Below are 57,671 nucleotides of genomic sequence, written 5' to 3'. Positions count from 1 at the left end.
CAGCGCAAACAGTGTGTTTTCTAGTCATACGGTAGATTGGTGTTTTGGTTATCTGGGTACTGTTTTTCTTTCGCACTTTCAGACCCACCAACACGCAGAATTTGACGCCGATCGGACTATACGAATTCAGAGAAATAGCGCATGCGATGTTTCAACCATACGCACTTCAAAAGCATCGGTTGATCTGGAAAAAATGTGCACTTATACGTTATCCATCAAATCGAAAAACGCAAAGTCATCTATCTGCGAGACTATTTTCAGCTAGGGCGATCGCGACTAAAGTGACCTGTTAGCAATAGGTTGGTTATAGGTCGTCAATAACTTTCGCGTCTGATTCATTGTCCAGAGAAATTTTATATGAAGGATTGACACAGTTGATTATGACTGTGCTGAGCGCAGCATTGCGTCGAAAATTTTGAACCGTGCTTAATTATCACTTGTCGAAGGTATGCACGGTTGAGCAAGTTTAAGGAGCGTGTGCACAAGATGTACATGAAACTTAAAAAGTGGTTTGAACCAGATGTTTTATCAGGTTCAAACATTTTACTAACGTCACATTTCAATATGAAAAAGTGTGATTTTTTAAGGAAATAAAATGCAAGTTTTAATCAATAGTAATGAATTGCAACAAGTCGCTGGCGGTCAATATTTTTCTGGCGCTGCACACGATCTCGCGTGGAGTAGAGCCAAAACAGCGGCCGCTGTTGGCGGTATTGTTTTGGGGTTCGTAGGTTTTGTTGCTAATACCGCCTACAACTACTACTACAACACCGGTGCTGCACGTCGCCGTTAATTGAGACGCCATTGATGGCTTTATTCTGTGTTGAGTAAAGACCGTGATGTGCAGAAAATTTAAGTTTAATTATGAATCTTCACAATAAAGAAAAATTGTGAATATTTAAAAGGAAAAAAATGCAAGTAATCTCTACGAAATCTGAATTGACTAAGGTGAGTGGTGGCTCAGACCGTTTCTGGAACGCAGCATCAAAGGGCGTGAATTTTGCGACTTCCTGGCCGGTCGTCGGTGCTACCGGGATATTCGCAGGTGCGGTATATCTGGGCAGCCGTATTAATTCTTGGTACCAGGGTCGTCGCTGATATAAGGCGAGTACGTTTCCCTTCTCCTGATAAAGCAGAGAAACGGTACTCCCTTAAAGCTTACTTTGCTCCTTGCTAGAAGGCATGTGATGTCAGCCTGAGTTGGCATCACATGAAGTAACCATGTCAACAAGCCATACGTATTTGGTACGTATGGCGGTTCTAATTTTACACGAATATTTCATTATGCAATTAGTTCTCAATGTCAGTGATCTTCAGCATGTAGGCGGCGGCTTCTCCTGGCCTGCAGTCAATGCTCAAACAAATTTTCGCTTCAATAACGCCCTGACCGGTGCAGGTAGTGGCGCCTATTTAGGTTCAACTCTTGGCGGTGCAACAGGTCATCCGTTTGTTGGTGCATTCGGTGGTGCGATTGTTGGCGGTACGCTTGGTTTTTACTTTGGTAATTACAACCCTGGCCCCATGAGTCGCCGCCGCTAGTCTAAGGGATCGTGTTCCGAATATATTGGTCGTGACGCCATGTCTGACGCTGAGGTATCAGACATGGTTTTGGCATCACAAGAAACGACCGATATCGTGTTGAATCATTAAAGTGAAATAGAAATTGAAGTGAATAGAATGAATTTTAACGTTATACAAACAAAATTTGCCGGCGTGATTGATCGTCGTTTTCGGATAATGCCTGTGCTTCGTCCTATATTCCCTGAAACGCCAGTAAGGAACGAACCGTTACCAACTAAACCTGTTACGCCTATCCGGTTTCATCACATGTGATCGCTTGTCGATCACGATTCGACTAACTCTCCTTTATGCAAATGCAGGCGACTGTTGCTGCATCGCTAAGAGTTGGCCGAAGTAAAGAATTGAATTCCTCAACATCACGAAATATGAGAGCAAGCAATGCAGTCTCGTACAGAAATAATCGCCAGACAAGCACATCGTTACGGTCATGAAACGATACAACTCGGCATGAGTCCCTGGCGCTTAACGTCCATATTATTGGCAATCATGGCGTTGACAGTGTTGCTCTTTATCTGGCTATGCGATTACACAAAAAAAGCCAGAGTGTTGGGACAAGTTGTTCCTAGTCAGGGGTTGACCAAAGTCATCGCATTACAGGCTGGGGTGGTCAATGATTTGCGGGTTACCGAAGGTCAGCATGTCAAAGCCGGCGATGTTTTATTACAGATTAATTCAAGTAAAGCACTCGTTCATGGCAGTTTGCAAAAAGAGGTACTGACTAGCATTGATGAACGATCAGCTAATTTGGAAGAAAGCAAGGAAGTTGTGCACTCTATGTATCGCGCAAAAAAACGCGAGGCAAAAGAAAAAGTCAGACAACTTAGTGCGCAGGCAAGCGATTTGGCTAAGCAGAAAAGCTTGTTGGAGCAAAGAAGCAAGTTAGCAAATTTGGCTTTGCAGAGACAACAAAAGTTACTGGAAGAAGGCTACGTGTCAGCTGCAAGTGTCGATGAAAAACGTGCGGAGCTGGCGATGGCTGATAGCCAGTTAGCAGCCTTGCGCAGTTCAGTTGCAGAAATGGCCCAACAACAAGCAAGTGCAACATCGTTGTTGGAACAGTTGCCTTTGTCGTCGCAATCAGAGCGAAATAGCTTGAATCGAGATATTGCTGCGCTGGCGGCAGAACGTGCACACCAAGAAAGCCAACGTGAGATGCGAGTGATTGCGCCACGAGATGGCATCGTGACTGCATTACAGATAAAACAAGGCGTGACTGTCAATGAGCAAACGGTTCTACTTCAATTATTGCCAGAAGGCGATAGCTACCAGGTAGAGCTATTCGTGCCAAGTCGCGATATTGGATTTGTAAAAAAGGGGATGCAGGTATCGTTAAGGTATGAAGCTTTTCCGTATCAAAAATTTGGTGTTCAGACCGGACGTGTGTTGGAACTTACTAAGACCGTGATTCCAGCCCGAGAATTGTCGGTCAGCTTACCTGAGCGCGAAGATTATTACCGTCTGTTAGTACATCTGCCGTCCCAAAAAATAAATCATGCGAATCAAAGCTGGGATTTGCAAAGCGGCATGAAGGTAGAAGCGGATGTGACATTAGATACGCGTCCTATTTGGGAGTGGTTGTTTGAACCACTTCTCGGTCTGAAAAAGAATCAAAAATTGAATTCTGAAAGAATGAAGTCATGAGTACGATAGACAGTTTTTTGACGATGCTGCAAACGAGCTGGCGTCGTCGGTTGCCGGTACTTCGGCAAACTGAAGCAGCCGAATGTGGACTTGCTTGTGTCACGATGGTAGCCAGTTACTACGGAAAAATGTTGGACTTAGCGCAACTGCGGCGTCAAATTGGCATTTCGCTTCTGGGAATGACGATGTTCGATATGATCAATGTCGCTAAGAACATGGACATGAGCGGAAGAGCATTGAGACTTGAACTTTCGGAATTAACTCAATTGAAGTGTCCGGCAATTCTTCATTGGAACATGAACCATTTTGTCGTTCTAAAAAAAGTTGGTCGTCGGCACATCATTATTCATGATCCTGCAAGCGGTATTAAAAAACTCAGTTTTACAGAGTTTAGTCAGCACTTTACTGGGATCGCTTTGGAGTTAGAACCGACTGAAAAATTTCAGAAAGAAGATACGCGTAACGCGATCAATTTGCGTTCCATCATGGGCAAGGTAGATGGCCTCAACGCTGCGATGGTACACATTTTATTGTTGTCACTGGTGATGGAAATATTTGTTCTTGCCACGCCCTTAGTAATGCAGTTGGTGACTGATGAAGTGTTGGTCAGTTTTGATCGCGATTTATTAGTGCTATTGATCATTGGAACGATAGGGCTTGGCATTGCAAAGACAATGACTAATTTTGTACGTGGTTGGGTGATTACGCATATATCAACAAGACTCAATGTGTTGTGGCAAACACGGGTGTTTGAACATTTGCTGAAGTTGCCGCTCGCGTACTTTGAAAAACGTCACGTTGGTGACATCGTGTCACGCTTTGAATCTTTGCATTCGATTCAAGAGATGTTGACGATGCAATTAATCGAAGGGATTCTCGACGGTGTCGTTGCCCTCATCGCGTTTGTTTTGATGCTCATGTATAGCCCGACCTTAGCGTTTGTGGCTTTAGGTTTTGTCTTGAGTTATGGCTTGTTACGTTGGTTGCGCTTTCGTCCTGTTCGCTACGCTCAAGAGGCACAAATTGTCTCTCGCGCAGAACTTGAATCACACTTTCTTGAGACGGTGCGAGGGATGCAAACGGTTAAACTTTTTTCTGGTGGCGATATTCGCAGAGATGAATGGCTGCGTCGTTTGATTCGGACTACCAACGAAGGTCTGCGTTTGCGTAAGTTGGATCTGCTATTTCACATTGCACAAGGATTGCTGGTCGCATTTGAGCATGGCTTAGTTTTATGGCTAGGGGCGCAGGCAGTATTGGGTGGCGTTTTTAGCGTCGGTGCTTTATTGGCCTATCTTTCATGGAAAGACCAGTTTATCAGTGGGTTGGATGCTTTGATCGATAAGCTTGCTAATTTGGGAATGATACGGCTTTATGCCGAGCGTCTTTCCGATATCGTACAAACAGAACCGGAAGAGTTGCCACAGATCCCATTCTTAGGCATTGGCGAATTGCAATCAGGTTTAGAGTTGCACAACGTGTGTTTTCGCTATGGTTCATTTTTACCGCGCGTCATTGATGCCGTTTCCCTCAAAGTACATGCAGGCGAGTACGTTGCTATTGCAGGAAGATCTGGCTTGGGTAAAACAACGCTTTTGAAGCTGATGTTAGGCTTATTGAGTCCTGAGCAAGGTGAGCTCAAGTTTGGTGGTGTCAATATAAATCAACTGGGTTCTGAATATAGAAAGAGAATCGCAGCGGTAATGCAAAGTGACCATTTACTGGCGGGTAGTCTGGCGGAAAATATTGCTTTTTTCGACGCGCAAGCAGATCAGCAGTGGATAGAAGAGTGTGCGAAATTAGCCTGTCTGCATGAAGAGATTTTGGCGATGCCTATGGGTTACAACACATTGGTGGGGGATATGGGAAGTGCCTTGTCAGGAGGTCAAAAGCAACGCTTGTTGCTGGCACGCGCTTTGTACCGGCGCCCACAGATTTTGTTTATGGATGAGGCAACGAGCAATCTGGACGTGTCACTCGAATTTCAGATTAATGAAAATATCAAACGCCTGTCAATCACCCGTATCGCGGTAGCACATCGCCCTCAAACTTTGGCGATGGCGGATCGTGTTATTGATTTAAATCCGGATTCGCCATCCGTAAATGACCTTCCAACATACGAACAGCTTGTGACAGATAGTGAGAGTCAAACTGGTTTTGATTATCCAAGACTATTTCCCTTATAGCACCATCGTTCACAAGTTCGTCACAATGTCTGCCGCTTCTCATCGAAGGCTAATCATTCTCGATCAATATGACTTGTGATGATGACTTTCTGAGGAAGGACGAATCTTTTTTGTGAATATTGTCTGCCATATGTTCGATGTTTTTTTTTGATAAAACCGTTTTTATGAACTGTAAGTTACAAAGAATTAAATCGGATGATTTATTTAAATTTTTAGGTAAGTGAATGCGTCAGCTTTTTTTCGCCATAATGGCGTTAAGTATTTTTCATTCTTCATCTGCGAAGGCAATGGGGTTATTACAAATTTATAGAGAGGCATTGATAAGTGATTCTATCTATGCAAGCGCTCGTGCCAGCCAGTTAGCCGGTGAAGAGAAAGCAGTCCAGGGGCGTTCCAGTTTGATGCCCAACGTCGTATTGAGTGGTCAAATTACACGCAGTTCGCAAGAAAGTATTGGCGACTTTTCCTCAACTGGTGCTGCACTAGCGACGTCTGCTTCAAATAAAACTTACGGATTGCAATTGTCATACACTTTGCAAGTAACCCAGCCACTGTTTCGTTGGGCGAATTGGCAGCAATACGAGCAAGGTAAGTTGGCAGTCGTTGCTAGTGACGCGCAGTTTGCGCAGGCAAAATTAGATCTGATTGTTCGTGTGGCACAGGCCTATTTTGATGTGTTAGATGCTCAAAACGTGTTGACCACCCTACAGGCAGAAAAGTTATCCATTGCGCAACAGCGCATAGCTGCAAAGCGTAACTTTGACATAGGAACCGCAACGATTACCGATAGTCATGAGGCGCAAGCTAGATATGATCTTGTGGTAGCCCAAGAATATGCTGCCATTGCAGATTTGAATTTGAAACGCGCGGTGTTGCAACAGATGAGTTCTAAAGATATTGGTGAACTGCCTATGTTAAAGAAGGGAGTGACTCTTGCACCACTTGAATCAGCGGAAGAAGCCTATTGGTTAAGTTTGGTTGACACCAAAAATTATGAAGTAATTGCAGCACAGGTACGATTGGAAATCGCCAAAAGAGCCATTTCGGTTAGTCGCGCAGGACATTATCCGACGGTAGATTTACTTGCGACAATGCAGCGCACACGAGCCAGTGGTGACTTACCTGGATCGTTTCCCAGCGCCGATTCAAATAGAACCAATAGTATCGGGATTCAAGTAAGTATTCCTTTGTTTTCTGGCTTCATGGTGAGCAGTCAGGTAAACGAAGCAATTGCCTTGAAGGAAAAGGCGAGATTTGATCTGGAGTCTGCTCGCCGTGGAGCTGCGCAAAATGCTCGCACTGCGTTATTCGGTTTTAACAGTGGCATGGAGAAGGTAAAGGCGTTAGAAGTCGCAGTTGTATCCGGAGCCGCTTCATTGGCTTCAAATGTTCGGGGTTACGAAGTCGGTGTGCGCATTAACATTGACGTCTTGAATGCACAACACCAACTACATCAGACAAGAAGAGAGTTGGAGAAAGCACGTTATGACGCGATCATGAATGGACTGAGATTAAAAGCGATCGCGGCGTCTCTAAGAGAAACTGATTTGATCGATGTCGCATCGTTGTTAGCGTATGGTGATGAATGATTAAGTTCTAGCCTTGACAGATGGATCCATCCCTACCTATTATGAATAGGCAGAAGCGAAGGGCAATATTTTTTTCAGAAATTAATTGATTTGGTCCGTGTTTAATGAACGTAGCTCACATTTAACGATGCCAACTTTCACATTGAACGAAACGCAAACTTGCTGATTGCCTAGTTTGAAACGGGATGAAGAAATATGCAAATACTGAAGATCCTTTTTATATTTTCTTTCATTCTGTTTTCCAGAATTTCTTTATCTTCGGATTTGCCGATTTGTCCGAAGCATCCAATTCGTTATGCAGTATTTGACTCGGGATTTTACTATCATAACGGTAAAGGGATGGATGTCGATATTGCCAATGAATTGAAAACCAGAACATCATGTGAATTTGAGATTATTGTTCTACCCATTGCCCGTATTTGGGTCGAAATTCAAAACGGTAAAGTGGATATGGTAGGAACTGGAGTCCAAACGCCGGAGCGTGTGAAACACGCGTATTTTTACAATTTACGTTACTCAACGCCGTATCTTATTTCGACACGATCAATGCAAAAGAAAATCGAAACAATGGATCAGTTGATGCTTGACCCGGATATCACTTTAGGCATCCAGCGACAATTTGATCATGGCTCTTATTTTAATCACTACTTAGAGCAACTACGCGAAAAAAAAAGACTGGTCGAAGCCGCGGATACGGAGACACTATTGAAAATGTTAGTGGCAAAAAGGTTTAATCTAGCCTTAGTCTATCCTATGTCTTATCACCCGATCGCTAAAGAGTTGCAATTGGACGATAGCTTGCTTGTGTATGATGTCAGTCCACCGCGCACTGGTAAATACGGAGGCCTGGCGCTATCCCGGCTTTCATTTTCCGAAATTGAAGCCGAGAAGTGGGGGGCATTGATATTGAGGATGCACAAGGACGGAACCGTGCGTAAAATTCTGAGTAATTATTTGCCAGAACAGGAAGCGAAAAAAATTGCTATTCCGTAAGCATTAAGGTTAAACAAGTCTTGAAGCTGCATCCAAATTTAATATCAAGGATTTAAATTCGGTATAACTTTGCGGTACATTCCCGTCATGTACTAATACGGTGCGTAGTCGTTTGATCAGTTCTTCTTGTAGCAGGTTTTTCGAATTTTCTGATGTAGGCTTGAATCGTTGATCTTGAATAGATTGTAAATTATTTGTCAGCCATTGCAGATCTAAAGTTGGATGGTTGAGATGTAGTGCAGAATCTTTTTCAATTGCATGCAACTGCTCAAAATCTCTGGACATATGCTTGACCGCATACACTAATAAGTTATAACTGTCGGCAGATTTTATCCACCAGACGTTATTTGAAAACTGTTGGTGCAACATTGTGAGCATGGGTGTTAAAACGCTGGGCTTCCCCCACACGTTAGCGACCAGCACACCACTGTGGTTCAGTTGTCGGTAACAGTTGGCATAGAATTGAGCTGAATTGAGTGACGGAACCAGACCGTGGATGTCATACGCATCCAGAAAAATCACATCGGCATTACATTCTTGTTGCGGCAGCCATTCAACTGCGTCAGCATGAATAATTCTGAGTCGCGCGTCATCGTCAGGAATCATAAATTGCCGACGCATAGCGATAACATCAGCATTAATTTCTACTGCGGTAATACGGCAATCTGGTAAATTTTGATAACAATATTTGACCAGCGAGCCACCGCCGAGTCCAATCAGAATAATGTGTTTGGGGTTTGGATTGAATAGTAAAAAACCCATCATTGCTCTGGAATACGCACATAACAACTGATCCGGTTGATCAATACGCATAACGCTTTGCATACAAGTAGGTGTCAGATACATCATGCGCAGCGGCTCATCGTTCAGAGTAAACGGTTTGCCTGCTGCAGCCTCCGCCAGCGCTTTTAATGTTGCTTGATGCCGCAACTCTTCGGGGCTCGGTTTATTCAAAAACAAGCGCGATAAACTTTGACGAGCTTTAGCCATGGTAGTTTATATTTTCAATGTCAACGTTGAATGCAAAATACCGTTTCGAATATCATCAGTTCAAGGTGTTCAGTTTTAGGCGCGATGTTGATAGGTTATTAGCTACCAGTGTGTGCTTTTTCTAATGCCGCCTGCAACTCCGCAATTTTTTCGAGCAGGGCAGCGTTTTCGGATTGTAAAGCAATAATCTTTTGCTGAAGAACCGGGACTTCCGCATCGCCGCCATTGTGATGTGATGTCACTGCATTGCTATTTTTGACATCTGAGGATTCTTCAGATTCTGCGACTTGCTTTGCGATTTTGATTGGTGCTTTTTGCTCACGAATTTTTTCGCGTACTTGTCTGGCCGCTTGCTGTAATTCTTTACGACCACCTGCCACTGCGGCTTGTTGTTCCTCATCAGGCAATGAAGCGACAGCTGCTGCTGCACTGATAGAAATCGTACCATCTCGCACCGCTTGCACCAATGCAGGTGAAGCTGTACGTTGGATTTTTTCAATTTGCACGACTGCATTGCTGCTAATGCCTGCTTCCCGTGCTATTTCTTGTCGGCTTTGGGTCGGCTTAATTACGGGAACGGCGATATCCGTTTCACCTTCCGCAGACGGAGCATTGGTGTCATGGTGTTTAGTGCGGGCAGTGATGATTTCTTTTTTTCTCAAAGCCAGCATGCCGCGCTGAAAGTCAGATACGCTGCGACGCGCAAGGTGATTGTCTATCATCCACAGTTGAACATCTTCAATATTACTAAAATTGTCGTTTTGCACAACCTTAAACGGTATTTGATGTTTTTGGCAGATAGCGTAGCGGTTATGTCCATCAATCAGCACTTCACCCCAGCAAACCAACGCATCGCGGCAGCCTTCGGTCAATATGCTACGTTCCAGAGCTGCATACTCATGCTCGGTCAGTGGATCAATATAAGCGCGTAATGCCTCGTGAATAGTGATGCTCATCGTTCTACCCTTGCAATATTTCATGGAAGGCGGAATTGTAGCTGAGAAATCTGTCCAAAAATCATGTCCGCTCAGAAGTGCGGCTACTCTAGCTAAGATTACGGTTGGATCGCCAGTCGCGTGTACAATACTGTCCTTAACAAAGTGCAGCCAGTCTTTTTCTCACCAACAGCTATACTAAAAGATGGAATTAATGGCGGTCGTTGAAATTTTGCGCACTTCCTTGCTGCGTCAGTCAGGATGGATAACTCAATTTTCCAACTGAACGCCTTACATCTTCAGAGATCTCGCGGCTATTGCCAAAATTTTCACCCATTATCAGGTGTATCAACGCCTGTTTTTAAGGAATTCCCATTATGATGACCTATGAGCAATATCTGGACGAAGTCACCACACTGATGACCGAAAAATTTGATCTGACTGACGAGGATGCGATCAAACATGTAATGCGTGCCCAAGCCAACGACTTTTTCACTTTGCATGACGATGTGCCAGAAATGCGCACCCAGGAACGTGCCGAACAAGACGCACAGACGATTTATGATCAGCGCAACAAGTCACGTCCACATACACCACCGCAGCGTCCTTCCAAGCCGCGTAAATAATTCACTCCGCTAAAGAGTAAAGAGATTAGATGAAAACACCAAAAAGAATCCAACCACTGGTCGAAGAAGGACTGGTTGATGAGGTTCTGCGTCAATTGATGAGTGGTAAAGAAGCGACCGTCTACGTGGTGCGCTGCGAGAATGAAATTCGCTGCGCCAAAGTGTATAAGGAAGCAAGTCAGCGCAGCTTTAAGCAAGCGGCGTCGTATCAGGAAGGTCGCAAAGTCAAAAATAGCCGACAAGCACGCGCCATGGAAAAAGGCACACGCTACGGTCGCAAGATGCAGGAAGAAGTTTGGCAAAATGCCGAAGTCGATGCCCTGTATAAACTGGCTGCGGCAGGCGTCAAAGTGCCTAAGCCGTATATTTGCTTTGAAGGCGTGTTACTGATGGATTTGGTGACGGATGCCGAAGGCAATGCTGCGCCACGTCTGAATGACGTTGAACTCTCACACACATTGGCATTGCAATACCATGCACAATTATTGCAGCAGGTAGTTTTGATGTTATGTGCTGGCGTGATTCATGGTGATTTGTCTGAATTTAATATTCTGGTCGATGCTGATGGTCCAGTCATTATCGATTTGCCGCAAGCGATTGACGCGGCAAGCAATACCGAAGCCGCAAAAATGTTAGACCGCGATGTCACCAATCTGGCGTCGTATTTTGGTCAGTTTGCACCGGAACTCAACGATACCCAATACGGTAAGGAAATCTGGAAACTATATGTCGCCGGTGAGTTAACGCCGGAAAGTAAATTGACGGGGTATGTCGCTGCAGATACTCGACCGGTCAATGTGGGTGAGGTCATGAAAGAAATCGAGTCAGCGATTTTTGAAGAGCAGGAACGTTTGCGCCGTATGGCGGAGATGTAAAAGTTAAATGTAATTCAGTTCGGGCTGGTGCCAACAGCGCTGCAATTTTACGGTAGTAGACTTGGCGGGTTGTATCCGCCTTAAAATAAAATGTCTCGTCAAAGCCAATGTTCCACAAAAAAACCTCATGTTGTACACATGAGGTTGGTCGATTTATTTCTCTACTTCTCTACGTAAGTACCAGCTTTTAATTCAGGCCAGTTTTGATTGGCATCTTTGATGTAGCCTGGGATATCTTCCTGCCAGCGCTTCAGTACGACTTTACTCAGATTCAGATATAACTTGCCGTCGACAACTTTGTAGGCATTTGGATCCGTCTCAGGTGTGTAGCCTTGCGCCACGCCATAAGCGCAGTAGCCGCCGTATTGTGGTGCGTATTTTTCCGGATCGGCTTTGAATGCGTCCAGATTAGTCTGGTTACTAAAATGCCAGGTGGCACCTTGCCATTCATACGATAAATTAGCTTTGCCTTTGACCGGTTTGTTGAGTTTAAAGTAGGCGACCGGGTCGTAACCACGTATCGCCCCAGCTTGCGTAGAGAAGATAGGCGCAATCGGACCAGCGAATGCCGTGCTGCCAGCGATTGAAAAAACGGCAGCGGCAAATAATTTGATCAAGAGTGAACGGCGAGTAGTTAGCATGGTGAGGCTCCTTTAATCGTATCAAAGCAAATTTAAAAAACTGACATAACAAGTAGTCGACGCTGATACAAAAACCTTACACAGAAAATTCTCTATTTTTAAGAACCTACATTGCTGCTTCCAGCGCAGCGATATCATCCATGAGTTGAATTGGGACGTAACATAATACTTCTATTTGCGGATCAGCGAACACAGTGCGGCGATCGCGTTTCTCAGATAATTTTTTCATGATGACATCACGTTGTTCGAGCAACGCCGAAATATGGTGGCGGTATAACTGTACCAGAGCCAGTAAAAAGGTATTGATCTCTTTTTTGCCCTTACTTGCCTGAATTTTAAAATGCTGTAGTCCTTGCTCGCATTGTGCCTTCGTTAGCCAGGCACCTTTGGTTACCCAGCGATTCACCACAAAAAATCCACTCGGTATGCCTTGAGCATCCATAGACACCGCTATCAAATGGGCTGGCGCTGGTGAGTATCGTGAGTCGGGGCGGCGTAAGCCAATTTTTTCTGCATGCACAAACAAATGGAAATGGCCGTGTTCGACAAAGGGGCGCTGCAATCCGGGATGTGCATGGTAAAAATATTGCGAAGCATTTTTCTCATCGCGCACATCGTTTTCGGGGTAATGATTCCATTCGACAAAAACGTCATCAGCAATCAGTGTTTGAACGACTTGTTGATTTTTTTCGCTAAGTGCCTGCAGACTGCTAACGAGCTTAGTTGCTGCTTTCAAGGAAATCTTGAGTTCAGCGTTTGAAAATTGTGTCCATTCAGGTGTGTTGTTAAGTACCCGGGGGAGTTTCATTATTTTGCCAAAGCGTGAATGGTGTGAAGGGGAATGGTGGAACGAAAAATACACGCAACAACGACAAATATTCGTTGTTGCGTGCATTCTTAGAAAAATTACTTCTTGGCAGCGCAGCAACCTTTTTTCGCAGCACAGCAGCCCGCTTTAGCAGCACAGCAGCCTTTTTTTGCGTGGTGTTTAGGATGCTTCTTCGCGCCACAGCAGCCCTTTTTCGCAGCACAGCAACCTTTTTTAGCGGCGCAGCAGCCAGTTTTAGCTGCACAGCAGGCTTTTTTGCCAGAACAAGCTGATTTTGGTGCACAGGCTGCTACTGCTGCAACAGGTGCAGCGGCAATGGCGGATGCGGCAACTACAGAAGCGCCAACAACTTTTTTCAGAGCACTTGTCAGGGATGTAGATTTCATATGTTCCTCCGGTTTGATTAAACGAGCCTGTAGCTAGGCTAAATAGGTGATGCGATTTTTGATGCTACAGTGACTTGGTCGGGCTGCATATGAATAACTTACAAGCTTATTTGAAATTTATTAAAAATAAATAAAATTTAGCTATTGGTAATTTTTTTTGAATAAATACGCTGTTTAATTGTACTCATTTCAATTAATTGCTGGTGCTTTGTTGTTTTTTTCGAAGGTTTTTATACTAAGTTTTTTAAGAAATTTGCATGATGAATGCTGAAAGTACGTTAAAACGACAGAAAAAGGAGTCGCACTAATAGCTTCCGGATTAAACAAAAAAGGCATGCCGATGGTAATCAGCATGCCTTATATACTTTTACTCGTGAGGATTTAATAAACTATCATGCAGCGTCAGGTTTATTGACGTACGCGCTTCTTTGCGCCGGTTGCAGGACTTGTTTTGGCCTTAAATGCTGGTCTGCCTCCAGCCTGAGGGAATCCAGGTTTATCTGCTTGCAAGTTTTGTGTCAGAGCCGCTGGAAATTTCACGGCAGATTTTTTTTCGACAACGGGCTTGTTAGAAACTTCCGCTGTCGTATCTGGCGCGGATTTGGTTTGCGACGCGCTGGCGTTGGATTTTGGTGTGGTTGAAGTCACTTTGACTTTTTCGCTTTCTTGTTTTTGCTCACTGGCAACCGCGGTACTTTTTGTAGCTACCACTGGTTTCTCAGTTGTTTTGTTAATATTCTTAGTGCTTGTCTTTACGCTAGTTGCGAGCGCTGGCTTGGTTTCTGCGGTAGCCTTGGCGTTTGTTTTATTCGCTGGCTTACTGACTTTTTTGGTTGCCGGTTTAGCTGCAGCTTTGACCACTGGCTTAGCAATCTTTTTTACTTCTGGTTCTGTGAGTAAGTTTAATTGCGTATTTGCGGGTGATTTTGCTGTAGCTTTGATCGTCGCTTTTTTTGTTATTTCTTTAACTTCAGTGATTTCTTTTTTTGGAGCAGGAGTAATGTCGATAATTTCGGCCTTTTCAACACTCGGGATTGTCACGGTCTTAGTTTCCACAACGATGGTAACAGGAGGTGCTGAAAAAGTCTGGGTGTTTCCGACCAGATGTAATAGTTCCTCGCGCAATGTGCTGGAAATCGTTGCTAGTTCTCGACCATAAGTCAACAGGTGTTCAATTTCTGGAATCGCATGTGCATGTGCTAGTAATTCATGAGACGCATTTGCCGAAAAAGCTTGTTCAGTTTTGCTTGAAACTCTCTCAAATGCCTGCCTTGCCGTTGCAAAATTAAGTGCGATCACTTTTTCTAACCCGCTGAATGCTGTGCTGGAGAACGCTTGGATTGTTGCGAGTTGCTTCTCTATTTGATCTTGCGTTGCAGCAGAAATCTGATGGTGAATCAAAGGCATGAATCTCTCCTTAAAGTTGGTGGGGCACTAATATCGGTAGAATGTCAGCAAAATATCCGAAGAATGCATACATAAACATCACGATAATGCATATTGCTATTCTAACTCTGCTTCTTGCCTATCGTCACGTAAATATTTTGCGGTGCAGCATAAAAACTCTGTAAGAATGATTTTGGGTAGAAACTTAAAAAAGCAAATGGATAAATGGGCAAATGCTATTCTTAATTTCTCTTACGGCTATTATTGGGTCTGGCAAGGTAGATAGTCATGTCGATATGGATCAGGCATAAAGCTGAAGAGATGGTTTGGGCTTAGCCCTCAACAAGTATATTTTTGACGGTTGACGAGGTGAATGGTGGTGGATGAAGAAATGAAAGAAGGCGCGAACGAACATCATGGACACGGTGGTTTAGATAGTATTCGTGAGCGCTTACGTGTGTTTGCGGCCGAGCGCCAATGGGAGCAATTTCATACGCCCAAGAATCTGGCTAGTGCGCTGGTGGTTGAAGCTGCTGAATTATTAGAGCCGTTTCAGTGGTTAAACCATGGGACCAAAACAGAGCTCGGCGCAGATATGTATATGGCAGTAAAACATGAAATGGCCGACGTGCTCAGTTATCTGGTGATGTTGGCCGATAAGCTTGAGATTGACCTGGTTTCGGCAACCCACGAGAAAATTACTTTGAATGCGTTGAAATATCCTGTCGACAAGGTAAAAGGAGACGCTCGGAAATATTCGGATTACTAAGACGACATCCATCAAAATAAGTAGGACTTACGTAAAACCGCCCCAGCGGCGTTATAGCTCCTAGCCGTACTCTTGCACTGTCGTCGTCACTATGCCTTGCTGGAACAATTTTGCATAAGTCCAAATAAATGAATGTGTTGATAACTGCAAGCGTGGATAAGAAAACGCCTGATGCAAACGAATGCATCAGGCGTTTTCTTTCAGTTTCGTACTGCTTCAATAATTCAAAAATTATTTTTTAGCAGATGTACGCGGTGCGGCTTTCGATGCTTGTTGTGTCGCTTGAGAAATTTGTGTCACTGTGCTGTTCAGATTTGCTTCCAGTGTTTCAACAGCTTGTTTTGTTGTCTGGCTCAGTTGTTCGTAGCCAGCACTTGCATTGTTCATTGCAGTTTTAAAGAAGGATACGAGCTGCTCAGAGCCTGCTGGTGCATTTTTAGACACTTCTTCAAACAAAGCTTGCACTTTACGATTGTTTTCAGCGATTTGCGTTTCTGCAGCGTTGGTAAATTCGGACTGTGCATTAGATGCAATGCTTGCCAGGTGACGGCTGTATGCCAGCAGCTTTTCAGCTGTTGGTTGTGTATGTGATGATGTCAGAGTGAAAAATTCTTGTGGATCTTTTGCAGCCAACAGTTGCTTGGTTGTTTCTGCTGACTCTTCCAATGTGCTTTTTACCGCATTCAAATTGAGTACTACGAGCTTTTCTACACTTTCAAATGCTTTTCCGCTCAATGTCGAAAACAGCGCAAGTTGTGCATCGATATTGGCTTTAGTTGCTGCTGAGAATTGTTCTGGTACAGAAAACATAGTGATCTCCCGGAAGTGGAAAGTAAGCAAAAATGTCGCTTATGCGAGTGCTTGTAATGAGTCAAATGGTATTGCTACATTGCATTTGTGCGTTGCAACGACTTATATTACATTGATTTATAAGACTTAATCAACTTTGATTTGTGCGTTGCAAGGCGAAGTTGCTGCACAATTTTAATCGTAATAATTATTTACATTGATAAAATAAGTACAACATCTTGATTGTAGTTTGCACTTGTCTTATGACAGGATTGTGAACTGAGTTCCCTATGTTAAACTTTTGAACTGTTAAGATTGATCCTGCAAAATATAAATATCCAGACTGCGTTTTTCTTCGTTAAAAATGCGGTGACTGAATGTTGTTGTTTGGTTACACTTTATTGGCTCTTATGAAAATACAGGCGAAATCCCGCGAGCATTTCAGGCACTTTCTTCCGATTGCAACTAGATGGATGGACAATGACGCTTATGGGCACGTCAATAACGTCGTGTATTACAGCTGGTTTGATACGGTCGTCAATCAATTCTTGATAGCCCATCGGGTATTGGACATAGAGCAAAGTCCGGTGATTGGTCTGGTGATTGAAACTCAATGTAATTATTTCGCCTCTGTTGCGTTTCCCGATACCATCGTTGCCGGTCTTGCTGTCAGCAAGCTAGGTAATTCTAGTGTCCGCTACGAATTGGGAATTTTTAAAGAGAATGAATCGTACGCTTCCGCTCAGGGGCATTTTGTTCATGTGTATGTTGACCGTGAACAGCGCCGTCCCGCACCAATTCCTGACGCCATGCGTCACCTATTAATGTCGATACAAAGTGATAAACATGATTAGTTCCACCATTCAGCAGTGCGTTGATGAAGTTATCCTTAGCCGTCGTTCTATTCGCGCATTTTTACCTGACGCATTATCAGAGGAAGATGTACTTAAAATACTTGAAGTCGCTCAGCGTGCACCCTCGGGCAGTAATACTCAACCTTGGAAGGTGTATGCGCTAATGGGGGATAAGCTCAAACAGTTATCCGCGGCGATCTTGGAGGCGCATAATCATCCATCGGCGGATCAACCGCATACTGAAGAATATAACTACTATCCGGTAACCTGGGTAAGCCCTTATCTTGAGCGTCGCCGTAAAGTCGGGTGGGATCTGTACGCTTTATTGGGCTTAGGACGTGAAAATAAGCAAGGCATGCACGCGCAACATGGCCGCAATTACGCTTTCTTTGATGCACCAGTTGGTTTGATCTTCACGATAGATCGCATTATGGAGCAGGGTTCCTGGCTGGATTACGGCATGTTTCTGCAAAATATTATGATCGCTGCTAAAGCGCGTGGGCTTGATACCTGCCCGCAAGCAGCATTTACCCAATATCACAAGATAATTAGTGAAAAATTACACTTGCCAGCGAATGAAATGTTGGTGTGTGGAATGGCTTTAGGTTACGCGGATAAGAGCAAAATTGAAAATACTTTGGTGACCGAACGCGATGACGTGCAACACTTTGTGACCTTTGTGAAGTAATCTCTTTCTTCAATAAATTGCGCTAAGCCTTTAATTATCTTGCGATTTTTCGGATATTTGCTACACTCCATTTAAATTTTTGGCACATTTTATTCGAGGAGTTGTTGATAGTGAAATTTGCCCGTCAAGCTTTTGTTTTTTCTTTTGCAGTATTGCTGCCCATGTCGGTATTGGCGGTCAATGCTGACAATACATCACGTTCAAAACACGCAGCGCCCAAAAAACATGTGGTACATAAAAAAATAACATATGCCGCTGGTACGCAGCCAGTAAAGCGGTATGTCTTGGTGCATGGTAAACGACGCCTGGTGACTCAAAAAGCCACCCTTGCACCGGTGGCCTTAGATAAACCGAGCTTTGGTGATGCTGAAGGTTTGAATCACTCCAAAGACCCTTTATCGCTTCAATCTAATGTCGCTTATGTCGTTGATCAGGCCAGTTCTAAAGTGCTGTTTGAAAAAAATCCTGATGTTTCTTTACCTATCGCCTCGATCACCAAGCTCATGACCAGCCTGGTCGTCGTTGAAGCGAATCAGGACATGAACGAAGAAATTGAAGTCACGACCGACGATATTGATAAGGAAAAAGGTACTGGTTCACGTTTAAAAATTGGAGCGAAACTCTCGCGCGCCGATATGTTGCATATCGCTCTCATGAGCTCAGAAAATCGCGCAGCCTCCGCGCTGGGGCGTAATTATCCGGGAGGGCGTGAGGCGTTTGTCTCAGCAATGAATGCGAAAGCACGTCAGTTAGGGATGACTGATACCCACTATGTTGATTCAAATGGGTTGTCTAGTCAGAATCGGGCCAGCGCAAAAGACTTAGTGAAATTAGTGAATGCTGCTTACCAATTCCCGATTATTCGTCAATATTCGACCGATTCGAAATATGTTGTGAATCCCGGGGGATCAACCTTGGAATACGGTTCATCAAATAAACTAGTTTCAAACCCTTCATGGGAAATTGGTTTGCAGAAGACGGGTTTCATCAATGAAGCAGGGCGCTGCCTGGTGATGCAAGCGATGATAGAAGGGCGTGCGGTGGTCATGGTATTCCTCGATTCCAAAGGGAAATATTCACGCTTGGCGGACGCTGGTCGTATCAAAAAATGGCTGGAAACAACGAAGCCTCAACTTTGATGCTCTGATTTTCTACCATGTGCAGACGAAAAAAACCGGACGCTGATCCGGTTTTTTTTATGCCTGCTCAGCAAATAGTGCTTGCCACAACGAGACTGTTGCTTCCGCTTCGTTTTCGATTTTGTCATGCGCAATCCGTGCGCGATCCTCACCTTGCAAGCGAATGCTGTGCTGGAGTTTTCTGAACCAACGGTAGGCAATCGAAGTCCTATCAGCTAATTCAGCGTCAATGAGACCCAATTCTCCACTTAATTTAAGCAGGGCGATATTGCCGATATTCGCAGTTAATTGCGGATATTGGTGTGCATATCTTAGTACCAGATTTTGTACGATAAATTCGATATCGATCATGCCGCCGGCATCGTGTTTAAGGTCGAATAAATCGCTACGATTGATATGCGCGTCATGCATTTTCTTACGCATACTGAGAATTTCTTGTGCCAATTTATGTGCGTCACGTTCTTGCCTTAAAACCTGATCGCGGATTTGCTCGAATCGCTGGCCGATTTCTGCATCGCCTGCGCAATAGCGTGCTCGCGTGAGCGCCTGATGCTCCCAAAGCCAAGCTGATTTTTCCTGATATCTGGCAAATGAATTGACGGAAGAAACTAATAATCCGCTCGCACCATCGGGACGTAAAGCTATATCGATGTCAAATAAAATGCCCGCTGGAGTATGACTGGTCATCCAGGTGATGAAGCGTTGCGCCAGTTTTGCATAATTTCCTGGCGCATCCTGATCGTCATCGTCATACAAAAAAATGACATCGAGGTCGGATGCATAGCCGAGTTCTTTGCCCCCCAGTTTGCCGTAAGCAATGACCGCAAAGCGTGGAACCGGACGATGGCGGCTGGCGATGGTTTCCCACGCGGCCTGTATGGTGGCGCTAACGATGAGATCAGCGAGCTGGGATAGCTCATCGGCCAGATGCTCGACACTTAACTGACCTTCCAGATCTTGCGCTAATAGCCGGAACTGCATTGCATGATGGAGTTCTCGCAAGACTTCCATTTGCCTTTCCGTATCGCCAGTGTGTTGGGCTAATTGTTGTTGTAAATCCCGTTGAAATGCGACCCAATCAGGGCGCTGATGCAAAGAGGACTCATCTAACAGTTCATCTAGCAGTATCGGATGGCGGGTCAAAAATATCGCCGCCCATTCACTGGCACCCATCATCCTTACCACGCGAGCCAAAGCATGCGGATACTCGGTTAGCAATGCAAGGTATGCGGATCGTCTTGCGATCGCTTCCATAAAGTCTAGTAGCCGATTCCAGCAGACCAGGTGATTATTGTCTTGCCTGGCTATCAATCCTAGCGCACTGTTGACCAGCGCGATTAATTTGCTGCGACTGGCTTCTGATAGCGTTTGCATTTTGGGAGACTGCCAAGTCGCAATCAGGCGACGTGCAGCACTGGTGGCATCGGTAAAGCCTGCCTTGGTCAGTTGTGCTGCGAGGTTCTCTTCATTCTCATTGTTGGCGAGATTGGCTGCCAATAAATCTTGTTCCGCTTCGTTATCACTGTTTGCTTTGTCTTTAAAGATGGCATCAAACTGTTCTGCCACAAATGCGCGATGCGGCTGGAGTTGTGCAAGTAACTCTGGCACATCGGCGCAACGCATCATTTGTGCAATTCTTTGCTGATCTTCGCTTTGCACTGGAAAGGTATGCGTTTGTGCATCATCCAGATATTGCAGGCGATGCTCAAGATTGCGTAAGAAAGTATATGATTCCAATAATCTTTCAACAATATGTGGGTCGAGTATGCCTTTGCTTGCTAATGTGTTTAAGGTGTTGCGGGTCGAGCGGTCACGCAGGCTGGCATCGCGCCCACCGCGTATCAGTTGAAAAACCTGAGCCAAAAATTCGACTTCACGGATACCACCGCGGCCAAGTTTGACATTATTACTGCGTTCCGGATGCTTGGTTTCCTGACGTACGACTTCCGCACGAATTTGAGCGTGCATGGAGCGTAATGAGTCGATGGAACCGTAATCAAGATAGCGCCGATACACAAACGGGCGAATGATCTTGTCCAGCGTCGCGATATCATCTGCCTTGCCAGTCATGGCGCGGGCTTTGACCCAAGCGTAGCGTTCCCATTCGCGCCCTTGGATCATAAAGTATTCTTCTATCATGCCAAAACTGGCGACGAGTGGCCCGGAATTGCCATTGGGACGCAACGCCATATCCACCCGGAAACTAAAGCCATCTTCGGTAATTTCGGCAATTGCTGCAATTAATTTTTTACCAAGACGGCTAAAGTATTCGTGATTTGACAGGCTGCGCTGATTCTCATTGCTGATGCGCGTTTCACCATCCTCCGCATAACAAAAAATTAAATCGATGTCCGAAGACACATTTAATTCATAGCCACCTAGCTTGCCCATGCCCAAAACGATCATTTTTTGCTCAATGCCACTATCTTCACCAATTGGTACGCCGTAGATCGCGGATAGTTCAGTGTGTAATTCTTGTAGGTGTTGATGGACGACAAAGTCAGCAAATTCACTGATCGTTGTTACTACTTCGTTTAAGTCGGCTTTATCTTCGAGATCGCGCTTAATCAGGGTGCAGATCACCAGATTTCGCAGGCGTCGCATGGCTTTGTTCAGACTTGCGCCACTTAACATTTCTTTTTGTAAAATCTGAGCAAAAATGGCTGGGCTCAAGGATAATCTCGACATCTCATCCAACAACGGCTGACGTTGCTCGTCCGCATCGAGCCAGCGCTGCAAAAAGCGAGAAGCCGTAAGGTGGGCGGCAGCGGGAGATGAAGTCATCGTCATAATCTGAAGTTGTCAAAGATGCAGTTATTGTGCGGGGGAAGGCTTGGATTGATTTTAAGGTATCTCTTGTTACGTGGTAAGGTATTTGTCAGAGAAAACGCAAAGAATAAACCTGTAGGCTTCAGATAGTAAATATACTCTTAGGAGTATATTTTATGATACATAATGTTTGTTTTGATAAGTTTGATATTTTTGAAAATTAATAGGGGAGTATGTTGAGAATCAGGGATTATTCAGTGACTTCTGAGACGCTTGCTGCAGTAAAAAGCCACTGCCCATAATGACAACGGAAATTCCTGCTACTGAAACTGTGATCGAAAACGTAGATAAAAGTGCATTAGAAAATCAAGCACCACGTGGCCTTTGGTACAGTTTAAGCCGTCTTTTTGCGCACACAACGTATGCTTGTAATACCGGCATGCGCTGGTCGCTACGCGCGCTCGTTTTGTTTTACTTCATTTTTTGCAGTCTGGTATTAGTGTTGCGGTATGTGGTTTTACCTCACGTTTCAGACTACAAACCACAAATAGAAAAAGTTATTGGCCGGGCATTAGGGCGCGAGGTTCATATTGCATCTTTGCAAGCCTCTTGGCATGGATTAAATCCACACCTTGATTTGAAAAATGTCGTTATTCTTGATCTTCATGGTCAACCCGCATTGACCTTGCCGGAAGTGAACACGACCTTGTCGTGGTTGTCTCTGGTGACAGCTGATTTACGTTTTGAAACGATAGAACTTAAACAACCTGCTTTAGATATTGTCAGGGATCTCGATGGGAAGCTTTATGTCGGTGGCTTTTTTATTGATACGAAAAATTCTGATAGCGGTAATAATGGCGACAATAAAACCGTGGATTGGATCCTGGCGCAACGTCAGATACTGATTAGCCAAGGCGCAGTGAGTTGGGATGATCGCTTATTAAAATTACCGATACTGCAACTAACTAAACTCAATTTTGCTCTGCAAAATCGCTGGCGCCATCATTTGTTCGCTTTACATGCGACCCCTCCAGCCGCGGTTTCGGCACCGCTTGATATTCGTGGCGATCTGCAACACAAGGCATTTAGTAAAAAACTCACCAATTTATCTTCTTGGAGTGGTGACCTCTATGCCGATCTCACAAAGGCTGATCTGCATCAGTTGAAAACCTATGTTGATTATCCGATAGAAGTGGATAAAGGATTTGGCTCGGTGCGTTCATGGTTGCATTTGGATGCTGGACGTATTGCGGATTTCACTGCCGATCTACGCATATCTGATGTGTTAGCTCGTTTCTCTGATGACCTGCCTGAACTCGATATGACTGAGATCAGTGGCCGTGTGCAACTCAGTGAAAAAGCGGATTTGGGTAAGAAGTATTTACCATCGATCTTTGGTAAAGCAGGACATTCGATTGCTATTCGTCATTTTTCTATGCATGCACGCGATGGCAGCGTGTTGCCGCCGACGACGATTACGGAGAGTTTTACTCCCGGTGTAAAGGGGCAGCCAGAAAGTACAGAGTTATATGCGCAATATCTCGATTTGCAGATATTGGCCAATTTTGCCTCCCATCTTCCGTTGCCACCTGATCAGCGACAAATGCTAAGTGATTTTTCACCATCAGGTGTGCTGAAAGAATTTACAGCAGTTTGGCAGGGCAATTATCCGAATATTTCTGCCTACAAAGTTAAAGGAAAATTCACCAATCTGTCGATGTTGGCACAGCCAGCTCAGCTTGCCAGCGTAAAAACTGCCACCACCCCAGCGAAAGCAGCGGTGCCTGCGATTCCTGGTTTTGATCATTTGTCAGGCACTTTAGACGCGAATGATAAAGGTGGACAATTTACCTTGGATTCGAGTGATTTATCTTTAAATCTGAGTAGTTACTTTGTTGATCCTGTGATGCCATTTAATCGTTTGCAAATGCGTGCCAACTGGCGCTTTGATGCAGGTGATAAGCTGGTTTTTCAAGTCGATCAAATGGAAGCCCAGCAAGACAGTATGCATCTGAGTCTGACGGGTAAGCATGTATTACCAATGCGTAAAACTTCCACAGCGCAGCCCGGTGATGCAGATATTACGGCACATATCACTGGTTTTGATTTGAAAAATTTGGATCGTTACGTTCCTGCAGCAACGCCTGTCGATCTTCGCAATTGGCTGATCAGAGGAATACTTGATGGTGTCGCCGACGATGTTCACCTGCGCGTCAAAGGGGATCTTGCCTATTTCCCTTTTTCAGCGAACGACATAAAAGAGCGTTCTAAAGGTGAGTTTTTGGTCAAAGGTAATCTGCTTGGTGCAAAGCTGGATTTTACCGGTGGCGCGCTGACGGAAGTGGGAAATGCGCCGCTGTGGCCGTTGATTGATGATATCCATGGTGATTTTGTTTTTGACCGGAGTCGCATGGAAATTAATGGCAATACCGGAAAAACTTTGGGTGCTGACTTACGCGGTGTAAAGGCCATCATACCGGATTTGATCACACATAATCCCATATTAAACATTGATGGCGTTGTCAGCAGTAATTTGCCAACAATGCTGACCTATGTTGCCTCCAGTCCTGTCGATGCATGGTTAGGACATTTCTTAAAAGATACCAAAGCCGCTGGCGCTGCAGGCCTACGTTTGAAACTGCAAATTCCTTTGCAACATGTGGTTGATACTAAAGTCACCGGGACATTACAGTTCTCTAACAATGAGGTCCAACTTCAGCCAGAAATTCCCGTGATCAGCGGCATCAATGGTAAGTTAGAGTTTAACGAACACGGCGTGAATCTCGACATGCTAAAAGGTAGTGCTTTAGGCGGTCCGCTGGTCGTCAGTGGTGGCTCGCAAAAAGACAATAGCATCCGTATTCGCGTTGATGGCACAGCAACGAGTGATGGACTGGTACAGTATTTGCCGGCCAATTTGCGACCACATTTGCGCGATAAATTAAATGGTGCGACAAGGTATTCGACGGTCGTAGACGTAAAACAGCAACAACCTGCAATTACGATTGAATCGGCGCTGCAAGGAATGGGTTTAAATTTTCCTGCACCTTTACGTAAAGCGCCAAACGAGTTAATGCCATTACGGGTTGACGTGATGCCATTGGCAAATGGCGGCGACGCTATGTCAAAAATTTTGCAAAATGAGATACGCATTCAACTGGGTAATCTATTACACGCGAAATATCGTCGTCAAAAAAATATTGAAAATGATACTAACTGGAAAATTCTGGGAGGCGGCATTGGCATTAATGCTACAACCCCCGAGCCTGAAAGAGGTTTGTCTGCAAACGTAGAAACGACCGATTTAAATGTCGACGAATGGCGTAATTTACTGAGTTCCAATGCTGGAACCAACGCCAACGATAAAGCTAAAACTAAAACTGATTCTGTTGATGCTGCCTTTGATCTGGCTCCATATATCGCGGCCGACACCTTGGCATTGAGAACGGGGCAACTTCAAATTTTCGATAAGCAACTCAATAACGTGATTTTGGGGCTATCGCATCAACATGGTATCTGGCAGGCGAATATTGATGCGAAACAGATTTCTGGTCATTTGACCTGGAATGAGCCCAGCTCCGGTAAAACTATGGGCAGTATCTCGGCGCGCCTAAGTCAGTTAATCATTCCTCAGTCTGCGGCGTCAGACGTAGGTGATTTGCTTGCCGGCAAAACGACCGGGACACAGATCCCGGGATTAGATATCATTGCCGAAAATTTTGAGCTGTTTAATAAAAAAATGGGACATCTGGAGCTGCAAGCCAGTAACCAGATCAATGCGGGCGTCAGCGAGTGGCAATTGAGTAAAGTCGTATTGAAAAATCCTGACGCCGAACTAAAAGCCAGTGGCAAGTGGATAAGTCACGACGGCACAGGTAATACGCAACTGGATTACGTACTGGATATAGCTAATACCGGACAGTTATTGGACCGATTAGGTTTTGCGAATGTTATGCGCGGTGGTCGTGGCCGGTTAGACGGAAATCTGAAATGGAATGGGCTGCCATATGACATCGATATTCCAAGTATGAGCGGTAAAGTTCAGCTCGATCTAGCTGCAGGCCAGTTTTTAAAAGTCGATCCGGGTGCTGCTAAATTGCTAGGCGTGTTGAGCATGCAGGCTTTACCGCGACGCTTAACTTTGGATTTTAGAGATGTATTTTCTGAAGGCTTTGCTTTTGACGCAATTACAGGATCGGCACAGATCGAACAAGGAAGTGCAAAAACCGATAATTTGAAGATGCGTGGCGTTAGTGCTACGGTATTAATGAGTGGCACTGCAGACATTGTTAATGAGACACAGCAAATGCAAGTCGCAGTCATACCAGTGGTGAATGCCGGCGCAGCCTCAGTGGTATATGGTTTGGCTGTGAACCCAGTGATCGGTCTTGGTACTTTCCTGGCACAGTTATTTTTGAAAGAACCGCTCGCTCGCGCATTTACTTTTGAATATACGATCAGCGGGTCGTGGTTGGCTCCACAGGTCACTAAAATTGATCATCAACAAGCAATTGATGCTGCTAATAAATTGCACCAAGCCCCAAGTAAGAAAGGTGAGTAATGAAAATCGCTGCGATACAAATGATTTCTACGCCAAATATTGCTGACAACATGGCCACTGCAAAGCGCCTCATGATCTCGGCGGTTGATGCTGGTGCTCGTCTATTATTGTTGCCTGAGTACTGGCCTTTGATGGGAATGCATGAAACTGATAAGCTCCGCGTTGCTGAGGCTCCTGGCCATGGGCAATTGCAGGATTTTCTTGCTGACATGGCGAAAACGCTTGGCGTGTGGGTGATTGGTGGAACGATTCCTTTGCAGTCACCAGAAGAAAGCAAAGTCTTAAACAGCACATTGGTATTTAACCCGCAGGGCATGCTCGAAGCCCGCTACGACAAGTTACATTTATTCGGTTTTCGCAAAGGTGACGAATCGTATGAAGAAGCGCGTACGATCAGTGCTGGTGATAAAGTCGTCAGCGTTGAAACTGAAGTGGGACGGGTTGGTTTGTCGATTTGCTATGATTTGCGATTCCCTGAATTGTATCGTGCGATGGGCAATTGCTCGTTAATCGTTGTCCCAGCAGCTTTTACCTACACAACGGGCCAAGCTCATTGGGAAATTTTGTTAAGATCGCGCGCTATTGAGAACCAATGTTATGTACTGGCGTCGGCACAAGGCGGAAAACACGCAAACGGTCGTCGTACCTGGGGACATAGTATGCTGATTGACCCATGGGGTAAGATTGTTTCCGAATTCTCCGAAGGGGAGGGTATTGTTATCGGTGAGCTCGATAAGGCACTGATTCATAGCGTCAGAGAGAGTTTGCCGGCATTACAGCACAGACGCCTGAAGGCTGCGAGTATGTTTTAAAACAAATTCATAAATCGTTTTGGCAAATGGGTGTAAATTTAATTTATTGTCTATAAATCGTCGATAAATTGCCTTTCGCCCGATAGTACTTTTTGTTATGACTGAATTTCACTTCAATTCAATCATTTCGTTTTAAATTTTATACAATGCAAACATCGCATTTTTTAGTATTGGTTAGTATCCATGACTCCATATGATTCTAGTTTGAGCCACCTCGCGATTGCACGCGATGTTTTATTGACGCCATTTGGTCTTGATGAGCGTAATTTGTCCAAAGTCCTGGGGTCCATGTTTACGCATCGTGTCGATTATGCGGATTTGTACTTCCAATTTACCCGCAGTGAAGGCTGGAGCCTTGAAGAAGGTATCGTCAAGACAGGCAATTTCTCCATAGACCAAGGGGTTGGCGTTCGCGCAATTTCTGGTGATAAAACTGCCTTTGCCTATTCTGACGAGATTTCTGAAAAGGCTTTATTTGATGCTGCCAAAGCGACTCGTACGATCGCAACGCAAGGCAATGGCAAAATTAAAGTGGCTTCAAGTTTGCAAGGGGCGATGGGGCGTGACCTGTATTTGCGTGAAGATCCGCTGCATTCTTTGGACGCGAACCAAAAAGTGCTGCTGTTGGAACGCATAGAGAAAATTGCCCGTGCTAAAGATCCGCGAATTGTGCAAGTGATGGCAGGCTTGGCGGGTGAGTATGATGTGGTGCTGGTGGCGCGTAGCGATGGATTACTTGCCGCTGATATTCGTCCTTTGGTGCGAATTTCTATCACTGTCATTGCTGAACAAAACGGCCGGCGCGAGACGGGATCGAGCGGTGGTGGTGGTCGTTATGATTATTCGTATTTCTCCGACGTCTTGCTAGAACAATATGCAGATGAGGCTGTGAAGTCGGCGTTGGTTAATCTCGAATCACGTCCGGCGCCTGCCGGACCAATGACGGTGGTGCTCGGTTCTGGTTGGCCAGGCGTGTTATTGCATGAAGCGATTGGACATGGTCTGGAAGGTGATTTTAATCGTAAAGGTTCTAGTACTTTCTCTGGTCGCATTGGTCAACGTGTGGCTGCGAAAGGAGTTACCGTGGTTGACGACGGTACCATGCAACACCGTCGTGGCTCCTTAAATATCGACGATGAAGGCAACCCGACACAATGCAGCACCTTGATTGAAGACGGCATTCTCAAGGGGTATATGCAAGACACTATGAATGCCCGTCTGATGAAAATGGATATTACTGGCAATGCCCGCCGTGAGTCTTTTGCGCATCTTCCTATGCCGCGTATGACGAATACGTATATGTTGGCCGGCGATAAAGATCCTGAAGAAATCCTGGCTTCAGTCAAGAGCGGACTTTACGCGGTTAATTTTGGTGGTGGTCAGGTTGATATTACCAATGGCAAATTTGTATTTTCAGCCAGCGAAGCATACATGATAGAAAACGGCAAAGTTACCTATCCGGTGAAGGGCGCAACCTTGATCGGCAATGGACCAGAAGTATTAAATCATGTCTCTATGATAGGCAACGATTTACGTCTCGATTCCGGCATCGGAGTTTGCGGTAAAGAAGGGCAAAGTTTACCAGTCGGTGTTGGTCAACCAAGTTTAAGAATCGAAGGCTTAACTGTTGGTGGTACTGCTTAAGCAAACCTTGTGAACTGTATCGGTTGTCTTTCTATATGACGAGATGATCGAAGTACGGGAAATTTTTTGCAAGAAGCAGACTTTGGCTTTTATTTACTTCCTTTTTTTGTTGGATAATTTCCATGTACGTTATCGCCGTTGTTTCTGCTAAAGGTGGCGTAGGTAAAACTACGATCTCCGCAAATCTTGGTGCCGGTATTGCACAGAGAGGGCGTCCGGCTTTAATTATCGACCTTGATCCGCAAAATGCGATGCAATGGCACTTGGGTGGACTGGATCAAAATGAATGTAAAGGAATTAGCGCTTTAAACGCCAGTCGTACCCGTCTTGCAGGAGTGACGCACTCCAGTCCTTATGGCGTCAGCTTCACTCCTTATGGCAACGGCGGCGAAAGCAGGCGTCTCCGTTTTGAAGCACAATTAGAAAACCAAGACGATTGGCTGCTCAAAAAATTGCAAAGTGCTAACCTTCATCCGGATACGATTGTTTTGTTGGACACCCCCCCGGGGCCCTCGGTTTATCTGAAGCAAGCGGTTCATGCGGCTGATTTTTTACTCGTAGTGATGTTGGCTGACGCCGCTTCGTATTCAACTTTGCCTGAGATGGAAGAATTAATTGCAACCTATGGCGGGCATTCCGGTGCGCGTATAGGCTCTGCTTATATCATTAACCAAGGCGCCAAACGCCAGCTCGCTCAGGATGTGCTCGCACTTTTTGCCGAACGACTCGGTAACCGTATGGTTCCTTTTGTCGTTCCTGAAAGTGCAGAAGTAGAAGAGGCACTTGCCTTTGAACGTCCGATTTTAGAATACAAACCCACCAATCCTGCCGCCGAAAATCTACAGGCAATCATCGATTGGTTACTCGCTGGTATTGCGCAACGCAGCTGAGCTACTTAGTACTACAACGGTTTCAAAGAAAAATGCTGTTAAGCAATTGTTAATTATCGTGATGTATTTGATATTTTTCATGTTTTTGGTTCATTTTTGTCTTTGTTAGGACGTTAACTAGTACTAGCTACTTTAAACTTTTAACAAGTTTTCTTAAGTTGCTTGTTAGGCATGTATTTTTTATTACATGTTGTTTAATTTATTCTGGATAACTGTTTCAAAAAAACATATGTAATGCTCTTGATGAAAATATCTAACAGTTAGTTACTGGTTTGACATTATCGGGTCACGAATTCGTGGTTAAATGGATACATATTCGCCATTTTTGGCGGCTAATCAGTGAATTTAGCCGAAAATTTTTGGCGTAAACCGATGTGTGAAAGTTGTTGCTGAATAACTCAATGCTTAGAAATTCCAGCACTGTATAAAAGTAATGGCGGGCGACCGTCTTGGATCTCTTACAAATTGTTACTTTTTATACTTTATTGACATTTGAGCATGGTAGAAGCATAGATTTTTGCGGACGCAGGATGATAAAGTAATTGCATATCAATAGTTCATTGATTTGAAATCTAATTTTAGCCATAAAACAGTACAGGGAAGTTTGCACCTATGTCGACTAAGAGCGCGGAATATTACGAAAATCAACAATGCTCGATCCAATGGAAGGCATTTTTGAAAGCTTTTTCCGTTGAGTTTGCATCGAAAGGGGACACCAGAGATCTTCGTACCTTTATGCACCATTTGGGGCGCACGATGGCTCTGGAATTTTCAATTGGCGACGGAAGCAGCTTACTTTCCTTAGAGGCGGGTATGAATAAAATTTGGTCGGAATTGAATTGGGGTTGGGTTGAAATCATTGAAGAGGTTGATAGCCTGATTATCGCCCATCATGCATCGCCGTTAAAAGTGGCATTTGGCAATGAGGCTTTGTCATGGTCTCCTGCCTTGCTGGAGGGCATTTATGCACAATGGTTTGATGGATTGGGAATGGATAAATCTTTACGTCTATCCCAGCGCGATAATGTTTTAGAAGAAGGGCAGTTGTTTGTGTACCAGTTGAAAAAGCAAGTGGAAGAACCGTCTTATTTCACGCGTCGTTAGGTCGCATTACGTAGCGTGCTTGGAAATTAAACAAGGATGGTGAAAATTATGAATGATGATGTTAAAAATCTTTTTCAAAAATTTGGACAAACAACGAATTCGTATCAGGAAATTAATCGTGATATTGATAGTGAACAGGCAAAACAACGTTGGCCTCTGCTGCGTGATGTGCGTGTGAATGAAGCACCCCAGGACTTGAGCCACGAATTCGAAGAGGCTGGCGTTGCCATCATGGCTCCTCCTGATGCCAATGCAGAATCGCTGTTGTCACAAGTTGCTATGCCTAAAGTCAATGGAGCGGCATTGAACTCAACACCACCTGTTGCTCCTTCCACCAATGATTTTTTTGAGATCAAACAATCTCTCTTTGCGACCAAAGTAGTTACACCACCTGTAGAGAATAAAGTGAATTCCTTATTTTCTTCTCGTCCTGTTGGATCAGCATCAACAACAGCGTCAACATCAGCGCCAGCTAATGCTATTCCATTCTCTTCAAAATCACATTCAGTGTCGGAAGTTTTTAAGCGATTACTCAATCAAGATCAACAACCACAAAAAGTCGAAGCGCCAGTCAATTCATTTTTCAAAAAAATATTCAGACCATGAGGGTTGTTGCAGTTATTTCTCCCAAAGGCGGGGTTGGTAAAACAACAGTGACCGCCAATCTGGCAGCTTCCTTAGCTCGCCTCGGTGCAGTAATTACCGTTTTGGATTTAGACCCACAAAATGCGCTGAGATTGCATTTTGGCATGCCTCATAACGATGCTGCCGGGATTGCTACCTATAACCTGCCACAAGGGCAGTGGCGAAATGCCTTGCATGAAAGTAGTTTTGGCGTCGATTTTTTGCCGTACGGCTCAGTTGACGAAAAACAGCGGGATAAATTTGAACACGCAATCAAGACTGAACCGAATTGGTTACTATCACACCTCAACAGCCTTGGTCTGAATGAAACCGACGTGGTTTTAATTGATACACCACCTGGTCCTAGTATTTATCTGCAACAAGTATTGAAAGTGGCCAATATTGGTTTGGTTGTGCTCAAGCCAGATGCCGCTTCGTATTCTACAATCCCATCCATTGAATCCCTGATCCAGTTTTATACAAAGGGGCGCAAGGATTTTCTAGGTTACTGCTATGTGCTGAATCAAATGGATGCCTCTAAACAACTGTGTCGTGATGTATTTGGGATGTTGCGTTCAAATCTGGGTGAACGCTTCGTGCCTACCGCCATTCATCGTGATGAGGCTGTTAGTGAGGCGCTCGCTTGCCAGACGCCAGTTTCTTACTACGCTCAACATAGTTCTGCCACTCAGGATATGCAATACCTGACGACTTGGTTGCAGAAAAATTTTGGATTGGTCGATTAATGCGCTCGATACTTAATTCTCGTTATTTGTATGGTCGCCTCAATGAGCTTGGCTTATCGATGGTCAACTGGCCAGGGTGGGAGCACAAGGTACCGCGTGCGCTGGCTTTAATTGCTGCATCCTTACTGTATTGGGCTGCGATTAGCGTTCCTATGGAGTTGCCGCTACAGGCTTTTTTTTCCACCATTATTTTTTCAACTGCACTTTATCTACGACGTTATACCGGAACCCTGATCTCATTAATCATGGTGATGTTTTCCGTCAGCGCGACCAGTCGCTACATCTATTGGCGTATCACCTACACAATAAGCAGTGAAAATCCATTGGACTTATTTTTTGCCTTGGTACTTGTCATGGCAGAAGTGTATGCGTGGGTGGTCTTGTTGTTAGGCTATTTGCAAACGGCATGGCCGTTAAAGCGTAAGCCAATCATGATGCCAGCGGATACGTCAACCTGGCCTACCGTTGATTTGTTTATTCCGACGTATAACGAAGACTTAAGTGTCGTTAAACCAACCGTGATGGCGGCAATGGGAATTGATTGGCCACGGGATAAACTAAACATTATTATTTTGGATGACGGTAGACGGCCTGAATTTGCAGCATTTGCTGAGAGTATAGGTGTGAAATGTTATACCCGTGCCGACAATAAACATGCAAAAGCCGGTAACATCAATGCCGCTCTCAAAAGAACAGATGGCGAATATGTTGCAATTTTCGATTGTGATCACATGCCGACGCGGTCATTTTTGCAATACACCATGGGTTGGTTTTTAGTTGACCCAAAACTGGCAATGATACAGACCCCCCATCATTTTCTGTCGCCAGACCCATTTGAGCGAAATCTGCAAACTTTCCGAAACGTGCCGAACGAAGGGGAACTCTTTTATGGTCTGATCCAGGATGGCAATGACCTTTGGAATGCAACTTTTTTTTGTGGTTCATGCGCGATTTTGAGACGTAGTTATCTTGAGGAAATCGGGGGCATTGCCGTAGAAACCGTAACTGAAGATGCGCATACAGCCCTCAAAATGCAAAGACGCGGCTATAACACAGCGTATTTGGCTTTACCTCAGGCGGCTGGACTGGCAACCGAAAGTTTGTCCGCTCACGTAGGGCAGCGGATCCGTTGGGCCAGGGGTATGGCACAGATTTTTAGGATTGATAATCCTTTATTTGGCAGAGGTTTGAAGTTCGGGCAGCGCCTTTGTTACAGCAATGCGATGCTCCACTTTTTCTACGGTTTGCCACGCATGGTCTTTTTGCTGGCACCCATCTCTTACCTATTTTTTGAAGTTCACATTATTAAGGCTTCGGCACTGTCCATTGCAGCCTATTCTTTACCTCATTTATTGCACGCCAACTTAACCAACTCCCGTATCCAAGGCCAACACCGGCATTCATTTTGGGCCGAAGTCTATGAAGCTACATTGGCCTGGTATATTTTTCGCCCGACTCTGGTCGCCTTGATTAACCCTAAATTAGGTACGTTCAATGTGACGGCAAAAGGTGGTTTGGTTCAGGAGGAACACTTCGACTGGGTGATCTCTAAACCATATCTGGTCATGCTGACTTTAAATGTCCTTGGATTTCTGGTCGGCATTGGACGGGCATTATGGTGGAATACTTTTGAGCTCGATACCGTAATTCTGAACATGTTGTGGACCATTTATAACCTGGTAATTTTAGGCGCTACCTTAGCTGTGGCAACGGAGACAAAACAGGTGCGCAGAACGCATAGGGTGAGGGCTATCTTAAACGCTACCTTGCGCTTATCGAACGGCCACTCTATCGTCTGTCAAACCGAAGATTTTTCTATGGGCGGAATGTCCCTGAAAGTCCCAGATGGCTTTGCGATGCAAAAGGATGATTTACTTCTGGTTTCGTTATACGGAACCAATGGAGAATGCCTGTTTCCCTCTAAAGTGATCTTTGTGAAGAAAAACGTGCTGAGTGTGCAGTTTTTAGAATTGGATTTGCAACAACAAAAAGATTTAATTAGTTGTACGGTTGGGCGGGCTGATGTCTGGTTGAATTGGTCGGATGATCGTAATATTGATCATCCGTTGAATGGGTTAAAGGAAATTGCTTTTCATAGCGTACAGGGATTCGTCAGATTTGGCGAAGGACTAAAGCAATACTGGGAAAAAAAATCTGAAAATATGAATACACATACTGAAGCTGACATTGTTAAAAAAAATAAAGCCAAACTACCTTGGAAACGTGCCGCTAAAACGACTTTGGTATTAGCGATTGCTGCTGGTTTGTCATTGACGATGCATGACAATGTTTATGCTAAGTCAAAACACAGTAAGCCAGCCGAAGAGCAGACTAGTGATGATTCAGCGAGCCCATCGACAACTGCTACTCCTGCGGCTGCACCTTCAAGCAATCAAAAGGTCTACACGATTACCTTAAAACAAATGTTGCCCGGTGATGCGATTGAGTTGCGTGGCATAGAAGGAGAACGTAGCTTCCCGTTTACGGTTCGCAGCGACGAGGTCATTACTTCAGCGAAAGTAAAATATGGTGTTGCCTATTCTCCTGCCTTATTACCTGAGTTGTCGCATCTCAAAGTGTTGGTCAATAATGAGTTGGTAAGTGCCGTTCCTCTACCAAGAGAAACATCGAAGGGTATTGTTCGTGAAGATACGATTGATCCACGCTTTTTCGCTGACTTCAATCAACTTAAATTCAAATTGATTGGTCACTACACCCGAGAATGCGAAGACCCATATCATTCCAGTTTGTGGGCGCAAATCAGCAACACCAGTTATCTCGAACTCACCGTGAATTCTCTGGATCTAGCCAATGACTTGGCATTGTTGCCAGCACCATTCTTTGATCGACGTGACTCTAAATTATTGGATTTACCTTTCGTTCTGCCACAACAAGCTTCCTTAGACATGTTGCGCAATGCGGGTGTTGTCGCCTCATGGTTTGGTCACCTCGCCTCGTATCGTGGCGCGCGTTTCCCGGTATCGACAGAAGGTCTGCCGAAAGCACATGCGATCGTATTTGCTACTAGTAAAGAAGTGCCTGCAGGTATACAAATTCCAACGATCAATGGCCCAACATTAATGGTCGTTGCTAATCCTGCCAATCCTAAATATAAATTGTTACTGGTTTTGGGGCGTGATAATTCCGAACTGAAAATTGCGGCTCAGGCTTTAACTTTGGGACGATCAGTATTATCTGGACCGAGTGCGTTGATTAAAGACTTCAAGGAGCCAGAATTACGTGCTGCCTACGATGCACCGAACTGGTTCCCAACCAATCGCCCGGTAAAATTTGGTGAAGTCTTATCCGTCGATGATTTGCAGGTGAGTGGAATGAACCCGGATGTCATCCGGTTGAATATGCGGGTTGCTCCAGATCTGTTCACCTGGCAGCGTGACGGCGTACCTATCGATTTGCGTTATCGCTTTACACCGCGACCAACGATAGATAAATCAACTCTCAATATCGGTATTAACAATGGCTTTGTTCGTTCTTTGCCGCTGTCCGGTGCCGAAACAGAAAAAGGTAAGATCAAAGAGTCAGTGATGTTATTCTTTAAAGAAGGGCATCGCTTTGCGCAAGAAGAAATTCAAGTACCATTGTTTAAAATTGGTGCCGAAAATCAATTGCAATTCCAGTTCTTTTATGACTACCCAAAGCAAGGACAATGTAAGGACGTTTATCTGGATAATGTCCGCTCTGCGATTGACCCGGATTCGACCATTGATTTTTCGGATATGCCGCATTATGCGACCTTTCCTAATCTCGCCTATGTCGCTAATGCGGGGTTCCCATTCACTAAATTTGCAGACTTATCTGCTTCAGCCGTAGTGATGCCTGATCGTCCTAGTAACGAGGAAGTTCAAGTTTTCCTAAATATGATGGGACGTATGGGTGAGTCTACCGGATACCCGGTGACGAATAGTACGGTCATACGTAGCGTTGATGTAGACAAACACAGTGATAAAGACTTGTTGTTGATTGCAACGAATGGTGATCAGCCTTTATTGAAACAGTGGTCAAAATATATGCCCATGAGCATGGACGATACTGGCAATCATTTGCAAATCCCACGTGGTTTTTTGCGCGTATTGGCAAGATGGGCAGGCAAGGATCTGGATGATGTCGAGCGTCGTTCCGGAGAAATGTTAGCAAAAACCGGGAACGCTTTTGGAGCGATGATGCAGTTTGAGTCTCCTTTATCATCTGGACACTCAGTAATTGTAGTCACCGGCGGTAATGCAGAGAGCCTACTTGATGTGGTGAGCGGATTGAATAAGGCAGATTTACGTAGTAAATTTCAGGGGGATTTGGTACTGATTAAAGGAGATAAAATAGTCAATGCTCTGGTAGGTGACACTTATTACTCTGGACATCTTCCACTCTGGACTATGATTAAATGGAGTCTTTCAACTCGCCCGATTGTGTTGATTATTTTCCTGATGCTGGCGTCACTGATTGTAGCAACGATGTTATTCCGTTATTTGAGAAGAAAAGCGGCAAATCGCCTGCAAGTCAATGACGGCAATGAATAACTAATGTCATTCGCGGTACATAAGTGAATATAAAAAAATAACCAATCAGGCCGCTTTGTTGCGGTCTGATTGGTTAGAATGTCAAAAAACCTTTAAGAGTTTTATGATGTCTGAGAATGCGGCATCACGCGGTCTGTCAAGTATTTAACAGGGATTTAACAGGGGAAATGAATGGTTTTCAAAAGAAAAGCGATGGTACTAGCGCTTTTGGCGATGTACTTCGAATTCGATGTGGCTTTTGCGAACTCTCCTCTGCAACAAAAATTAATTGAGCAAGCCCAATTCTGGGAACAGCGCGGCCGTGATGACAATGCGGCCGATGCCTGGGGCAAATTGCTTAAAGTTGACCCGGATAATATCGATGCGCTGGTTGCTCTCGGTATGTATGAGGCGCGTAGCGGTCACCCTGAACAAGCAAAAACCTATCTGGAAAAACTCAAACAGCTAAAGGCGACCCAGGCGCAAATTCGTCCAGTTGACGAGGCAATACGTCGCGGAGCAGTGAATCCCAAGGTGCAACTGGAAGATGCTCGTAAATTAGCGCGGCAAGGAGATGTTGATGCAGCTGCAGACAGCTTTCGTTTGCTCGGCGATCCGTCCCGTCTGAAGGGAGATGCTGCGCTCGAATATTATCAGGTATTGGCGGGTACCTTGAATGGTTACAACGAGGCTAAATCTGGTCAGGCAAAGTTGGTCAAAGAGAATCCGACAAATTTGAAATATGCGCTGGCCTATGCCCAAACCTTGACCTATCGTGATGCATATCGTCATGAAGGCATAGGATTGCTAGAAAACCTCAGTAATAAACCGGAAGTATCTAAACAGGCGAATGAAGCCTGGCGTCAGGCATTAAGTTGGATGGGAGTGGCACAAAGCGATAGTAAATACTACCGTGCTTATCTGGAAAAACATCCTGACGATAAAATGATACAGACTAAACTTGCCAACATCGGCAAGGTACCCAAAATAGAGGCAGTGGAAAGCAGCCGTGCGCCAAATAAGCCTAAGGTCGACACAGCATTTGTCAAAGGCCAGTCAGCTGGTTTTGCTGCCTTAGACGACAACGATGTCCCAACGGCGGAAAAAGAATTCACGACACTGATTAAGACTCACCCTAAAGACCCCGTTGGCTATGGTGGTATGGGCCTGGTAAAAATGCGTCAGGAAGAATTTGTCGAGTCACGTAAGTATCTAGAAAAAGCCTTGAAATTATCTTCAAGTAGCGGCAGGGGCAACTGGAAGCAAGCGTATGACGGTGCAAACTATTGGGCGATCATCGAAGAGGCTCGTAGTGCATTTGAAGATGACGATAGCGCAAAGGGCATTGCCTTGTTACGTAAAGCCATCGCGCTCAACAGTAAAGAACCATCAGGTATTTTGCAGTTAGCTGATGCACTCAAAGCTGATAACGATATGGTCGGTGCAGAGGAAAACTACAAGCGCGTTTTTAACGCCGACAAAACCAATATGCGCGCCTTAGACGGCTTGGTCGGAATTTACGATGTACAAAAACGGCTTGCTGATATGGAAGCGTTGACTCCGTACATGTTACCGCGACAATTGGCGATTTTGGCCAATTTGAAATCATCGCAATTAGTTGAAAAAGCAAAGCAACTAGAGGCAGCAGGCGACATCAACGGTGCGCAAATGGCACTGGAAGATGCGATTTTGATCAAGCCTGAAGATGCCTGGTTACGCATGGCTTTGGCTAAGATTTATTTGAAGCGGAATATGCCCGGTCAAGCACAAGCCTTGCTTGATGTGCTGACCAATGTTGATAAACCGGAAGCCGAGGCCTTGTACGTAAGTGCCTTGCTCAGTCAGTTACAACAATTGTGGTGGGAAGGCTTGGCAACATTGGAGCGTATTCCGCCCAATGCGCGCAGACCAGAAATGTTCACGCTGCAAAAAAGGTTGTGGATACGTGTTCAGCTTGACCGTATCGATTTGTTGAATAAGCGCGGCAAGACCGAGCAGGTCAGGGAAATTTTAGGGGAAATCAACGCCGCCGCTGATAAAGATCCGGAATTTGTTGGCACCGTTGCCGCCTTATATATCAAGCTGGGCGATACCGAGCGTGGCTACGCGATGATACGTCAGGCGGTGCAAGATACGCCAAAACCATCCGCAAGCTTGTTGTTGGAATACGCAACAACCCTGATGCAAGCTAATCAAGAGGCCGAATTGGAGGCTGTCATGCGGCGGGTTGCAAGTATGCCGAAGCTGAATGAAGATGAGGTTGCGGCATTCAAACAGCTGCAAAAAGCCCTGGCGATGCGCTACTCAGACCGTGCCCGTGAAGCCGGAGATTACGCTAGTGCCTATACCTACATTCAGCCAATGCTGATCGAAAATCCAGACGACAATCTGTTGCTATTGGCTCTTGCTCGCATTTATTCGTCGTCTGGTGATACTGACTCAGCAAAAGAATTGTATGTCAAGGTGCTGAAAACCGAACCAGATAACCCTGAGGTTTTACAAGGATTGGTGTTTGCAGCGATACAGGTCAAAGATTTCAAAGGCGCTGAAGAAAATCTTGATAAGTTGATGCATCTGCAACCAGATAATCCACGCTTTATCGCCTTAGCGGGTAATGTGGCCAGAGCGCAAGGACAAAATGGTAAAGCACTAGGCTACTTCAAAAAAGCGCTGGCAATGGAGCAAGCGCAGAGACCATTGGCCGGTGATGGAAAAAGTGGTGCTGGTGGTCTGCGTTTAGTCGATCCGGTAGCACCTGTTGTCAACGTTGGCGATTTTAAAGTCAATCCGTTTGCCGAACGCAAAACTGAAGCAGTAGTGACTAAGACGGTCGCTGGTCCTGCATTAAAAGAAGTGCCGCAACTACCATCGCAGTATACAACTCCCGCTTCGTCGGCATTGAAAGTAACAAATCCTGCCGCTGCTGTCGGCGTTGCAGCAACTGTTCCGGTTACGAGTATTGCACCTGCGAGTGTAGGTATATCAACGGCTCCGGTAGTTCCGGTGAACTCTGCTCCTGTCCTTAAAAGCGTACCGAGCTTACCTTCAACACAGCCTGCTGCTGTGCAGGTGCCTGTTCCGGTGAAGATTTCGCCCACAAGTCAAAATACGACGTTTAATAGCAATACAGTTGCTAAAGCTGCGACGCAAAGTCCCGCTCAGAATACCTATACAACTGCTGCAATGAATGGTCGTTCGAGCGCTATTGCTTCAACAAGTCCAATGCCGACGTCTTCTAAGGGTGGACCGGCAGTCAGCCCTGAAGAAGAGGCGCTGATGAGAGAGATTGATTCGCTTAATGAGTTAAACCGTTCAGAAGTGACAGTAGGCTTGTCTGCACGTGCCCGCAGTGGGCAAAGCGGCTTGTCACAACTTAAAGACCTGGAAATACCCATTGAAGCGCATGTCTCAACCTTGGGTTACGGGCAATTTGGTTTGAAAATCATTCCGGTGACGGTAGATCCAGGCGTCTTAAACTTGAATGATCCGAATAGCGGCGGCTTGTTTGGTAAAAATGTGATTTTGAGTCAGCAGGCGCAATTCGCCAATGTCCCGTTCACAACGATTGCGCGGCAACAAGGCTTGTCTAATGCAGCATCGATTGATCAAGTCGCGAAAGGTGTTGCGCTTAGTCTGAGTTACGAACTCTCTGGCTTTAAAGTCGATATTGGATCGAGTCCTATTGGTTTTCCGATCAAGAATGTTGTTGGTGGAATTCGTTGGAGCAATCAGGTTGATGACATGAATTTCAGCGTTGAACTGGCACGCCGTTCCGTTACTGATAGCTACCTCTCTTATGCCGGGGCACGTGATAGCATCTATGGATTAAGCTGGGGTGGTGTGACCAAGAACGGCTTGCGGGTTGACGCTGCCTACAACGAGGATGATGGCGGTGTCTACGGGGGTCTTGGTTTTGCAGAATTATTGGGAACCAATGTCGTCAAAAATACGGCATTGGATTTCGGCGGTGGTGCCTACTGGCGCGTCTATAAAACCAAAAATACCAGTGTCACGGTGGGACTCAATTTGACCACCATGTTCTATAAGAAAAATCTGCAAAACTTTACCTACGGAAATGGTGGCTACTTTAGCCCACAATCTTATTACGCATTGAACCTGCCAGTTGAAGTAAGTGGCCGTAGCGGCAAATTGTCATATCAGCTTGGTGCTGCAATAGGCGTACAATCGTTCCGTGCCGATGCGGCACTATATTACCCGCTGGTAAGTGCCGATCAGACTTCTTTAGAGTTATTTGCTGCGGCGAATCCAAAAGTCAGCATCAATACGACATATGCTGGGCAAACACATACAGGTATTCAATATAAATTAGCTGGTGCTGCAGAATACTTGCTATCGCCGCATTTTGCGCTGGGTGGACGCATGTCGGTTGATAACTCAGGTGATTTCACTGATGCATCTGCCCTGGTGTACTTACGTTATACCTTTGAGCCTAAGCGCGGTCCGGTGTCGTTTCCACCAGTGGCACCTAAGCCGTATTACATGGGAAATTAATGCAAATGGGTAAAATTTTGAAACGTTTATTCATGGCAGCCATCTTGCCGCTAGCATCCTTTGCTCAGACTGCTTCATTTGCAGCAGATTTACAGGCAGAAGGCAGGATTCAACTTTCGCAAGGCGATAATGCAGAAGCGAGCAAAAAATTTGCCGAAGCAGCTAAAGTAAATCCGTTTGATCCGTCTGCGATCAATAATCAGGCAGTGGCGGTTGCGGCCCAGGGTGATTATGAAAAAGCCCTGGCTTTGCTTGAGCGTGCGGTACGTCTGGGGCCGGGTAGGGCAGATATCGTTGTCAATTTGCAAGAAATGCGCCGCTGGGTTGCGCGCAACGCACCCCAAATCAAAGTGTCAGAAAAAAGCAATCCGGTGATGAATGTCTATCCGGATAGTGATATTCCACCAGAGCCACCGCCACTTTGGAAAAAATAATCGAGGTTTTTGATTTTTAGGCTTGCTAATTGCAAAATTTTGATGCAATATCAAAGTCTGACTTTTAAGGTTTTATCAGAATTTAATACAGGCTTTTCATTCAAGCACCTAATTTCATGAAAATGACACACTTCTTTTTCTTTTTTTACTTTAGCTATTCCCAGCCTCAGGCGGTCGGAAGAAGGTAAGCGCGCAAAGAAAAAGAGCCCAACCAGAATTCGTAAAAACCGCCAGCTGTGGCGGTTTTTTTTTGCCAGAAATTTTAGAATTTAGTATTCATTTAGTATTCACATAGCATTTAAATAGTAGTTACCTAGTATTGAGAAAAACGGGAGAAAACATGCAGCGCACCGATGATTTACGTATTCGTGAAATGAAGGAATTGGTTCCACCCTCACATTTGATTCGTGAGTTTGCCTGTTCCGAAAAGGCCTCTGAAACTGCCGCCAATGCCCGCACCGCATTGCATAGAATTCTGCACGGACAAGACGACAGATTGATGGTCGTCATCGGACCTTGTTCCATCCACGATACACAAGCAGCAATGGAATATGCACGCAAACTCGCTGCTGAGCGCGGGCGTTTCGCAGGCGAATTAGAAATCGTCATGCGTGTTTATTTCGAAAAACCACGCACCACCGTTGGCTGGAAAGGCTTGATCAATGATCCTTATATGGACAATAGTTTCCGGATTAACGACGGCCTGCGTATCGCTCGTGAACTGCTGCTCAATATTAACGAACTTGGCTTGCCTGCCGGAACCGAATACCTGGATGTGATCAGTCCGCAATACATTGCTGATCTGATTAGCTGGGGCGCGATCGGCGCGCGCACCACAGAGTCCCAAGTTCATCGTGAATTGGCGTCTGGCTTATCCTGCCCGGTGGGATTTAAAAATGGCACTGATGGTAACGTCAAAATTGCCGTCGATGCGATCAAAGCATCGTCGCAACCACATCACTTTTTATCGGTCACCAAAGGCGGCCATTCTGCGATTGTTTCCACCAATGGCAATGAAGATTGCCATATCATTTTGCGTGGCGGTAAAACACCAAATTATGATGCTGGCAGTGTCGATGCAGCTTGCAAAGATATCGCTAATGCAGGTCTGGCTTCGCGCTTAATGATTGATGCATCACACGCAAATAGTTCGAAAAACCCTGCCAATCAAATCCCAGTTTGCGCAGATATCGGTAATCAAATTGCTGCTGGCGATACGCGAATAGTTGGCGTGATGATCGAGTCGCATCTGGTCGCGGGACGTCAGGATCTGGTACCAGGTAAAGAATTGGTCTACGGTCAGTCAGTGACCGATGGCTGCATCGATTGGGATTCTAGCGTCGCTGTGCTGGAAGGATTGGCGAACGCAGTTAAACAACGCCGTCTCGTGCAATCTGCGGTGTAAATCTACCGGTCTGATTTGTAAAATAAATGCGTATGGCGTTCGATATTTTTCGTGATGAAAAACTGAGGCTGAGAGCCACGTCGAGTAAATCATTATGATGTGGCGGTAGAATTCATTCAACACTAACCCGTTGGGTAGTTAACGTAAGCATGCGCTGTGATAATAACTAAGTTCTTTCCGCGCTACTATAATAGGCGCGAAAGTGACAGCCTGCCCGTTGACTACCGCATCGGGTAATTGAATGGTAAAGCGATTGACTCCATGGGTCTGCGCAATGAAGCTGGTGATGAAGGAATATTCTGTCGCGTACGAGGTGGCGTAATAAGGTGAGGGATAGGTGAACGGCGTATTCGGGGCTGGCCCCGAGATACCATTCGTTGGTAAAACCTGGAGATTCTTGCCAGACGGGCGCTCGGTATATGAGAAATTGGTAAGCACAGTATCCATAGATTGAGTACCATTTACCGTGCGCACCTTCACCGTTGACGAGGTAAAAGCAAAATGTGTGTTTACTTTTAAATCCAGGTAGATCGTCGCATAAAAGTCTCCACCCTGGTCATTTAAGAGTCGCATGCTCACGCCATTGCCAGGGCGGTAGTTGATACTGTAAGCAGGTGTTGAGCAATGATCTGGTGGCGTGTAGGTGACTTGGCCATCATCGCTCTTTAGCTCATGAATAGGTCGTGTGACCATCATTTCGCTAAGATTACTACACGCAGTGATAGATAAGCCAAAAATAAATACGTATCCTAAGTTACAGATATCACGAATTCGGATCTGGCAACTTTTTTCGATGTAAGGGGTTCGTTGAAGCTGAACTTGATCGACATCCGAATGTTCGATAGTCAGCTTCTTTAAAACAATGCTCATCGGGACTCCGTTATTTTTGAATACCGCCATATGCAATATCAAATTCGAATCGATATTGGTACGGGATTCCATCAACACCAGCTTGAAATACTACAGAAAAATAATGTTCAGGGTTCTCGGTAGCTTCTTCAAACCAGCAAAAGATCTTGATAGATATTTCCCTTGATGCTGTGCACGTTTGGAATCGAGTATTTCAATTCTCTGTGACTATCAAGTACACTAAGTGCCGAACGTTCAATGCCGTTCTTTATCACGGTATCAATGATTCTAACTGTTGTGTTTCTTGGCAAGAGCTTTGCCAAGACGCCGCCAGCGTATTTTATTGTTACGATTTGATCTGTGGATCTCCAGTGCCATTCCGTTACGATGCACTGAGCCCAACCTGAATTCATCGGTTGTCGCAATTCATGGCGCTCGTCGATGATTTTTCCGTCAAGCCGTATTTTTGTGAAATCAGTAATAATCGCCATAGCAGAACACCCTGACTGAAAAGAAGTGGCAAAACTAAAATTTCAACTAACCCTACTTTAAGTAGCATCCGGGTACAAGGAAAAGTGCAATGCGAAAAATTTTATCCATCTCTTTTTTTATCTTTTGTTGTTACCAGACATCGATAGTACTCGCTGATGATCTGGCTCTTAAAACTCCTCCTGATTTAGGTACTGCTGAGATAGCAACGCTGTCAGTCGCCGAACAGATAGACGCCAATGTAAAGGTTTTCCTTGATGCGCAGCGGAGAGTCTTCGGGCGTGCAATATTATTTTGTTCAACGAATCAAAAGCGGGGTGATCGTCCAATTGAACAAATTTTAGCATCGTATATCGAAGCATATTCGCGCGGTACAAAGGAAGCCATGCTCGAGATTGTTAAAACTGACAAAAGCATTGCTCAACCTGGCTTCTTACCCTCAGATCGCGACTTAGATATGGTCGATAAGCAAGGTGATGTCTTCCTGATTGCCGTCCAGGGAAACCCAGAAGTCGGATGCAAGAAACTCGGTGATATTCTTAGTTCAGGATCAACCACCACCTATAGAGATCGTGCCTTGGGGAGCTATCATGAGTACCTGGGTAGGCGTCGTGAAAATTGTGCGAAGCTCCCTCAGTCAAATGGTTGTGAATGATCTTGCGTCGTCTCATGTAGATACACAAACGTCGATTCAACGGACATCAGTTCTTAAAAGAAGTTTTGCATTGGCGGGTTGTACCCGCCCACAATGGTTATTCAATGTAAGTTCAGCATCTCAGAAGTGGGTACGTGATGTAAATTACAGGAGTTTGCAAATGGTTAGTATGAGGCATAATACGGCGACGAATATGTAGATTGGGACGTATTTATCGTTCCGAAATGTAATTTTTTTCTTAAGACGTCGCCTGCGTAAAATGATAGCGACGATAGCGACGATAGCGACGATAGTGCATTTATTTCGCAAGCTTTACTATTGAAAGGATCAATATGGCTATTTTCCTGACAGCAAAATTGGCTGGAGTTGAAGCGGCTAAGTTAATTCGGCAGGGTAATAGCCTTCAGTGTTCGGTATGCTCCTCTATCATTGTCACAGTCCCAGCGAATTGGGTAGAAGGCAAACCACTCCATGGTTTGCAGTGTCCCACCGATCAAAAACATTTCTTAGTTCATTTGGATAATGCGAGTGCCATGAAAGAAATGCGAGCTCGCATGCGCGCCCGTGAAAACAAGCCTTTGCAAACACTAGAAATAGCACATAACCGTGCTGAACACATGGTTGAAGTTTACAAAGATTTTCAACCCTTGGAGTCCGTCCGTGTACAGCTTAAGTACTTGCTTGGATTGGCAAAGAACGAGCACGCTGACTATTCTCGTCTTAAAGATATTATAGTCGGAGTGTATGCGGCTCGTGAATTTGAGGCAATCGATATTGAGTTTGCAAAGATGCTTTATGCGGTCGAGGAAGTTGTTGCAGAATTACGTCGGAATGCGAATGACGGACATGTTTCGTCATTAATTTAGTACAACTACAGAGACGAAAAAGAAAGTGCATATGGCGATGAATAACATACTCATTACTTCACTCGATAGCTTGTTACAGAAAAATCGCCCTGATTATTATAGTGCGTTGAATCCAGGGGTCAAATCTGATCAACTGGCAGAACTTGAACATTTGGTTGGAATAGCATTGCCAGCCGATTTTCGACTCCTTTATGAGTGGCGCAACGGACAAAATTCTAGTAATTCAGATAATTTCCACGCTAATTGGATGTTCATGCCTATTGGCGATATTATCGAAATAAAAGTGATGCTAGATGAAATGATAGGTACGGATTTTCAAGATCCAGACTATTGGCGTCGGGAATGGATACCTTTTTTAGATAATGGTGGTGGAAGCTATTTATGCTTGGATGTTCTCTCCAAAAATGGGCAAGAACCTGGCCAGCTAATTGCGTTTTGGAAGGCCGACGTCGATAGACCTGTAAAGTACGCTTCTGTTTCTGAATTGATTGGTAAGATAGTCTCGTCCTTTGCAAATGCAGGAAATGCGTAGCATCTCACCATTAGGAGTGGTACAACGTGCGTCGCGCTTGTGTATACAGGGATCTTGCGGGGTGCGCCTGTACTAGCGGTTGCACCTCATACCGGGCACTAAACGAGACTGGATTGCACGCTTCGCTCGAATGGAACGCTGGCATTGCATAGGTTTATCCTAGACCTTATAGGGTTTGTCTTAATCATTATAGCCACGATAATTTACCTGCAAATCGGGATTAATAGCGTTTGCTCAGGGTCATTTGATCCCCTTCGCGGCGCATTTCCATGCGGTTTAAAAAGGACATACCCAATAAGGGGATGCTTAAGCCGGAGTCAAGGACGGCGGCATCGACTTGATAAAGTTCGATATCACCAATCTTGATGCTATCAAGTTTCACACCGTAAGCGTTGACTATACCGCCAGCCGTGTTCATTCTACCGTGTGTGCCATTCGTGTAATGAATGCCCAGACGTACTGCGTCGCTAGCAGGTAAGGTGACGAGACTGGCACCGGTATCGACCATCATCCTGATACTCACGCCATTGATGCTAACGTTGGCAATAAAATGTCCTTGATCACCCGCTTGCAATACAACTTGATTGCTCTTGCCAGGGGATGTACGCGCAACGGCCTGACCCATTGCCAGCACAGAACGTTTGCCATTACTGACAATGGTGGCGGTATCGTGGTCAACGTCGACCAGCTTAGTATCGCTGCTGATTATGCTGCCGACGCTATAAGTTTTCGGTGGCGCGCCATCGACGACAAGAATCGCTTTGCCGGGAAATAAGCCAACTACCCCGACATCAGTTGCTGCTGCGTATGTGCTAAACCCCATTAAAGCCAGCGTAATAATGCGTTTCATGGCAAGCCTATTATGGATGCGGTACAAGAAGCAGGCTGCCAGATAGGAACAACGGATTTGTCGATTTTGCAAAAAATCGACGCAGCATCTATCCAGCAGCTTTGAATATACGACTAATTAATCACGGAAATTATTAAATTCCAGTGGCAGATCTTTGATTTCTTTACGTAATAAAGCCATTGCCGCTTGCAAATCATCGCGCTTTGCGCCTTGTACGCGCACTGCATCGCCTTGAATGCTGGCCTGGACTTTCATTTTGCTATCTTTGATTGCTTTGACAATTTTCTTTGCGTCTTCAGTTTCAATGCCGTTTTTGACTTTGATAACCTGTTTGACTTTGTCGCCGCCAATTTTTTCCACTTTGCCCATGTCGAGAAAACGCACGTCAACTTTGCGCTTACCCAGTGTCTGGGTCAGTTCGACGATAATCTGGTCTAAGTGAAAATCGGAGTCGCCAAAAACGACGATTTCGCGCTCTTTGTCCTTGAGCTCGATCTTGGCGCTGGTGCCTTTGAGGTCGAAACGGTTGGTGATGACTTTATTCGATTGCGTTACCGCATTCTTTACTTCTTCCATGTTTGCTTCAGAGACGGTATCAAATGAGGGCATAGTGCTTCCTTGGTGAAAAAATAAATATAGCGCATTTTATCAAATGCGGGACGCTTACAAAGCCTAGCAGCTATAATTTGCGACTTATGACGACTATTAATACCCTTTCTCGCGATGTTTCTCTGCAAAAGCTCAATACTTTTGGTATTGCAGCGCAGGCAAAATTATTTTTACCAGTGATTGAACTGGCGCAATTGCAGGCGGTGCGCAATGATCCTTCCTTGTCGCAGTTGCCACGTTTAATTCTTGGTGGTGGCAGTAATCTGGTTCTATCTGATCAGATAGATGCGTTGGTCTTGCATATGTGCCTGCAAGGTAAGAAGTTGACTTCTGATGATGCGGATTTTTATTATGTGACTGCTGCTGCGGGAGAAAATTGGCATGAATTCGTTCAGTGGACGCTGGCACAAGGGTGGCGAGGGTTAGAAAACTTGTCATTGATTCCCGGCACTGTAGGTGCTGCGCCTATCCAAAATATCGGTGCATATGGGGTCGAAATTCAGGACGTTTTTCACAGTCTGGAAGCATTTGATTTTGCTACTGGTGAAGTGGTCATTTTGGACAAAGCGGCTTGTTTGTTTTCCTATCGGGATAGCATTTTTAAGCAAAGCTTGCGTGATCGTATGGTGATATTAAATGTCACGTTTGCACTTCCAAAAATGTGGCATCCCCGACTTGCTTATGCTGATGTGATGAAATGGCTGGAGCAGGCTCAAATTCAACAAGCGAATGCATTACAGATTAGCCAAGCAATTATTGCTATACGTCAAGCTAAGTTGCCTGATCCACAATTGATTGGTAATGCTGGCAGTTTTTTTAAGAACCCTGTCGTGTCGGCCTCAATTCGTCACGCTTTGCTCGCACAATATCCTGATCTGGTCAGCTATCTTCAGCCCTCAGGTGACTTCAAGCTCGCTGCAGGTTGGTTGATTGAACAAACTGGCTGGAAGGGGCGTAGTTTGGGCGCCGCGGGGGTCTACGAAAAGCAGGCCTTAGTGCTGGTCAACCGTGGACATGCCACTGGTGCTGAGGTAAAGCTATTGGCACAGACAGTTCAATCTGATGTTCTGAAAAAATTTGGTGTCGAGTTAGAAATCGAGCCGAATTTTTATTAAAGAGTACTTTCCTATACCGAATAGCATGATGAATATCTTTTGGGGAAATAAATATACTCCCACCTTTAGATCTCATTTTTCAACGAATTCGCAATATTAAATATAGACTTCGAAATAATACTGATGGGGAGTATGTGAGGCCTTTTTGATGCACGCAAGATATTGGTAGCGGGTTGTCCCCGCTTTCTCATCGTCTATAATAGGTTTTGAATAAGCTGTGAGCCGAGTAAGGGGAGATGAACTTTTTAAGTTTTTTGCTATGTAACAATTGACAACAAATTTGCATGTAAACGAATGTCAAAAGAACTTAATTAATCGGTAACTGATGCGATAATAAACGGGTGTTTGCGTCAAATTGCTTCTTTCTGTGCATGTCCCCAAAAATATTTTTACGATGCGCGAAAATTTTATTATTCGTAACTACGTAGACTAGCGATAAAAGCATTAAATTGAAGTCTGCATAAAACGTCATTCATTTATTTTGATACGCAAAAAAAGAAAATTACGGGATGCGTTATTGATCAGTATTAGCGATCTGCGCGTTGGCATGTTCGTGGTCGAGTTAGATCGGCCATGGGAAAAAACATCGTTTCTGCTGCAAGGTTTTTTATTGACTGAGCTGCTTGACTGCCAGACTTTGCAAAGCATGGTACGCGAATTGACGATAGATCCAAGTCGTAGTGACCCAACTGCCTTACTGCATCTGCCATGGGACAGTGTTCACCTTCCGCCCGAAGACGATGAACCTGCGATAGAGCAGCAAACGACTGTCCGAGTTAGTTATTCAGCGCCACCCGCGAAAATCGATGAACGCTATAGTTTAGGAGCTGTTACCAACGGCGTAAAACAAATATGGCAGGCCTTTACCGGTGTCGAGGACGCGCCTTCCGCACGCAAGAAGAGCAAGGTTTTTCAAGAAAATTCTAGCAATTCAAGGCAAAATTTTATCCAACCTGTTCCTTATTATTTGCGCTATGCCAGTGTTACTACTGCGCCGCAAGATGTGAGTATGGCTGAACGCACTGCGCAATTAGTGCCGCCATCAACCGCTTCTTTTAGCCAATTCATCGAGGAACTGTACCCGCGGGATGTGATCTACGCACCACTCGATTTCTATGAGCGAATACAAGGGTGGGTTATCAAGTGGAAAGCGGCGAAACCTTACCAAAGTACACGTGAACAAAAGCAATTTATTGCACGGAAAAAGCATCCGGAATTCATTCCTTCAACGCTAAATCTGGTGATCTATAAAGACCGGGCGCCGATGCAGGAAGAAATTAAACATGCCTCGGTAGCTGTCAGCAGAACGCAGGAATTCTTAGCGAAAATGTCCGATGACATTCATGATGGAAGGGAGTTGGAACTAGATCAGGTACGGCCCGCTGTGCAGTTGTTGACGGAGAGTGTCATTGCCAATCCGTCCGCTTTAATGTGGTTGATACGTATGCAGAGTGAGGACGTAGAAACTTATGCGCATGGCTTGAAAGTGGCTGTGTATATGATGACTTTAGGGCGACATTTAGGTTTTGCGAGACAGCAGCTTAATGAACTGGGCATGATAGGTTTGTTGATGGACGTTGGTAAGTTAAGTATGCCGGAAGAAATTTTGAAAAAACCGGCCAAGCTTGATGATGAAGAACGTTTGATTGTTTGTCAGCACGTCGCAACCAGTCTTCATAAATTGCAACAAAATGGGCCGCTGTCACATAACGTTTATCTGGGCATTAGTCAACATCATGAGCGTTTAGACGGTACCGGCTATCCTCAGGGTTTAAAAGCAGAGGAAATTAGTATCTATGGCCGTATGGCTGCTATCGTCGATAGTTTTGCTGCGATGACTTCGGTGCGTGCGTACGATTCGACACGTTCAGCATTTGATGCCATGAAGGAATTATTTAAACAGGCTGAGTTGGAATTGCATGCGCCGCTGGTCGAGGAGTTTGTTCAGGCGATAGGCATTTTTCCTATCGGTAGTATGATAGAGCTCTCCACAGGGGAGGCGGCAATTGTGTTGGAACACAATAAATTGCGGCGTCTGGAGCCGCAAATTCTGGTGCTCACCAATGCCGATAAAGAAGCACTGGTACATCCTTGGGTATTAAATCTGATGCATCAATCACCAGATGCGGAACCGATCCGGATCTTACGCGGTTTACCCGATGGTGCGTATGGCATCGATAGCCGCAGTTTTTACGTGGCTAAATCATGAATAACCAACTCTATGGTTCTGTTAAAGGTGATCCGCATTGCCTTAGTTCTTGCGGTGAATTCGCCGAGAAATTACAAGTAGAAATGTCGCTTGCGGCCGAAAATCAGGTACTTGGTTTGATGGTTGTGAATTTGCAGCGTAGTGACAGAATTGCAGCGCTACTCTCTGACAAGCAAGCGCGCCAATTGCAAGAAAGTTTGTGGTCGCGTTTTAAACCTATATTGCGTTCCAGGGACAGCATGGTGTTTGTGAGTCCGAATGAGTTGTGGGTAATGTTGCCAGACTTATCGGTACCCGCGCTTGCGCTACTTGCTGCGCACAGGTTGTTGGCGATACTTGAGGCACCCATTCCTGTGGATGGAGGCAATGTCTATTTTAGCCCTTGCATTGGTGTCGTATGTACGCCGATCCAGGATGCGAATGCGCTGACAATGTTGCGTATTGCTGATAACGCCCAAAAAAAGGCATTAAACGAACATCAAAAGTTCAGCTTTGCCAGCGGTAATGTTCAGACCAACTTGCTACCTGAAAATCTACCTAAATTAGTCGCTGAGGTCATTGAGGCGAATGGTTTAAACGTCGTCTATCAGCCTAAAGTTGACTTAAGTACCATGCGTATTTATTCGGTCGAAGCATTGGTGCGTTGGCCTTCCGATCATCCCGAATATATTCCAGTAAATGTTTTGATTGAAACCGTTGAGCGTTGCGGTCTGGTGGAAGCACTTACATTACAGGTGATCAATATTGTCTTGCGCGAATCGTCGCAATGGCAGGCCGCCGGTCTGGATGTACTCATTTGGATTAATCTATCCGCCAGGCTATTAGCGCAAGCGCATTTGACTGCGACGTTGGCGCATAAGATGAATATCTGGCTCACCCATCCATCGAGGATAGGTCTGGAACTTACTGAGAGCGCATTGATTCAGGATGTCGCTCAAACGACTGAAGTCTTATGCGAATTAAAGCGCTTAGGTTTTCATTTATCGATTGACGATTTTGGTACTGGTTATTCATCGTTTGCGTATTTACGCCGTTTTCCCATTGATGAATTAAAAATCGATAAATTGTTTGTACAAGGGATGATCGAGTCTCAGCAAGACCGACAAATTGTGAAGAGCATTATTGATCTCGCACATAATTTTGGCTTACCTGTCGTCGCTGAAGGTGTCGAAGACGAGAAAACGTTGAATTTGCTCAAAGACATGGGTTGCGAACAGATTCAGGGGTTTTATTTTGCCAAGCCTATGCCTGCCAAACAATTGTTAATATGGTGTGCAGAATTTCATCGCATACATACTGCATAATTTGCTATTGCTATTGCTATTGCTATTGCTAGCGGCAGTGCAGATTCTTTATTTGTAATTCGAGTTGTTGTTTTTGCTGGCGAACGATAGCCGTTGTGGCGCCAGTTGTATCGCTGAGTTTTACGCTGTTTATCCCTGCTACAAAGTCGATGAGCTGTTTGCAGACAGCATCGGTTGAAGAAATGTTTTTTTCAGCATGACTTGCACTGTTTGCTTTGGCATCCGGCGTCGGTGCATTGGTAGTTTTTCCAGTATCTTTTTCTTTTGCGCTCATGCATTCTTTTTCTATCGCCGCTCTGACGTCAGAGGCGTTTCCTTGTTGTGCATACACATCTTTGATGAGTTGTTTGCGGTAGTCGCCCTCAGCATCGACTAATAACCGGTCTTGTGTTGCGCCAGCGCCCCGCATCCAGATAATTCTCTTAGCATCCTCACCTCGCTGTTTGCACTGTGCATCAATTTCGGGTTTGTCTGCATTTTCTTTGGTAGGCGTCTTATTCGCAATCGGCGCTTTTTGTTCTTTGTCGGAATTGCCACAAGGTTTGTCTTGATACGAGCTGCCGCAATGATAGACAGCTTTTGCATACGTGGATTGTGTCAGGACGAGCGCGCAAAGCAAACCAACGAAGGGTAAGACAAGCAGTGCCGGTATACTGGCAGGTGAACTCGACATGCGCTCCTCTTGAATCCATCTAACAACGTGGACGAAATGAGAGGGGCTTCAATATTTCAGGCGCATCTCACTTTGTCGACAGTGATATTTTTATATATCGGCAGAGAGATAATTAGTTTACTGCAAGAGCATTCACTATAGTTGTGAAATATTAATTATGTTGTTATTGATTACTTGTTATTGATTACTTGTGATTGAGTGCCAGGTATGACTTACCAGAACCTGACAATTGTCAGACGGGTCAGTAAAAACGACCGGTCTGACATTTTTTGGGTGTGTTTGACTCGGTTTAGGGATTGGCTTTTGCTTCTGCCGCTTCCCATTTTTCCAAAGCTTCTAGTAATAAGCCGTCTATTTCTTCAAAGCGTGCATTGAGTTTATTTGCTGCTTCCGGCCCGTTTTTATACAGGTCAGCATCAGCTAATTTCTCTGTGATCTCTTTTTGTTCAGCCTCTAATTGTGCAATAAGTTTTGGTAATTCGTCTAACTCTCGTTGCTCTTTATAGCTGAGCTTTTTCGCCTTTGCGGCTGGTGCAGCGGACGCAGAAAAGGTGTTAGATGAGTTAGTCTTGGCCTCAGTTTTTGGTGTCGATTTCGAAGAGGTGACCGTATTGCGATAACGTTCCCAATCGCTGTAGCCACCGATAAATTCACGCCATTGACCTTCACCTTCAGCAACGATGACTTGCGTCACTACGTTATCGAGGAAGGTACGGTCATGGCTGACCAAAAACACGGTACCTGTGTATTCTTCTAGCAATTCTTCGAGCAATTCCAGCGTATCGATATCCAGATCGTTGGTCGGTTCATCGAGCACCAGCACATTGGCAGGTTTAGCGAATAAACGCGCCAATAGCAAGCGATTGCGCTCTCCACCTGATAATGATTTGACTGGTGAGCGAGCACGTTCGGGTGCGAATAGGAAATCGCCGAGATAGGACATCACATGTTTGCGCTGACCATTGACTTCGACCCAGTCACTACCTGGTGCGATTGTCTCGGCGAGACTGGCTTCTTCATTGAGTTGCGCGCGCATCTGATCGAAGTAGGCGATTTGCAATTTGCTACCTTGTTTAATCGTGCCGCTATCTGGTTGATTCTCACCTAAAATCATTTTTAGTAAAGTCGTTTTACCAGCACCGTTTTGACCAATCAGACCAACTTTGTCGCCACGCAAAATAATGCTGGAGAAATCGCGCACGATGATTTTCTCGCCAAAGTTTTTGCTGATATTTTCCATCTCAGCTACGATTTTTCCTGAGCGTTCGCCCGACGACACGTCGAGTTTCACCTGACCTTGTTGTTCGCGACGGGCGCTGCGCTGAACGCGTAATTGTTCAAGACGCTTAACCCGACCTTCATCACGTACACGACGAGCTTTCACTCCTTTGCGTATCCAGATTTCTTCCTGAGCCAGGAATTTGTCGAACTTGGCATTTTCTACTTCTTCAACTTCCAACTGTTCTTCTTTACGCGTTTGGTAGGTCGTAAAATTGCCGGGGAATGAGGTCAATTTACCGCGATCAAGTTCAATAATGCGCGTTGCCACGTTATCAAGGAAGCTACGATCATGTGTAATAAACAACACACTGCCTTTGAAGTCTTTTAACAGTCCTTCCAGCCATTGTATCGATGAAAAATCCAGATGATTGGTTGGTTCATCAAGCAACAACACGTCTGGACCACTTACCAAAGCGCATGCCAGTGCCACGCGTTTTTTCATGCCACCGGATAAGGTGCCCATGATGGCGTCTTTGGCTAAGTTCAGTTTATCGAGTGTGGTTTCAACCTTATTATTTAAGCTCCAGGCATCGGCGGCATCCAGTTTGACCTGAATGTCATGCATGCGCTCCATCAATGCATCGTCATTGTCACCGCCAAATTGACCTGTCAATTCTTCATATTCTTGGAGGAGCCCAGGCAATTCGCCCAGACCTGAAGCGACGGCATCAAATACCGATAAATCTTGTGAGAATTGCGGTTCCTGTTCGACATAGGCGATTTTGATCCCTTGTTGCATTACAAGCAAACCGTCATCAATTTTGGATGTCCGTGCGATGATTTTCAGTAAAGAAGATTTACCTGTACCGTTACGGCCGATCAGACCGACACGTTCACCTGCTTCAATAGAAAACTCTGCATGATCGAGCAGGGCTACGTGACCGAATGCCAATTGGGCATCGCTTAATGAGATAACTGCCATAAATACCTGTGAGGTCAGCGGCGAAAAAGGCCGGACTAAATTGGAGAAAACCCGTATTGTACGCGAGACCGGCGTGCATTCCACGTCTGCCTGTGGAGGAAGTGCAGATAAACTATCGTCTATGGCTTAAATTGACGGGGCAGCAGGTATTTGCCCGCTGATGCCCCGAAAAGCTGATTATTTATACTTCCTTTCTATCGCTGCACTGGTGCCATCTTTTTCCATATTCTTCAAAATTTGATTCCACTTGTCGATCTTTTCTTGTGGTAAGCCTAAATTACATGCCAAATACATATCAGCTTGATTGAAAGTAAATAGTGGAACGATCAGTTTGGTCAAGCCTTGTTGCTTGAGAATGTTAATACCTAGTAACTCACCGCTAGCCCAGAAATCAAAACGTCCAGCCAGCAATTTGCGTGGATTATCTGCATCGGCATTCGCCAGGTCGGTTTCGAAACCTTTTAAAGAAAAAAATTCTGCTACTGCATCATTCCGGTAACCTCCGATGACATAAGTACGTAAGTCTTCTAGGGTTTTCGGGTGTCGGGTGTCATCCGCGCGGGCGAAGATGGTCCAATTATTTCTGACTAAGGGACCTACCCATTTATACAGATTCTCGCGTCCAGGAGTGCGCGACGTTGAAAATACACAAGTCTCTGGATTGTTTTGCGCCATTTGTACTGCGCGAGACCATGGGTAAGCAGCAATGGTATATTTTTCATCGGAACGCTTCATCAGTTCCTGCACTTTTTCTGTGGACATCCCGGTAACTTCGCCCGTTTTTGGATTGACAATATTAAACGGTGGGTAATCTTCAGTGACCAAATTTTCGGCTTTGAGTAGATTCGGTTGAGTTGTCAGCATGTAAGCAAGACCAAAGATGTAGAACGATGAACGTAATACTTTCATATTGCCTCCTACGGTAAAAAGCTGAGAATAAGGCTTTACAACAAGGCTTTACAACAAGGCTTTACAACAAGGCTTTACTTTGATTATCTGACTAACATTCTGCAGAAGTGAAGTCAAAAGGCAGTGATAATTTTTTTGAATGTCAGTGTTGCCACTCGTTGTTTCTTCGTATTTATTTCTTGGCAGAATAATTGGTAGGTCGTGAACCTGGGAAACACATCCGATGTTTTACAGAATAGGATATTTGTATTTTTTCGCAATGAACTTTAAGCGACTTTGTTGAGGGTTTATTTACGAATGTAGTTCTGCCTGTAGTTCTTTCTGTAGTTGTGTCTTTGGTAATGCACTTGCTAGCGGTAATGAAGAAGCATTTCAGATGCTATGGAAATACTTTTTACATCAAAGCAAGGTCGGATTTTTTGGGAAGTATTTCCTTCAGTTACGGGATGTTGATCCACAGACTCAGTGACTGAGTAACGATCAAATAAATTGGCTCTAAAAGCTTGATTTGATTGTTCCGCTTCGCTCAGGTAATATGGCGGGCTTGTTGAACATGGCTGGACGCTTGTTCACACCGTGTCTCGCCGTAGTTCAATGGATAGAACGTATGCCTCCTAAGCGGACTAGGCGAGGTTAAAACGGAGCTAAGTTGTTGATTTACAAGGGTTTGAGTGCCGTCTAATCCCGTCAAATCCCGTATGTTCCAAGGTAGTCTTGGAACAAATTTGGCACAAAAGACACAAAAAAAGCCACTCTAACAGGTGGCTTTTTCGCATTCCATTGATAGGAGTAGGCTATCAATTTTGCAACAGTGATTGGTGTCCCCGACCGGAATCGAACCAGTATCTAAATCTTAGGAGGATCTTGTTCTATCCATTGAACTACGGGGACACTCAGCCTGCTAGTATAGCAACCATACACCAAAAGATACAAGACTATGGCACAAGAACAGCTTATTGAATACTTAAGAAATAAGACAAAAGGTAAGTTGTTAATGACACCAGAGCAACTTTCTGATGAGACTGGCATATCAACAAAGCAACAGTCTAAGCTTAGGCAAGATAAACAATTCCCTATTCCACATAAAAATGTAGGCAGACTTGTTTTTTATTCAATATATGATGTTGCCAACTTTCTCTTGAATGGAGAAACAACACCAATTGACAAAGAGACTGAGCAAGCACTAGAACAACAAGCACAAACAGAACCAGTCAAAAAGAGAACAAGAAAGACTGTCAATGTTGTTCAAGATTTATCCCATATTTTCATGCTCAGAGCTTTTGCAAAAAGTTTGGAGCAAAGAGCAACAAAGATGTTGCAATTGGCACATTCATTATTGAACTATGCAGACAAGAAAGAATTGAAAGACTCTTTTGAATTGAAATTTGCCAAAAAAGGCACAAAACAAAAAGTGGAAAAACAATGAACACAATGACACTTGACAATACGGAAACTTTGAAATTTGTGGTGATATTGCTATTATGGAATCGATGGAC

47 protein-coding genes and 1 tRNA gene are annotated in these 57,671 nt (G+C 44.9%); 32 read left to right on the top strand and 16 right to left on the bottom strand.

The window, feature by feature from the left end; translation table 11 throughout:
• Window positions 1-595: 595 nt before the first annotated feature.
• From ACO0KY_RS15210 to ACO0KY_RS15175, 8 genes are all read left to right on the top strand, one after another.
• Window positions 596-793 carry a hypothetical protein gene (locus tag ACO0KY_RS15210; RefSeq protein ID WP_423047425.1) on the top strand — a complete coding sequence of 66 codons (198 nt, stop codon included), beginning with the start codon at window positions 596-598 and terminating at the stop codon, window positions 791-793.
• Between the two features lie 119 nt (window positions 794-912).
• Complete coding sequence (locus ACO0KY_RS15205) at window positions 913-1,098, top strand: hypothetical protein (protein ID WP_423047423.1); 186 nt, start codon at window positions 913-915, stop codon at window positions 1,096-1,098.
• Between the two features lie 123 nt (window positions 1,099-1,221).
• Window positions 1,222-1,539, top strand: coding sequence for a glycine zipper domain-containing protein (locus ACO0KY_RS15200; RefSeq protein WP_423047421.1), 318 nt, complete (start codon window positions 1,222-1,224; stop codon window positions 1,537-1,539).
• Window positions 1,540-1,677: 138 nt separating this feature from the next.
• On the top strand, window positions 1,678-1,833 hold the full coding sequence (locus ACO0KY_RS15195; protein ID WP_423047419.1) for a hypothetical protein: 156 nt from the start codon (window positions 1,678-1,680) through the stop codon (window positions 1,831-1,833).
• A gap of 126 nt (window positions 1,834-1,959) precedes the next feature.
• Window positions 1,960-3,222 carry an HlyD family secretion protein gene (locus ACO0KY_RS15190; RefSeq protein WP_423047417.1) on the top strand — a complete coding sequence of 421 codons (1,263 nt, stop codon included), beginning with the start codon at window positions 1,960-1,962 and terminating at the stop codon, window positions 3,220-3,222.
• Entirely contained in the window at window positions 3,219-5,408 is a 2,190-nt protein-coding gene (locus tag ACO0KY_RS15185) for a peptidase domain-containing ABC transporter (RefSeq protein WP_423047415.1), read from the top strand. The genes ACO0KY_RS15190 and ACO0KY_RS15185 overlap by 4 nt, the downstream gene beginning before the upstream one ends.
• Before the next feature lie 224 nt (window positions 5,409-5,632).
• Window positions 5,633-6,997: a TolC family outer membrane protein gene (locus tag ACO0KY_RS15180; protein WP_423047413.1), complete on the top strand. Its 1,365-nt coding sequence runs from the start codon at window positions 5,633-5,635 to the stop codon at window positions 6,995-6,997.
• 339 nt (window positions 6,998-7,336) lie between these two features.
• Window positions 7,337-7,990 carry a substrate-binding periplasmic protein gene (locus ACO0KY_RS15175; RefSeq protein WP_423047411.1) on the top strand — a complete coding sequence of 218 codons (654 nt, stop codon included), beginning with the start codon at window positions 7,337-7,339 and terminating at the stop codon, window positions 7,988-7,990.
• A 9-nt stretch (window positions 7,991-7,999) separates the two neighbouring features.
• On the opposite strand, the gene ACO0KY_RS15170 is transcribed toward ACO0KY_RS15175, so the two are convergent.
• Together ACO0KY_RS15170 and ACO0KY_RS15165 are read right to left on the bottom strand one after the other, a co-directional pair.
• Complete coding sequence (locus ACO0KY_RS15170) at window positions 8,000-8,980, bottom strand: fused MFS/spermidine synthase (RefSeq protein ID WP_423047409.1); 981 nt, start codon at window positions 8,978-8,980, stop codon at window positions 8,000-8,002.
• A 98-nt stretch (window positions 8,981-9,078) separates the two neighbouring features.
• Window positions 9,079-9,936, bottom strand: a complete 858-nt coding sequence (locus tag ACO0KY_RS15165; RefSeq protein WP_423047407.1) for a hypothetical protein — start codon at window positions 9,934-9,936, stop codon at window positions 9,079-9,081.
• Between the two features lie 356 nt (window positions 9,937-10,292).
• On the opposite strand from ACO0KY_RS15165, the gene ACO0KY_RS15160 reads away from it, so the two are divergent.
• Both ACO0KY_RS15160 and ACO0KY_RS15155 read left to right on the top strand, forming a co-directional pair.
• A complete protein-coding gene (locus tag ACO0KY_RS15160; RefSeq protein ID WP_246447366.1) occupies window positions 10,293-10,541 on the top strand; it encodes a hypothetical protein in 249 nt (82 codons plus the stop codon).
• A gap of 29 nt (window positions 10,542-10,570) precedes the next feature.
• Window positions 10,571-11,416 carry a PA4780 family RIO1-like protein kinase gene (locus ACO0KY_RS15155; RefSeq protein ID WP_422989615.1) on the top strand — a complete coding sequence of 282 codons (846 nt, stop codon included), beginning with the start codon at window positions 10,571-10,573 and terminating at the stop codon, window positions 11,414-11,416.
• Window positions 11,417-11,577: 161 nt separating this feature from the next.
• Here the strand turns inward: ACO0KY_RS15155 and ACO0KY_RS15150 are convergent, their stop codons facing one another.
• From ACO0KY_RS15150 to ACO0KY_RS15135, 4 genes are all read right to left on the bottom strand, one after another.
• Window positions 11,578-12,057, bottom strand: a complete 480-nt coding sequence (locus ACO0KY_RS15150) for a YHS domain-containing (seleno)protein (RefSeq protein ID WP_423047404.1) — start codon at window positions 12,055-12,057, stop codon at window positions 11,578-11,580.
• Between the two features lie 106 nt (window positions 12,058-12,163).
• Window positions 12,164-12,865 (bottom strand): DUF6969 family protein, encoded by a 702-nt coding sequence (locus ACO0KY_RS15145; RefSeq protein WP_423047402.1) that lies wholly within the window; start codon window positions 12,863-12,865, stop codon window positions 12,164-12,166.
• A 98-nt stretch (window positions 12,866-12,963) separates the two neighbouring features.
• Window positions 12,964-13,272: a hypothetical protein gene (locus ACO0KY_RS15140; RefSeq protein ID WP_423047401.1), complete on the bottom strand. Its 309-nt coding sequence runs from the start codon at window positions 13,270-13,272 to the stop codon at window positions 12,964-12,966.
• A gap of 408 nt (window positions 13,273-13,680) precedes the next feature.
• The gene (locus tag ACO0KY_RS15135) at window positions 13,681-14,679 is read right to left on the bottom strand and encodes a phasin family protein (RefSeq protein WP_423047399.1); all 999 of its coding nucleotides are present in this window, start codon (window positions 14,677-14,679) and stop codon (window positions 13,681-13,683) included.
• Window positions 14,680-15,049: 370 nt separating this feature from the next.
• On the opposite strand from ACO0KY_RS15135, the gene ACO0KY_RS15130 reads away from it, so the two are divergent.
• Window positions 15,050-15,427, top strand: coding sequence for a nucleotide pyrophosphohydrolase (locus ACO0KY_RS15130; RefSeq protein ID WP_423047397.1), 378 nt, complete (start codon window positions 15,050-15,052; stop codon window positions 15,425-15,427).
• 231 nt (window positions 15,428-15,658) lie between these two features.
• Here ACO0KY_RS15130 and ACO0KY_RS15125 read toward each other — a convergent pair whose 3' ends face one another.
• Complete coding sequence (locus tag ACO0KY_RS15125; RefSeq protein WP_423047395.1) at window positions 15,659-16,237, bottom strand: phasin family protein; 579 nt, start codon at window positions 16,235-16,237, stop codon at window positions 15,659-15,661.
• 389 nt (window positions 16,238-16,626) lie between these two features.
• Here ACO0KY_RS15125 and ACO0KY_RS15120 point away from each other — a divergent pair, with 389 nt between their 5' ends.
• The 3 genes from ACO0KY_RS15120 (at window position 16,627) to pbpG (ending at window position 18,897) form a co-directional block, all read left to right on the top strand.
• Complete coding sequence (locus tag ACO0KY_RS15120; protein ID WP_423047490.1) at window positions 16,627-17,070, top strand: acyl-CoA thioesterase; 444 nt, start codon at window positions 16,627-16,629, stop codon at window positions 17,068-17,070.
• Complete coding sequence (locus ACO0KY_RS15115; RefSeq protein ID WP_423047393.1) at window positions 17,063-17,758, top strand: nitroreductase; 696 nt, start codon at window positions 17,063-17,065, stop codon at window positions 17,756-17,758. Before ACO0KY_RS15120 ends, ACO0KY_RS15115 begins: the two co-directional genes overlap by 8 nt.
• 107 nt (window positions 17,759-17,865) lie before the next feature.
• Complete coding sequence (gene pbpG / locus ACO0KY_RS15110) at window positions 17,866-18,897, top strand: D-alanyl-D-alanine endopeptidase (RefSeq protein WP_423047488.1); 1,032 nt, start codon at window positions 17,866-17,868, stop codon at window positions 18,895-18,897.
• Window positions 18,898-18,954: 57 nt separating this feature from the next.
• Here pbpG and glnE read toward each other — a convergent pair whose 3' ends face one another.
• A complete protein-coding gene (glnE, locus tag ACO0KY_RS15105) occupies window positions 18,955-21,681 on the bottom strand; it encodes a bifunctional [glutamate--ammonia ligase]-adenylyl-L-tyrosine phosphorylase/[glutamate--ammonia-ligase] adenylyltransferase (RefSeq protein ID WP_423047391.1) in 2,727 nt (908 codons plus the stop codon).
• 286 nt (window positions 21,682-21,967) lie between these two features.
• On the opposite strand from glnE, the gene ACO0KY_RS15100 reads away from it, so the two are divergent.
• The 11 genes from ACO0KY_RS15100 to aroG all read left to right on the top strand — a co-directional run bounded on the left by ACO0KY_RS15100 (window position 21,968) and on the right by aroG (window position 42,912).
• A complete protein-coding gene (locus tag ACO0KY_RS15100) occupies window positions 21,968-26,227 on the top strand; it encodes a YhdP family protein (protein WP_423047389.1) in 4,260 nt (1,419 codons plus the stop codon).
• Window positions 26,227-27,039 carry a carbon-nitrogen hydrolase family protein gene (locus tag ACO0KY_RS15095; RefSeq protein WP_423047387.1) on the top strand — a complete coding sequence of 271 codons (813 nt, stop codon included), beginning with the start codon at window positions 26,227-26,229 and terminating at the stop codon, window positions 27,037-27,039. The genes ACO0KY_RS15100 and ACO0KY_RS15095 overlap by 1 nt, the downstream gene beginning before the upstream one ends.
• Before the next feature lie 183 nt (window positions 27,040-27,222).
• Window positions 27,223-28,683 carry a metalloprotease TldD gene (gene tldD, locus ACO0KY_RS15090; protein ID WP_423047385.1) on the top strand — a complete coding sequence of 487 codons (1,461 nt, stop codon included), beginning with the start codon at window positions 27,223-27,225 and terminating at the stop codon, window positions 28,681-28,683.
• Between the two features lie 122 nt (window positions 28,684-28,805).
• Window positions 28,806-29,573, top strand: a complete 768-nt coding sequence (gene bcsQ, locus ACO0KY_RS15085; RefSeq protein WP_423047383.1) for a cellulose biosynthesis protein BcsQ — start codon at window positions 28,806-28,808, stop codon at window positions 29,571-29,573.
• Between the two features lie 612 nt (window positions 29,574-30,185).
• Window positions 30,186-30,677, top strand: a complete 492-nt coding sequence (gene bcsD / locus ACO0KY_RS15080) for a cellulose biosynthesis protein BcsD (protein WP_423047381.1) — start codon at window positions 30,186-30,188, stop codon at window positions 30,675-30,677.
• Between the two features lie 48 nt (window positions 30,678-30,725).
• On the top strand, window positions 30,726-31,283 hold the full coding sequence (gene bcsP / locus ACO0KY_RS15075) for a cellulose biosynthesis protein BcsP (RefSeq protein ID WP_423047379.1): 558 nt from the start codon (window positions 30,726-30,728) through the stop codon (window positions 31,281-31,283).
• The gene (gene bcsQ / locus ACO0KY_RS15070; RefSeq protein WP_423047377.1) at window positions 31,280-32,047 is read left to right on the top strand and encodes a cellulose biosynthesis protein BcsQ; all 768 of its coding nucleotides are present in this window, start codon (window positions 31,280-31,282) and stop codon (window positions 32,045-32,047) included. Before bcsP ends, bcsQ (ACO0KY_RS15070) begins: the two co-directional genes overlap by 4 nt.
• Entirely contained in the window at window positions 32,047-36,582 is a 4,536-nt protein-coding gene (gene bcsA, locus ACO0KY_RS15065; protein WP_423047375.1) for a UDP-forming cellulose synthase catalytic subunit, read from the top strand. Before bcsQ (ACO0KY_RS15070) ends, bcsA begins: the two co-directional genes overlap by 1 nt.
• A 171-nt stretch (window positions 36,583-36,753) precedes the next feature.
• Window positions 36,754-41,073: a cellulose synthase subunit BcsC-related outer membrane protein gene (locus ACO0KY_RS15060; RefSeq protein WP_423047373.1), complete on the top strand. Its 4,320-nt coding sequence runs from the start codon at window positions 36,754-36,756 to the stop codon at window positions 41,071-41,073.
• Between the two features lie 5 nt (window positions 41,074-41,078).
• Window positions 41,079-41,507 carry a tetratricopeptide repeat protein gene (locus ACO0KY_RS15055; RefSeq protein ID WP_423047371.1) on the top strand — a complete coding sequence of 143 codons (429 nt, stop codon included), beginning with the start codon at window positions 41,079-41,081 and terminating at the stop codon, window positions 41,505-41,507.
• Between the two features lie 340 nt (window positions 41,508-41,847).
• On the top strand, window positions 41,848-42,912 hold the full coding sequence (gene aroG / locus ACO0KY_RS15050) for a 3-deoxy-7-phosphoheptulonate synthase AroG (protein WP_423047369.1): 1,065 nt from the start codon (window positions 41,848-41,850) through the stop codon (window positions 42,910-42,912).
• Between the two features lie 138 nt (window positions 42,913-43,050).
• Here aroG and ACO0KY_RS15045 read toward each other — a convergent pair whose 3' ends face one another.
• Window positions 43,051-43,605 carry a hypothetical protein gene (locus tag ACO0KY_RS15045; protein ID WP_423047367.1) on the bottom strand — a complete coding sequence of 185 codons (555 nt, stop codon included), beginning with the start codon at window positions 43,603-43,605 and terminating at the stop codon, window positions 43,051-43,053.
• Between the two features lie 305 nt (window positions 43,606-43,910).
• Window positions 43,911-44,252, bottom strand: coding sequence for a hypothetical protein (locus tag ACO0KY_RS15040; protein WP_423047365.1), 342 nt, complete (start codon window positions 44,250-44,252; stop codon window positions 43,911-43,913).
• Between the two features lie 89 nt (window positions 44,253-44,341).
• On the opposite strand from ACO0KY_RS15040, the gene ACO0KY_RS15035 reads away from it, so the two are divergent.
• The 3 genes from ACO0KY_RS15035 to ACO0KY_RS15025 all read left to right on the top strand — a co-directional run bounded on the left by ACO0KY_RS15035 (window position 44,342) and on the right by ACO0KY_RS15025 (window position 46,303).
• Window positions 44,342-44,905, top strand: coding sequence for a hypothetical protein (locus ACO0KY_RS15035; protein ID WP_423047363.1), 564 nt, complete (start codon window positions 44,342-44,344; stop codon window positions 44,903-44,905).
• A gap of 332 nt (window positions 44,906-45,237) precedes the next feature.
• A complete protein-coding gene (locus ACO0KY_RS15030; protein WP_423047361.1) occupies window positions 45,238-45,771 on the top strand; it encodes an immunity protein Tsi6 family protein in 534 nt (177 codons plus the stop codon).
• A 31-nt stretch (window positions 45,772-45,802) separates the two neighbouring features.
• Complete coding sequence (locus ACO0KY_RS15025; protein WP_423047359.1) at window positions 45,803-46,303, top strand: SMI1/KNR4 family protein; 501 nt, start codon at window positions 45,803-45,805, stop codon at window positions 46,301-46,303.
• A gap of 220 nt (window positions 46,304-46,523) precedes the next feature.
• Here the strand turns inward: ACO0KY_RS15025 and ACO0KY_RS15020 are convergent, their stop codons facing one another.
• The gene (locus ACO0KY_RS15020) at window positions 46,524-47,153 is read right to left on the bottom strand and encodes a retropepsin-like aspartic protease family protein (protein WP_423047357.1); all 630 of its coding nucleotides are present in this window, start codon (window positions 47,151-47,153) and stop codon (window positions 46,524-46,526) included.
• Between the two features lie 117 nt (window positions 47,154-47,270).
• The gene (locus tag ACO0KY_RS15015; protein ID WP_186913230.1) at window positions 47,271-47,762 is read right to left on the bottom strand and encodes a YajQ family cyclic di-GMP-binding protein; all 492 of its coding nucleotides are present in this window, start codon (window positions 47,760-47,762) and stop codon (window positions 47,271-47,273) included.
• A gap of 86 nt (window positions 47,763-47,848) precedes the next feature.
• Here ACO0KY_RS15015 and murB point away from each other — a divergent pair, with 86 nt between their 5' ends.
• The 3 genes from murB to ACO0KY_RS15000 all read left to right on the top strand — a co-directional run bounded on the left by murB (window position 47,849) and on the right by ACO0KY_RS15000 (window position 52,390).
• Window positions 47,849-48,877, top strand: a complete 1,029-nt coding sequence (gene murB, locus ACO0KY_RS15010; protein ID WP_423047354.1) for a UDP-N-acetylmuramate dehydrogenase — start codon at window positions 47,849-47,851, stop codon at window positions 48,875-48,877.
• 517 nt (window positions 48,878-49,394) lie between these two features.
• Window positions 49,395-51,086 (top strand): HD-GYP domain-containing protein, encoded by a 1,692-nt coding sequence (locus ACO0KY_RS15005; protein ID WP_423047352.1) that lies wholly within the window; start codon window positions 49,395-49,397, stop codon window positions 51,084-51,086.
• Window positions 51,083-52,390: a putative bifunctional diguanylate cyclase/phosphodiesterase gene (locus tag ACO0KY_RS15000; RefSeq protein ID WP_423047350.1), complete on the top strand. Its 1,308-nt coding sequence runs from the start codon at window positions 51,083-51,085 to the stop codon at window positions 52,388-52,390. The genes ACO0KY_RS15005 and ACO0KY_RS15000 overlap by 4 nt, the downstream gene beginning before the upstream one ends.
• 28 nt (window positions 52,391-52,418) lie before the next feature.
• Here the strand turns inward: ACO0KY_RS15000 and ACO0KY_RS14995 are convergent, their stop codons facing one another.
• From ACO0KY_RS14995 to ACO0KY_RS14980, 4 genes are all read right to left on the bottom strand, one after another.
• Window positions 52,419-53,063 (bottom strand): hypothetical protein, encoded by a 645-nt coding sequence (locus ACO0KY_RS14995; protein ID WP_423047348.1) that lies wholly within the window; start codon window positions 53,061-53,063, stop codon window positions 52,419-52,421.
• Between the two features lie 289 nt (window positions 53,064-53,352).
• Window positions 53,353-55,266 carry an ATP-binding cassette domain-containing protein gene (locus ACO0KY_RS14990; RefSeq protein ID WP_423047346.1) on the bottom strand — a complete coding sequence of 638 codons (1,914 nt, stop codon included), beginning with the start codon at window positions 55,264-55,266 and terminating at the stop codon, window positions 53,353-53,355.
• A gap of 177 nt (window positions 55,267-55,443) precedes the next feature.
• On the bottom strand, window positions 55,444-56,175 hold the full coding sequence (locus tag ACO0KY_RS14985) for a substrate-binding periplasmic protein (RefSeq protein ID WP_423047344.1): 732 nt from the start codon (window positions 56,173-56,175) through the stop codon (window positions 55,444-55,446).
• An 816-nt stretch (window positions 56,176-56,991) separates the two neighbouring features.
• Window positions 56,992-57,066, bottom strand: a tRNA-Arg gene (locus ACO0KY_RS14980).
• A gap of 46 nt (window positions 57,067-57,112) precedes the next feature.
• Here ACO0KY_RS14980 and ACO0KY_RS14975 point away from each other — a divergent pair.
• The gene (locus ACO0KY_RS14975) at window positions 57,113-57,601 is read left to right on the top strand and encodes a hypothetical protein (RefSeq protein WP_423047342.1); all 489 of its coding nucleotides are present in this window, start codon (window positions 57,113-57,115) and stop codon (window positions 57,599-57,601) included.
• Window positions 57,602-57,671 lie beyond the last annotated feature (70 nt).

The organism is Undibacterium sp. Dicai25W (assembly GCF_049340505.1).
In the GTDB taxonomy this organism is placed as follows: Bacteria; Pseudomonadota; Gammaproteobacteria; order Burkholderiales; family Burkholderiaceae_D; genus Undibacterium; species Undibacterium jejuense.
Note: the sequence above shows the minus strand (reverse complement) of the source record. Positions and strands in the feature narration are given on the sequence as shown.

Bases quoted from the DNA above. Each gene is read 5' to 3' on its own strand.
- bcsQ (WP_423047377.1), top strand. From the start codon at position 31,280: ATGAGGGTTGTTGCAGTTATTTCTCCCAAAGGCGGGGTTGGTAAAACA.
- ACO0KY_RS15135 (WP_423047399.1), bottom strand. From the start codon at position 14,679: ATGCCTTTGATTCACCATCAGATTTCTGCTGCAACGCAAGATCAAATA.
- ACO0KY_RS15160 (WP_246447366.1), top strand. From the start codon at position 10,293: ATGATGACCTATGAGCAATATCTGGACGAAGTCACCACACTGATGACC.
- ACO0KY_RS14990 (WP_423047346.1), bottom strand. From the start codon at position 55,266: ATGGCAGTTATCTCATTAAGCGATGCCCAATTGGCATTCGGTCACGTA.
- ACO0KY_RS15140 (WP_423047401.1), bottom strand. From the start codon at position 13,272: ATGAAATCTACATCCCTGACAAGTGCTCTGAAAAAAGTTGTTGGCGCT.
- ACO0KY_RS15055 (WP_423047371.1), top strand. From the start codon at position 41,079: ATGGGTAAAATTTTGAAACGTTTATTCATGGCAGCCATCTTGCCGCTA.
- ACO0KY_RS15150 (WP_423047404.1), bottom strand. From the start codon at position 12,057: ATGCTAACTACTCGCCGTTCACTCTTGATCAAATTATTTGCCGCTGCC.
- aroG (WP_423047369.1), top strand. From the start codon at position 41,848: ATGCAGCGCACCGATGATTTACGTATTCGTGAAATGAAGGAATTGGTT.
- tldD (WP_423047385.1), top strand. From the start codon at position 27,223: ATGACTCCATATGATTCTAGTTTGAGCCACCTCGCGATTGCACGCGAT.
- ACO0KY_RS15190 (WP_423047417.1), top strand. From the start codon at position 1,960: ATGCAGTCTCGTACAGAAATAATCGCCAGACAAGCACATCGTTACGGT.
- ACO0KY_RS15195 (WP_423047419.1), top strand. From the start codon at position 1,678: ATGAATTTTAACGTTATACAAACAAAATTTGCCGGCGTGATTGATCGT.
- ACO0KY_RS15035 (WP_423047363.1), top strand. From the start codon at position 44,342: ATGCGAAAAATTTTATCCATCTCTTTTTTTATCTTTTGTTGTTACCAG.
- ACO0KY_RS15045 (WP_423047367.1), bottom strand. From the start codon at position 43,605: ATGGTCACACGACCTATTCATGAGCTAAAGAGCGATGATGGCCAAGTC.
- bcsD (WP_423047381.1), top strand. From the start codon at position 30,186: ATGTCGACTAAGAGCGCGGAATATTACGAAAATCAACAATGCTCGATC.
- ACO0KY_RS14995 (WP_423047348.1), bottom strand. From the start codon at position 53,063: ATGTCGAGTTCACCTGCCAGTATACCGGCACTGCTTGTCTTACCCTTC.
- ACO0KY_RS14975 (WP_423047342.1), top strand. From the start codon at position 57,113: ATGGCACAAGAACAGCTTATTGAATACTTAAGAAATAAGACAAAAGGT.
- ACO0KY_RS15120 (WP_423047490.1), top strand. From the start codon at position 16,627: ATGAAAATACAGGCGAAATCCCGCGAGCATTTCAGGCACTTTCTTCCG.
- bcsA (WP_423047375.1), top strand. From the start codon at position 32,047: ATGCGCTCGATACTTAATTCTCGTTATTTGTATGGTCGCCTCAATGAG.
- ACO0KY_RS15130 (WP_423047397.1), top strand. From the start codon at position 15,050: ATGAAAGAAGGCGCGAACGAACATCATGGACACGGTGGTTTAGATAGT.
- ACO0KY_RS15210 (WP_423047425.1), top strand. From the start codon at position 596: ATGCAAGTTTTAATCAATAGTAATGAATTGCAACAAGTCGCTGGCGGT.
- ACO0KY_RS15165 (WP_423047407.1), bottom strand. From the start codon at position 9,936: ATGAGCATCACTATTCACGAGGCATTACGCGCTTATATTGATCCACTG.
- glnE (WP_423047391.1), bottom strand. From the start codon at position 21,681: ATGACTTCATCTCCCGCTGCCGCCCACCTTACGGCTTCTCGCTTTTTG.
- ACO0KY_RS15180 (WP_423047413.1), top strand. From the start codon at position 5,633: ATGCGTCAGCTTTTTTTCGCCATAATGGCGTTAAGTATTTTTCATTCT.
- ACO0KY_RS15040 (WP_423047365.1), bottom strand. From the start codon at position 44,252: ATGGCGATTATTACTGATTTCACAAAAATACGGCTTGACGGAAAAATC.
- bcsQ (WP_423047383.1), top strand. From the start codon at position 28,806: ATGTACGTTATCGCCGTTGTTTCTGCTAAAGGTGGCGTAGGTAAAACT.
- ACO0KY_RS15185 (WP_423047415.1), top strand. From the start codon at position 3,219: ATGAGTACGATAGACAGTTTTTTGACGATGCTGCAAACGAGCTGGCGT.
- murB (WP_423047354.1), top strand. From the start codon at position 47,849: ATGACGACTATTAATACCCTTTCTCGCGATGTTTCTCTGCAAAAGCTC.
- ACO0KY_RS15200 (WP_423047421.1), top strand. From the start codon at position 1,222: ATGTCAACAAGCCATACGTATTTGGTACGTATGGCGGTTCTAATTTTA.
- ACO0KY_RS15060 (WP_423047373.1), top strand. From the start codon at position 36,754: ATGGTTTTCAAAAGAAAAGCGATGGTACTAGCGCTTTTGGCGATGTAC.
- ACO0KY_RS15145 (WP_423047402.1), bottom strand. From the start codon at position 12,865: ATGAAACTCCCCCGGGTACTTAACAACACACCTGAATGGACACAATTT.
- ACO0KY_RS15095 (WP_423047387.1), top strand. From the start codon at position 26,227: ATGAAAATCGCTGCGATACAAATGATTTCTACGCCAAATATTGCTGAC.
- ACO0KY_RS15100 (WP_423047389.1), top strand. From the start codon at position 21,968: ATGACAACGGAAATTCCTGCTACTGAAACTGTGATCGAAAACGTAGAT.
- ACO0KY_RS15115 (WP_423047393.1), top strand. From the start codon at position 17,063: ATGATTAGTTCCACCATTCAGCAGTGCGTTGATGAAGTTATCCTTAGC.
- ACO0KY_RS15205 (WP_423047423.1), top strand. From the start codon at position 913: ATGCAAGTAATCTCTACGAAATCTGAATTGACTAAGGTGAGTGGTGGC.
- ACO0KY_RS15125 (WP_423047395.1), bottom strand. From the start codon at position 16,237: ATGTTTTCTGTACCAGAACAATTCTCAGCAGCAACTAAAGCCAATATC.
- ACO0KY_RS15155 (WP_422989615.1), top strand. From the start codon at position 10,571: ATGAAAACACCAAAAAGAATCCAACCACTGGTCGAAGAAGGACTGGTT.
- ACO0KY_RS15030 (WP_423047361.1), top strand. From the start codon at position 45,238: ATGGCTATTTTCCTGACAGCAAAATTGGCTGGAGTTGAAGCGGCTAAG.
- ACO0KY_RS15000 (WP_423047350.1), top strand. From the start codon at position 51,083: ATGAATAACCAACTCTATGGTTCTGTTAAAGGTGATCCGCATTGCCTT.
- ACO0KY_RS15170 (WP_423047409.1), bottom strand. From the start codon at position 8,980: ATGGCTAAAGCTCGTCAAAGTTTATCGCGCTTGTTTTTGAATAAACCG.
- ACO0KY_RS15015 (WP_186913230.1), bottom strand. From the start codon at position 47,762: ATGCCCTCATTTGATACCGTCTCTGAAGCAAACATGGAAGAAGTAAAG.
- ACO0KY_RS15020 (WP_423047357.1), bottom strand. From the start codon at position 47,153: ATGAAACGCATTATTACGCTGGCTTTAATGGGGTTTAGCACATACGCA.
- bcsP (WP_423047379.1), top strand. From the start codon at position 30,726: ATGAATGATGATGTTAAAAATCTTTTTCAAAAATTTGGACAAACAACG.
- ACO0KY_RS14985 (WP_423047344.1), bottom strand. From the start codon at position 56,175: ATGAAAGTATTACGTTCATCGTTCTACATCTTTGGTCTTGCTTACATG.
- ACO0KY_RS15025 (WP_423047359.1), top strand. From the start codon at position 45,803: ATGGCGATGAATAACATACTCATTACTTCACTCGATAGCTTGTTACAG.
- ACO0KY_RS15175 (WP_423047411.1), top strand. From the start codon at position 7,337: ATGGATGTCGATATTGCCAATGAATTGAAAACCAGAACATCATGTGAA.